Origin of the sequence: Asanoa iriomotensis (assembly GCF_016862515.1) — a bacterium.
GTDB lineage: Bacteria > Actinomycetota > Actinomycetes > Mycobacteriales > Micromonosporaceae > Asanoa > Asanoa iriomotensis.
The window spans coordinates 1-57,671 of the sequence record NZ_BONC01000050.1 but is presented as its reverse complement, the minus strand read 5'-3'; the positions used below and the strand labels follow the sequence as shown (position 1 = coordinate 57,671).

Sequence of the window (57,671 nt, the reverse complement as noted above, 5' to 3'; positions counted from 1 at the left end):
GAAGGGGGCGGGCTTTCGAATCAGCTCAGCGCGGGTCAGCCGGCGGTGGGTGCGCCGTGGCAGCGCTTGTACTTCTTGCCTGAGCCGCACGGGCACGGGGCGTTGCGGGACGGGCCGTTGCTCGGCTGTGCTGCCGCGCGGCCCGGGGACGGGCGGCGGCCCGGCGATGGGCGCGGCCGGTCGTCGCCGGTCGTCGGAGCCGGGACGCCCACGCCCAGGGCCGGTGCGTGCTGCATCGGCGGCTGGGGCTGGGTGTGCTGGACCGCTACCCCGCCGCCGCCGGCGGCGCCGTCGATTGTGGGGGCCGAATATTGCAGGCCGCTCTGCGAGCGGGATGCGCGGCCAAGGCCCTTGCCCTTGATCTCGATCGTGGCGTCGCTCGGCATCGGGAGGGCGCCGCCCTCGGCCGGCTCCGGGGCCGGCTTCTCTTCGACCTGGACGTCGACGTTGTAGAGGAAACCGACCGTCTCCTCCTTGATGCCGTCCATCATCGTCGCGAACATCTCGAAGCCCTCGCGCTGGTATTCGACGACCGGGTCGCGTTGCGCGTAGGCCCGCAGGCTGATGCCCTCCTGCAGGTAGTCCATCTCGTAGAGGTGCTCGCGCCACTTCCGGTCGATGACCTGGAGCAGCACCATCCGCTCGAGCTGGCGGACCGCGCCGGTGCCGAGCTCTTCCTCGCGGCGGTCGTACGCGTTGTGCGCGTCGTCCTTCATCCGTGAGAGCAGGAAGTCGGCGTCGATGCTGTTGCGCTCGCCACCGGCCTCTTCCTCGACGTCCTCGATCGTGACGCCGACCGGGTAGAGCTGCTTCAGCGAGGACCAGAGCTGGTCGAGGTCCCAGTCCTCGGCGTAGCCGTCGGCGGTCGCGCCCATGACGTAGGCCTCGGTCACGTCGTCGATCATGTGGCGGACCTGCTCGTGCAGGTCCTCACCGTCGAGGACGCGCTTGCGCTCGGCGTAGATGACCTGGCGCTGCTTGTTGAGCACCTCGTCGTACTTGAGGACGTTCTTGCGGATCTCGGCGTTCTGGCCCTCGATCTGCGCCTGCGCGCTGCGGATCTGCCGGGTCACCATCTTCGACTCGATCGGCACGTCCTCGGGGATGTTGAACCGCTCCATGACGGCCTCGACCGCGCCCGCGCGGAAGCGGCGCATGAGCTCGTCCTGCAGCGACAGGTAGAACCGGGACTCGCCCGGGTCGCCCTGCCGGCCGGAACGGCCGCGGAGCTGGTTGTCGATGCGGCGCGACTCGTGGCGCTCGGTGCCGAGCACGTAGAGGCCGCCGGCGTCGACCACCTCGTCGGCCTCGGAGTCGCAGTGCTGCTTCCAGCGCGGCAGGATCTCCTCGAACGCCTTGGCGTAGTCGTCCTCGTGCTCGACCGGGTCGAGGCCCCGCTGGGTCAGCTCGGCCGCGGCCAGGTGCTCGGCGCTGCCGCCGAGTAGGATGTCGGTGCCTCGGCCGGCCATGTTCGTCGCGACCGTCACCGCGCCGCGGCGGCCCGCCTGCGCGATGATCTCGGCTTCCTTGGCGTGGAACTTCGCGTTGAGGACCGAGTGCGGGATGCCGCGGCGGCGCAGGAGCTGCGACAGGATCTCGGAGTTTTCCACCGAGACTGTGCCGACCAGGATCGGCTGGCCCAGCGCGTGCCGCTCGGCGATGTCCTCGACGACCGCGTTGAACTTGGCCTTCTCGGTCTTGTAGATGACGTCGGGGCGGTCGACGCGGACCATCGGGCGGTGGGTCGGGATCGAGACCACGCCGACGTTGTAGACCTTGTTGAACTCGCCGGCCTCGGTCTGCGCCGTGCCGGTCATGCCCGCCAGCTTCTCGTACAGCCGGAAGTAGTTCTGGAGCGTGATCGTGGCAAGAGTCTGGTTCTCCTGCTTGATCTCGACGCCTTCCTTGGCCTCGATCGCCTGGTGCATGCCCTCGTTGTAGCGACGGCCGTGCAGGATGCGGCCGGTGAACTCGTCGACGATCAGGACCTCGCCGTCGTTGACGATGTAGTCCTTGTCGCGCTTGTAGAGCTCCTTGGCCTTGATCGCGTTGTTGAGGTAGCCGACGAGCGGCGTGTTGACCGACTCGTAGAGGTTGTCGATGCCGAGGCGGTCCTCGACCTTGGCCACGCCGCGCTCGGTGATCGCGATCGTGCGCTTGGCGTAGTCGACCTCGTAGTCGCCCTCGCCGTCCTTGCCGACCTGGAGCCGGTTGACGACCGCGGAGAACTCGGAGTACCAGCGGGCCGAGTGCTCGGCCGGGCCGGAGATGATCAGCGGCGTGCGCGCCTCGTCGATCAGGATCGAGTCGACCTCGTCGACGATCGCGAAGTTGTGGCCCCGCTGCACCAGCTCGTCCTTGGACCACGCCATGTTGTCGCGCAGGTAGTCGAAGCCGAACTCGTTGTTGGTGCCGTAGGTGATGTCGCACTCATAGGCGGCCCGGTGCTCGGTCGACGGCCGGTTGGGCAGCACGACGCCCACCGTCAGGCCGAGGAACTCGTGCACCCGCCCGACCCACTCGGCGTCACGTTGCGCCAGGTAGTCGTTGACGGTGATGACGTGCACGCCGTTGCCGGAGAGGCCGTTGAGGTAGGCGGGGAAGACGCCGGTCAGGGTCTTGCCCTCACCGGTCTTCATCTCCGAGATGTTGCCGAAGTGCAACGCGGCGCCGCCCATGATCTGCACGTCGTAGGCGCGCTGGCCCAGCACCCGGGCGGCCGCCTCACGGGCGGTCGCGAAAGCTTCGGGCAGCAGGTCGTCGAGGGTCTCACCCTCGGCCAACCGCTCCCGGTATTGGAAGGTCAGGTCGCGGAGCTCTTCATCGGTGAGGTTGACGTAGTCGTCCTCGATCGAGTTGACCGCAGCCGCGATGGCCTTGAGGCGGCGCAGCATGCGTCCTTCGCCCGCACGAAGGAACTTTTCCAGAATCGACACGGATCAACGCTCCCCTAGACGGTCTGCCGAACTATGGTAGGCGCTCCTCGTGGGTGACTGTCAGGGGCGGTTCCCGACGAGCAGGTTATACCGGACATAACGAAGCTAACGCAGGAAGAAATCCGGTTATGCCCTGGGAGAAGCGTCCGGCAGGATGACCGCGTGGAAGCGCCGAAGATCAGCGAAGACGGTTTGGTCATCCGCGCCTGGCGCCCGCAGGACGCCGCCGAGGTGGAGCGGGCCTGCCAGGATCCCGACATCCAGCGCTGGACCTCCGTTCCGGTGCCGTACCGCCGCGAGCACGCCGACTTCTTCGTCTCCGAGCTTGCACCCGCCCACTGGAAGAACGGCACCGGCGCGCCGCTCGGCGTGTTCGACCAGGCCACCGGCGAGTTGGTCGGTTCGTCCGGTTTGATCGCGCTGAGCGCCGACCGCGCCATCGCCGAGATCGGCTACTGGACCGCACCCTGGGCGCGCGGTCGGGGGTCGGCCACCGCCGCCACCCGCGCGGTGGCCCGGTGGGCGATCGAAGAGTTGGGCGTACGCCGGCTCGTCTGGCGCGCCGAGGTCGGCAACCACGCGTCCCGCCTGGTCGCGCTGCGCTGCGGCTTCACGATGGAGGGCACCGCCCGCCACGACGTTCAGGACCGCGACGGAGGCCGCCGGGACTCCTGGGTCGGCTCGCTGCTCTCCGGCGACCCGACCGACCCCGGCGTGGCCGGCCCCGGCTCTCCCGAGGCCCGCCGTGCCGCCGCGTTCAGCCGCCCCCAGCCCGACCTGTTCGCCGCCACACCCACCGGCGAGATCAAGCTGCGCCCGCTCGAGGAGCGCGACATCGACCCGATCACCGCGACGTCCAACGACCCGGAGACGGTTCGTTGGACCACCATCCCGCACCCCTACCGCCGGGACCACGGCGAGGGCTTCGTCCGCGACTACGCCACCGGCGTGTGGCTGCGCGGCGCCGGTGCGCTCTTCGCGATCGGCGATCCGGTGGACGACGCGTACGCCGGCCTGATGGAACTGCGCCTGCACCCCACCCGCGCCGCGCTGGCCGACGTCGGGTTCGTGGTGCCGCCGCAGGCCCGCGGTCGTGGTTTCGCGTCCGCCGCCCTCGCCGCGGTCTGCGCGTGGGGCTTCACCGCGCTCGGCGTCCACCGGATCGGCTGGTGGGCCAATGTCGGCAACGAGGCGTCCCGGCGGGTCGCCGAGAAGGCGGGCTTCACGTTCGAGGGCACCAACCGGGCCTACCTGGACCACCGGGGTGAGCGGATCGACGCGTGGACGGCCGCGCTGTTAGCGTCCGATGTGCCGTTCAACGGGAAGGCAACGGCATGAAACCCGAAACCATCGAGGCGGCGGGCGTACGGCTGCGCCCCTTCCGCGAAGACGACGCCGACGACATCGCGGCCGCCTGTGCCGACCCGGAGACCCAGCGGTTCCTGCCGCGGCTGCCCCGGCCCTACACCCGCGACGACGCGCTGGCCTGGCTGCGCGACGCGGAGCCGGCGGCCTGGGCGGCGGGCGGCGCCAACTACGCGATCGCCGACCCGGCGAGCGACCGGCTGCTCGGCACGATCGGCCTGAGCCACGTCGACGCCGACCGGGCCCAGGGTGAGCTCGGCTACTGGGCGGCGCCCTGGGCGCGGGGCCGAGGCGTCACCACGGCCGCGACGCGGTTGCTCGCCGAGCACGCGTTCGCCGACGGGTTCCACCGGCTCGAGATCCTGGCCGACTGGGCGAATCCGAAGAGCGTACGCATCGCGCTGGCCGCCGGCTTCGGACCCGAGGGTGCCCGCCGGGGCGCCGCGTTCAACAGCGACGGTTCGCGCCGCGACGTGGCGGTCTTCGCGCGACTGGCCGGCGACCCCGCCGGGCCGGTCGCCCGCGCGCTGCCCGACCTGCCGGACGGCCGGCTCACCGACGGCGTCCTCGCCCTGCGCCCGGCCGCGCCGGACGACGTCGACTTCTATCTCGAGCTGATGAGCACCCCGGACATCGTCGCGTCGCACGTGCCGCCGCTGGTGCCCGACCGCGAGGAGATCGAGCTCCGCTGCGCCCGGGCACAGAGCCGCTGGCTGCTCGGCGAGCGGGCCGACCTGGTGATGGTGGACGCCGCCACCGGCGCGCCGGCCGGCGACATCGGGCTCTACTACCAGGAGCCGCCGACCGCCCAGGCGATGATCGGCTACTGCGTGCTCCCGGCGTTCCGCGGCCGCGGCTTCGCCCGCCGGGCGACCGCACTGGTGGCCCGGTGGGCGTTCGACAACACCGCGATCGCGCGGCTGATCGCCGGCACCAACCCGGCCAACGCCGGCTCCCAGAAGGTGCTGGAGTCGGCCGGCTTCCTGCGCGAGGGCTACCAGCGCAACCGCCTCCCAGGCATCGCCGGCGGCCGGATCGACGACATCCTCTGGGCGCTCCTGCCCGGTGATCTCCGCGAGACCAGCTGAACGGACATCCCCATGGTTGCGGGCGTCTATTAAGGTGAGCCCACTTGCAGCGGGGACCTGGGAGATGATGATGACTGCTCGGCGGCGCAACACCGCGCGCGTCGTGCTGGGCGCCGCGTTCCTCGGCCTGGCCGCGGGTGGCCTGGCCGCCTGCGACTCGGCCGACGACGACCACACGTTCTACTGCGTCGACCAGAACGACAACATCGTCGACGAGGACGACTGCGACGACGACGGCGACGGCCGTGGCGGTTTCTTCTTCTGGGCGCACTCGCCGAACTACAAGAAGGGCCTCAAGCCCGGCGCGAAGCTGCCCTCGGGCGGCTCGAAGTTCGCCTACAACGACGCCGCGCAGCGCACCGCGTGGGGCCTGCCGGCCACCGGCCGGGTCAGCAACGGCACGGTGAAGTCCAGCGTGGTCGGCAAGGGCGGCGGCAGCAGCAGCGGCGGCAGCAAGTCGTCCGGCGGCTGAGGTGCGGCGGGTCGCGCATGGTGTCCAGCGGCCGGCTTGGGAGCAGAGCAACGCTGCCCTCGGGCTGACCTACAACGCCACTCCGCTGGCCGACGGCCGCACGCTGTCGTACTGGCGCGAGGGTCCGTTCTACGACTTCGACCTCGACGAGATCCTCGAGCTCGAGCAGGCGGCGGCCACCCTGCACCGGATGTGCGTGGAGGCGGGCGACCACATCGTCGCCGGCTGCCCGCGCCGGGACCGGGCGGTGCGCCGGGAGGCCTACCTGTCCGCCGAGTGCTGGCCGGACACCTGCCTCATGGCGAAGATCGGCATTCCGGAGTACGTGCACGAGCAGGTGATCCGCACCTGGTTCGACGGTGACAAGGAAGCGTGGACCCACGCCGACAAGGACCTGTTCGGCACGCACGCGCACACGCCGCAGGGCCCGGACTACTCGCCGAGCGTCTACGGGCGGTTCGACCTCTGGTACGCGGGCAAGGGCAGCAAGCCGAAGCTCCTGGAGTTCAACGCGCAGACGCCGACCGCCCTGCTCGAGAGCGCCGTGATCCAGTGGTCGTGGCTGGAGCAGACCGCGCAGACCCACCACCCCGAACGGCAGTGGAACGCCGTGCACGAGCAGCTTGTGCAGGCGTGGCAGCGCAACATGGCGGAGCTGCGCGCGGCGCGACCGTGGCTGCCGGAGCGACCGACGATCTACTTCGCGTACGAGACCAGCGAGACCTCCGGCGAGGACCGGATGAACGTCGCCTACCTGATGGAGACGGCGCACCAGGCCGGCTTCCCGACCGAGCTGATCGCGATGAGCCAGATCGGCGTCGACGAGGTCGACGGCAGCATCCGGTTCCAGCGCGCGCAGTTCGAGGTCGGTGCGCAGATCGACGTGATCTTCATCCTCTACCCGTGGGAATGGCTCTGGCACGAGGAGGGCGGCCGGCCGATCTTCCGGAACATGGCCGACCCGAGCAAGCGCGGCACGGTCTGGATCGAGCCGCCGTACACGGCCGCCCTGTGGTCCAACAAGGGCCTGCTGCCGGTGCTCTGGGAGCTGTTCGGGGACAAGCCCGAAGGCGAGCTGTTGCTGCCGGCCTACTTCGAGAAGCCCGCCTCGCTCACCTCGTACGCGAAGAAGCCGATCTGGTCTCGCGAGGGAGCCAACATCGAGCTCGTGCGCGACAACGTGCCGCTGGTCGCCAACACGGGTGACTACGGCGCCGAGGGCTTCGTCTATCAGGAATTGTGCGAGCTGCCGTCCTACCCGGCGGCCGAGGGCGGGTGCCACCCCGTGCTCGGCGTCTGGATGGTCGACGGCGAGCCGGCGGGCATGGGCATCCGGGAGGGCGTGGGCGTCGACGGGCTGATCACCCGCGACGACGCCCACTTCGTCCCGCACACGATCGGGTCACACCTGTAGCGAGATGATCCCGTAGTCGTATCCCTTGCGGCGGTAGACCACGCTGGGCTGACCGCTTTCCTTGTCGTGGAAGAGATAGAAGTCGTGTCCGACGAGCTCCATCTGGAAGAGCGCGTCGTCGACCGTCATCGGCTCGCCCGGGTGCTCCTTGACCCGCGCGATGTGCCAGGGCTGGTCGTCCTGTTCGTCCTCCGGCACCGCGTAGCGGTCGGCCGCGTCCTCGAGCACGGCCGTGCGCGACCGCCGTGCCGCGGGAACGCCTGGGTTGGCTGACGGGAGACCGGCCGTGTGCTCCGCGACGGAAACCGGAGTGCGACCCCGGTGTACGCGCCGCCGGTCGGCGGCTCGGCGCAGGCGGCTGTCCAGCCGGGTGATGGCCAGGTCCAGCGCGGCGTAGAAGTCGGAGGCGCAAGCCTCGGCCCGGACCACCGGTCCACGGGACGCGCACGTGATCTCCACGCGCTGACAGTGGTCGGACTGGCGCGGATTGCGCTCGTGGAATAGTTCGACGTCGACCCGGATCAACTTCTGGTCGTAGCGCTCGACCTTCGCCAGCTTGTCGGCGACATGAATCCGGAAATGATCGGGCACCTCAACGTTTCGGCCCTTGACGACGATGTCCACGCGTTACCTCCCACAACGATCTGAGCTGATTGCGGAGTGAATGAGAGGTCGGCAACGCCGCGGCTTTCGGACCCTGGGCGTCGACCGACCTGACGGTGCGCCTCCTTTCGGATGCGGATCCCCTCGGGGCTTGGACCACAGTCCTACCCCGGTGAATTTCACGCTAACGCCGGTTGGCGTTTCAGTCACCCCCTGTCAGGCCGAGGGTTCGGAGAAGTTTCGCCCAGTAGGCGCGATCGGGTGAAAACGGATCTACTGAGGGTGACGTTTGCGTGTCGCTGCGATTAGGGCGGCGGCGTTCACGGGAATCTCGGCGCGCGCCAGGATCGCGGCCAACGCGGCGAGTGTCGCGCCGGTCGTCACGATGTCGTCGACGATGACCACTGTGCGGCCCGCGGCGGCCCGGCGGGCGCGCGGCAATCGCGTCGATTGAGGCTGGAACGCTGCGGCTGCGGCAATTGCGCGTTGCGCACTGTCGAGGTGGGTGGCGTCCGGCTTGGGCAACGCGCGCACCGGTCGAATCACCGCCGCGGGCCAACCGGCCCTGCGCAATGTGCGCGCCGCGCGGTCGGCGAGGCGGCGGACGTGGTCGCCGTGCCGTTCGCGGATCGCGGCCGCCGTCGACGGGACGGGCACCAGGAGCACCGGGCGGCGGGTGCCGCCGGCGGCCGTCGCCACGGCCTCGGCGAGCAGTGCGCCCAGCGGAGTGGCGAGCGAGGCGCGGCCGCGTTCCTTGTAGGCGAGCAGTGTCTCGCGCAGCGGGCCGGCGTACTCGCCCGCCGCGACGCAGGGCGGCAGCCCGCGCGGCGCCGGGTCCGGGCGGACCGAGCGGGGTCGCAGGGCGTCGAGAACGGACGCGCAGGCGGCACAGGCGCCGCGGCGCAGGGGCACGTGCGGGGTGCGGCAGCCCGCGCACTCGGCCGGCAGCACCAGGTCGGCGAGCGCGGCGAACATGGTCAGTAGACGAAGAACGGCGCGATCGGCTCGGTCTGGGGCTGCCCGTCGGAACTCGCCGACGGCGTGGGCGCAGGCCCGTCCAGCGCCGAACGCCCCAACTTGGTCGAGGTGCCGAGCGCGAGCCACGTCGCACCGTCCGCCTGGTAGAGCAGCGTGCTGGAGGTGCGCCCGAGAGCGGTCGTCTCCGGGTAGGCGGCGATCATTTCAACGTCGCCGTGCGCGTCGTAGATGCGCGGGGTGCGTCGCGCGCTGTCGACCGTGACATCGATGATCGACAGGCGTTCGGAGCCGTCGGTGCCGGCGATCGACAGCGAGTTCTCGCCGCTCCAGGCGACCGCTTTCAGGTCGCGCAACGGCGCGATCACCGAGCGCGGCGCGACGAGTTTCAGCCCCTCCGCCGTGATCGAGAGGGGCAGGACGTAGACCCGGCCGCCGGCGATCACCGCGATGCGCTGGCCGTCAGGGGCCGCCGCCACCGCGGTGATGTCGCGCAGACCCGTCGGCGCGAGCCTCCGCGCCGTGCGGTCGACGTCGAAGACGTAGAGCCGCTTGTCGGTGCCGACCACCAGGCCCATGCGGGAGTTGGGCAGCCAGACGGGCGGGGAGGCCGCCGCGACACCGGGCACCTCGGTCAGCTCGGTAACCGCGCCGGCCCCGGAACCGACCTGCAGCTTGTCGCCCTTGACGATCGCGGCGTCGTACCCGTTCGCGGTGCGGTTGAACGCGGCCCACCGCACGTTCTGATTGAGGGCGGCGGCCAGCGGGACCGGCGCCGGCGTGCCGGCTGGCTCGGTCAGCGCGCTCACCTTTTTGTCGAGGATCGCGTAGGCGTGCGGCTCCGCGTCGATCGGGTAGGGCGTGCGGCGGAGCAGATCGTTGACGTCCTGCTTCGCCTGGGCCTGCCCGTTGATCTTGATTTGCAGCCAGCGCGGGCTCAGGCCCGACCCACGCATGGTCCAGGCCACCTGCTGGGCGAGGTAGTCATGCTCGTCATTGCCCACCGCCGGCGACCAGTTCATGGTCAGCAGGTCGTTGTCGATCGGCGCGTTGGTCAGCAGCTTGCTGTCGGCCGGCAGCCCCAACACCGCGTTGCCGAGCCAGGGCGACGGGCCGCCCTCGATCATCTCCAGCAACTCGGTCGGCACCCGCGAGTTCGGCACCTCGCGCGGCAACCAGCGCAGGTCGGGCACGAGGGCGGAATGGTCGGGGTTCCAGAAGTAGAGCGTGCGCTCGGTGTAGTAGGTGGTCAGCGCGTCGAAGTCGAGCAACGCTTCCGGCGGCACCTTCGTCAGTCGCCAGCGGCCGTCTTCCTCGGCCTTCACCTGCAGTTGGTAGCGGGTCGTGCCCTCATCCGGCGGACTGATCTTGCCCTGGCCGTCGAGCCGGCCGAGATGCCGCACCGTGAGCTCGACATCGGTGTCGTTGGGCTTGACGACGATGCTCTGCACCTCGACCACGTTGACGTTGTCGAGCGAGGGAGCCGCACCGGCCACGAAGTCCCTGACGCGCTGTTCCCTCTTGCCACCGGGAGCGAACTCCCCGGCCGCCGCGGTGAGGTAGTTGGCGACGAACCCCTGGATGTCGGCCGCCGCCAGCCGGTCCGGCGGCACCAGTTCCGGGTCGGCCTGCTGGTCGGAACCGGACACCGGGCCGGCCCGGTCGACCTTGACCTCGGTGTAGTCAGGGATCCCGCACCCGGCGACCAGCCCCGCGACCAAGCCACTCGCGACGACCAACCCGGCGAAGCGACGCAGCTGACCCCGCTCGCTCATCGGGGCACCTCCGCGGGCGCCTGTGCGATGGCGCGCGGCTGCACCGGCGGCGTCAACGCGGGCAGGTCGGCGTCGTCGGGCACCAGCCGCAGCGGCGAGCCCGTGAGCCGGTCGCCGGCGCGGACCGGGAGGGTCAACCGGAACTGGGCGCCCTGACCGGGCGCGCCCCAGGCCTCGAGCCAACCGCCGTGCAGGCGGGCGTCCTCGATGCTGATCGAGAGGCCGAGCCCCGTGCCGCCGGTCTGCCGGGCCCGCGACGGGTCGGCCCGCCAGAACCGGTTGAAGACCAGCTTCTCCTCGCCGGGCTTGAGCCCCACTCCGCGGTCGCGGACCGCCACCGCGGCCGCCACCCCGTCGGACACCAGACGGACGTCGACCGGCCGGTGCTCGGCGTGCTCGACCGCGTTGCCGACCAGGTTGCGCAGGATGCGCTCGACCCGGCGCGGGTCGACGTCGGCGATCACCGGATCGGCCGGCACCTCGACCCGCAGCTCGACACCGCACCGGTCGGCCAGGCCGCGCAGCGGCTCGACCGCCCTGTGCACCAGCGGCACGAGGTCGGTCGGCTCGGCGTCGAGCATGGCGAAGCCGGCGTCGTAGCGGCTGATCTCCAGCAGGTCGGTGAGCAGGCTCTCGAACCTGTCCAGCTCGGTCTGCAGGATCTCGGCGGTGCGGGAGACGTCGGCGGGGAACCGGTCGCGCTCGGCGAAGATCAGGTCGGCCGCCATCCGGACGGTGGTCAGGGGCGTACGCAGCTCGTGCGACACGTCGGAGGTGAACCGCCGCTGCAGGCGGGACATGTCTTCCAGCCGGACGATCTGGCGTTGCAGGTTGGCCGCCATCTGGTTGAACGAGGCCGCGAGCAGCGCGAGGTCGTCCTCGCCGGTGACCGCCATGCGCTGGTCGAGGAGGCCGGCCGAGAGCCGCTGCGCGGTGCGCGCGGCGACCCGGACCGGGCGCACGACCAGCCGTGTCACCAGCGCGGCGAGCAGCCCGAGCAGCAGCACCAGCGTCGCGCCGGTGGCCAGCACGGTGGTGCGGATCTGGGTCGCCGCCGAGTCCTGGGTGGTCAGCGGCTCGATGTAGTAGAGCTCGACGTGCCCGAACTTGGTGCCCACGGGCGTGCCCATGACCAGGTATTTCGCCTGGCCCGCACCCAGGTCGGCCGACCGGATCGCGGTCGCCACCCCGCCGCCGTCGACCGCGCTGGTGATGTCGGGGCCGAGCACCTGGTCGACGACGCTCATGTCGACGTTGCGGGACTTCTCGGGCCGCAGCTCGACGACGTCCTCGGCCTGCACCACGACCAGCCCGGAGCCCGGGTCCTGCGCGTCGCCACCACCGAGATAGAAGACGATGTCCTGGAGCGTGCCCTGGACGTTGGGCTCGTAGGGCTTGCCGAAAACGGCCAGCTGTTCCTCGGTGTAGCCGCGGCCGAACTCCATCTGCGCCGTCACCGACTGCTTCGCCCGCTCGAGCAGGATCGACGAGCTGCGGTAAGCCACCACGTAGGCGAAGACCGCGACCAGCAGGCTGGACACCACCAGGGTCAGGGTGACCACGCGGACCTGGAGCGAGCGGCGCCAGGTGTGCTCGGCGGTCACCAGCAGCAGCGTCACCTGCCGAAGGAGCCGACCCCAAAGGACCCGGGCACGGGCCCGGGCCGATCGAAGGTGCTCGCCGAGTGACGCTGCGCTCACAGTGACGCCCAGATTATCCGGTGCCAGCCTTGTAGCCGACGCCGCGCACGGTGAGGATGATCTCGGGCCGTTCCGGGTCGGGCTCGATCTTGGCGCGCAATCGCTGGACGTGCACGTTGACCAGGCGGGTGTCGGCCGCGTGCCGGTAGCCCCAGACCTGCTCCAGCAGGACCTCGCGGGTGAACACCTGGCGGGGCTTGCGGGCCAGCGCGACCAGCAGGTCGAACTCGAGCGGGGTGAGCTTGACCTCGTCGCCGTCGCGGGTCACGGTGTGCGCCGGCACGTCGATGGTGATCTGGTTGCCGGGCGGCCCGATGGTCAACATCTCGGGCGCGGCGTCCTCGCCCCGGCGCAGCCGGGCCCGCATCCGGGCGACCAGCTCCTTGGGCTTGAACGGCTTGACCACGTAGTCGTCGGCGCCTGACTCGAGCCCGAGCACCACGTCGACGGTGTCGCTCTTGGCGGTCAGCATGACGATCGGGACACCGGACTCCGACCGGATCGACCTGGCGACGTCGATGCCGCTCATGCCAGGCAGCATCAGGTCGAGCAGCACGATGTCGGGCCGACTCTCCCGGAACGCCGACAGGGCACGCTCGCCGTCGGCCACGAACGAGGGCAGGAAACCCTCGCTGCGCAGCACGATGCCGAGCATCTCCGCCAACGCGGGATCGTCGTCCACAACCAGAACCCGGGCTCTCATGACACCAATATTCCATCCGGGTTCATCGCGGTGTGACCGGCCGGCCGGCGGAATATCGACACCGACCCGGTCACGGGTCCCTACAAATCGGTCTTTTCCCATGCTTCCGGGCCGGGAGGTACGCAATATCCGCCAGTCCGGTCCCCGGGCGTGACGTGCGCCATGCCACGATGACCGCTATCCCGCAGCCTCCACGGAGCCGACCCTGGACACGTCCGCCATCCCCCGGCGCCCCCTCACGGTGGGTGAGCTGCTGGATGCCGCCCTGCTGGTGCTGCGGGCGCACGCGGCGGCCCTGCTGCCCGTGGCGGCCGCCCTCGCGGTCGGCGAGCAGTTCCTCCTCGCGCCGCTGCGCGACTGGGCGTCGCTCGACGTGGCCGACCCGTTCCGCTACCTGGACCGCGACTTTCCACAGACCTGGACCGTGCTGTGCATCGGTGCCGGCTTCGAGGCGGTGATCATCGCCTTGCTGGCCGCGCCGGCGGCCCGGGCGGCGGGCGCCCTGCTGGTCGGCCGCCCGCTGGACAACCGCGCCGCGCTCGACCCGCGCGGCCTGCGCCCGGTCGCCACGGTCGCGCTGGCGCTGTTCGCCGGCGTGGTCGTCGCGACCCTGTCCTTCGCCGGCCCACTCTGGGCATTCGCCTTCGGCTTCACCGCGCTGGCCGTGCCGGCCCTGGTCGTCGACCGGGTCAACCCGTTCCGCGCGATCGGGCGGGGTGTCGTGCTGGCCGGCCGCTCCGGCGGCCGCGGCCTGTGGATCCTGCTGGTCGCCTACTTCACCTGGTGGCTGATCCGGACGTTGGTCGGCACTCTGGGCGGCAACCTGCTCCACCAACTCGTGCCGCTGCACCCTGAGGCGCTGGGCGTGCTGCTCTTCGGGATGCGGGTGGCGGTCAACACGCTGGCCTATGCCGCGCTCGCCTGTCTCGCCGCGACCCTGCACCTGGAGACCCGGTTCCGCACCGAGGGTCTCGACATCGCGCTCGGCCGCGGCTACGGCGCCGCCGCCGACCCGCTGGCGGTGCGGCGATGAGCCGCTGGTGGACCGAGGCCGTCGCGGCGGTCGGCGACCTCGTGCCGCCCGGCTGGCTCCTGCTGATCCTCCTGTTGCTGGCCGCGCTCGCCTCGGTCGTCTGGACCCAGTGGGCCCGGTTGCGGACGCTGCGGCTCCGGTGGCCCCGGCGCCGCCGCCGGACCGCGACGACCGATCCCGACGAGTCCGCGGCCGAGCCCGAGCCGCTGGAGCCCGACGTGCTGCCCGACCTGCCGGCGGCGACGTTCGTGTCCCGCGCCGACCAGTTCGCCGCCCAGGGCCGCTGGGCCGAGGCCGTACGCGAACGGTTGCGCGCCATGGTGCGGTCGCTCGTCGACCGCCGGGTGATCGATCACCATCCAGGATGGACGGTCACGGAGCTGGCGGCCGCGGCCGGCCACAACGCGCCGGCCACCGACCGGCCGCTCAGCGGAGCGGGCACGGTCTTCTCCGACATCTGGTACGGGCAGAAGCCGGCCACCGCCGACGACGACGCCGCGATGAAGGGCTTCGCGTCCGATGTGGACCGGGCGATGTCCGGCGCTCGGGTCCCCGCCAGCCGGCGGGGTGAGTCATGACGGCGACGACGACCGACGCACGAGGCGGGCGCGTCGCGGCGCTGCGCCGGGGCTGGCGACGCGGGCGGCGCGTGTTCATCCCGTTCGGTGTGGTCGCCCTGTTGCTCGTCGTCACGCTCGTGGCGCACGCCGTCGACACGCCCGACACCGGCGACACCGACTTCCTCTCGCCGGCCAGCGACGCGCCGATCGGCTCCGCCCGCCTGGCCGAGGTGGTGCGCAACCGCGGCGTCGAGGTGATCCGGCACACCGACCCGCGCGCCGCCCTCGCCGACGCCGACGGCGCCACGCTGTTCGTGCCGGCCGCCGAGTTCCTCGATCCGCAGACCCTCAACGCCATCGACTCGCTGTCGCCGTACACCCGGGTGGTGTTGGTGGATCCGCCGGCGCGGGCCTTGCGCGGCATCGGAGCGCCGCTGGCCCGCGGGCAGCGGCGCTGGGCCACCCAATCCGTGTCCTCCGGCGGCTGCGCGATACCCGGCATCGTCGAGACCGGCGACGCGGCCGCCCGGCGCCAGGCGTACGGCTTCGACCCGGCCTTCGGCGGCCAGCGCGACGCCTGCTACGCCAGTGGCGTGGTGCGGCTGACGTCCCCGACGGAGCTCGTGGTCGTCGGCGCGGCCGACGCGTTCCGCAACGACCGCGGCGACGAGCACGACAACCGCGCGTTCGCCGCCGGCCTGTTGGCCACCAGGACCCGGCTCGTCTGGCTCGACCTGCACGAGCGCTACGAACCACCGAAGCCGCCCGTCACCGACTCGCCCGACCCGACCGCCGACGAGACCTACGAGTGGGACGACGGCGGCGGCGACCCGGGCGACTCGGGGCGGCCCCAGGGCGGCGCTCCGGGCAGCGACGACGGCGGCGAGCGCCCCAGCGATGCCGCCGGCAACCCGTTGGGCGACGCGTTCCCACCGTGGCTCTGGGCGATGCTGGCGACCTTCGCCGGTGCGCTGCTCCTGCTGCTGCTCTGGTCCGGCCGGCGGCTCGGGCCGGCGGTCAGCGAGCCGCTGCCCGTGGAGGTGCGCTCCGGCGAGACCGTGCTCGGCCGCGGCCGCCTCTACCAGCGGGCCAAGGCCCGCGGCCCGGTCGCCGACGTGCTCCGGCAGGCCGCGCTGCGGCGGATCGAGCCGGCGCTCGGGCTGGAGCCCGAGCACACCCGGCCCGAGGTGGTCGCCGCCGTCGCGCAGCGCACCGGGCGCGACGCGGACCAGGTCGACCGGCTGCTCTACGGCCCCGAGCCCACCCACGACGACGACCTGCTCGACCTCGCCCGCGGCCTCGACGCGGTCGCCGACGAGGTCGGCGGAGTCCCATCCCGCGACACCCAGCCCGGGAGCACCGGGCCCGACCAAGGAGAAGCACGGTGACCCTCGCCGCCGGACCGACCGCCGAGACCGATCCCCGGGTGGCCCTGCATCGGCTGCGCGCCGAGGTCGCCAAGGCGGTGGTCGGGCAGGACGCGATCGTCACCGGGTTGCTGATCGGCCTGCTCTGCCGCGGGCACGTGCTGCTCGAAGGCGTGCCAGGTGTCGCCAAGACCCTGCTCGTGCGGTCGTTCGCCGCGGCGCTCGACCTCGACATGAAGCGCCTGCAGTTCACGCCCGACCTCATGCCCGGTGACGTGACCGGCTCGCTGATCTACGACCCGCACGGCGCCGCGTTCACGTTCCGCCAGGGTCCCGTGTTCACCAACCTGCTGCTGGCCGACGAGATCAACCGGACACCGCCGAAGACCCAGTCGGCGCTGCTCGAAGCGATGGAGGAGCGCCAGGTGTCGGTCGAGGGCGCGCCGCGGGCCCTGCCCGAGCCGTTCCTGGTGATCGCGACCCAGAACCCGATCGAGTACGAGGGCACCTACCCGCTCCCCGAGGCGCAGCTCGACCGGTTCCTGCTCAAGCTGGCCGTGCCGCTGCCGAGCCGGGACGACGAGCTCGGTGTGCTGCGCGCGCACCACCAGGGCTTCAACCCCCGCGACCTGGCCGCCGCCGGGATCAAGCCGGTGGCCACCGCGGCGGACCTGGCGGCCGCGCGCGAGGCGGTCGGCCAGGTCGGCGTGGTCGACATGGTGCTGGGCTACATCGTCGACCTGTGCCGGGCCACCCGGATCTCCCCGTCGCTCGAGCTGGGCGCGTCGCCGCGCGGCGCCACCGCGCTGCTCGGCGCGGCCAAGGCGTGGTCCTGGCTCGCCGGCCGGGAATACGTCACGCCGGACGACGTCAAGGCCGTCACCCGGTCGACGCTGCGCCACCGGGTGCGGCTGCGGCCCGAGGCCGAGCTCGAGGGCGTGACCGTCGACCAGATCCTCGACGCGGTGCTCGGCACCGTGCCCACGCCGCGCTGATGGTCAGTTGGCGGACGGCCCTGCTGCTCGGCGTCGCCGCGCTCACCATGCCGCTGTGGGCGGCGCCGTGGTGGGCCGCCGCGGTCGCCGGCTTCCTCGTGCTCGCCGCGGCGGGCGTCGACTTCGCCCTCGCCGCGTCGCTGCGGGACGTCGCCCTGGCCCGCAGCGGCGACGCGACGGTCCGGTTAGGACAGTCGGCGACCGTGCGGCTGCGGGTGCGCAACAACGGCGCGCGCACGCTGCGCGCCGACGTCCGCGACGCCTGGGTGCCCTCGGCCGGCGCCGTGACTCCCGCCGGGCGGGTGACCGTGCCGCCGGCCAGCAGCGTGACCCTGGACGCCGTGCTGACCCCGAGCAGGCGTGGCGACCGGCCGGCGGTCCGGGTCACGGTGCGCTCGCACGGCCCGCTCGGCCTGGCGTTCCGCCAGCTCGCCGGGCGACCGGCGACACCGCCCTGGCGGGTGCGGGTGCTGCCCCGGTTCGCGTCCCGGGTGCTGCTGCCGGAGAAGACCGCGCGGCTGCGCGTGCTCGACGGCACGATCGTGACCCGCGGCCGGGGCCAGGGCACGGAGTTCGACGCGCTGCGCGAGTACGTGATCGGCGACGACGTCCGCTCGATCGACTGGCGGGCCAGCGCCCGCCGCACGGACGTCATGGTCCGCACCTGGCGGCCCGAGCGCGACCGCCGGGTCGTCTGCGTGCTCGACACGGGCCGCACCTCCGCCGTCCGGATCGGCGACGAGCCCCGGCTGGACGCCGCGATGGACGCGGCGCTGCTGCTGGCCACGCTGGCGTCCCGGGCCGGCGACCAGGTGGACCTGCTGGCCGTGGACACCGCCGTGCGGGCGTCCGTCGCCGGCAGCGGCCGCCAGGTGCTGCTCGCCCGGCTGGTCAACGCGCTCGCACCGTTGCAGCCCGCCCTGGTCGAGACCGACTTCGAACTGGTTGTCGGCGAGGTGCTGCGGCGGGAGCGGAAGCGGGCGCTGATCGTGCTGTTCACCGCGCTCGAGCCGGGCGCGCTCGGCGAGGGCCTGCTGCCGGTGCTGCCCAGGCTGGTGGCCCGGCACAAGGTGATCGTGGCGGCCACCCACGACCCGGTGCTGCGCGACCTGACCACCCGGAAGCCGGCGACGGCCGCGGACGTCTACGCCGCGGCGGCGGGGCACCGCGCGCTCGCCGAACGCGACCGGGTGGCGGCCGCGCTGCGCCGGGGCGGCGTCGAGGTGGTCGACGCACCGGCAACCGAGTTCGCGGGCGCGGTCGCCGACGCGTACCTCACGTTGAAGGCGCTGGCGCGCCTCTAGAAGCCGGTGGTCGGCCAGCCCAGCGGTGGCGTGTCCGCATTGGACGGCAAGGCGGAGCGCACGAGCGGCTGGAAGGCCACCGCGGTCTGCGGTGGCACCTCGACCGGGCGCGGCGCGAGGTCGGGCCAGATCGCGGCGCTCACCGCGCGCGCCCGGCTCAGGCGGAACCGGGCCCGCCGGTGCCGTTCGGCGATCACCGCGGCCAGATAGGCCCACCCCGGCACCCCGGGCGGTGGCGGCGGCGTCGTGACCGCGGCCAGCTCGGCGGCCAACGCCCGGCCGAGCTCCGTGCGGGCCGGCTCGCGCAGCTCGCGGCCCCGGGCCAGGAAGTGTCGCACCGACAGGGCCAGCTCGTCGGAGACGTTGGTCAGGTCGAGCGTGCGCGCCCAGCCGGCGAGCGGCTCCGGCATGCCGGGGACCCAGCCCCAGCTCGCCGGCGTGCGCTCGTGCAGCACCATCGTGCCGGCGACCAGGTCGCCGAGGCGCTTGCCGCGCGGGTTGCTGAGCATGGTGGTGAGCGCGGCCAGCCAGGTGACCGGCGGCAGCAGCACGCCCGGCCACTCGGTGGCGACGCCGACCAGGCTGCGGGTCAGCGCGTGCCGCAGCCGCACCGGGCCACCGTCGTCGCGGACCACCCGCAGGCCCAGCGCGGCCTTGCCGAGCGTCCGCCCGCGGAACAGCGTCTCGCAGGTCACCGGGTAGCCGACCAGCAGCAGGACCGTGGCGACCACCGAGATGCCCTGCAGGGTGGCCGCGTCGAAGTCGACCGGCAGGGTGGACATCAACATCGAGCCGGCCAGGGTCAGCACCAGCCCGATGGCGACCATCGCGATCAGGTCGAGCAGCAGCGCGGAGATCCGCGAACCCGCCCGCGCCGCGCGCACCTCGAGCTCGACGGCCTCGCCCGTGACGAGCCGGTCGGTGGAGTGAGGTTGCGCGGTCACCCGGACAGTGAACACTATGAGCGCGTGGATCTCGACGCCTACGTAGCCGAGCACGACGCCGAATGGCGCCGGCTCGAACAGCTTTCCGGCCGGCGGAAGCTCGCCGCCGCCGAGATCGACGAGCTGGTCACGCTCTACCAGCGCACCGCCACGCATCTGTCGGTCGTGCGCAGCCGTACCCCTGATCCCGCACTGGTCGCCCGGCTGTCCCGGCTCGTGCTGGCCAGCCGCTCGGCGATCTCACCGGGCCCACGACTGCGGCTCGCCGACGTCGGGCGGTTCTTCACGGTGGGCTTCCCGCTGGCCGCCTACCGCGCGTGGCCGTGGTGGTGCGCGGTCGCGACCAGCTTCACGGCGCTGAGCTTCTTCCTCATGTTCTATACCGCGGGTCACCCGGAGGTGGCGGCCACGCTGATCGGCGACGAGGCGGCGCGCCGGCTGGCCGAGACCGAGTTCGCGGCCTACTACTCAGAATATTCGCCGCAGACTTTCGCGTTCTCACTGTGGACACACAACGCGTGGCTGTCCGTGCAGTGCCTGGCCTCGGGCGTGCTGATCGTGCCGGTCCTCTGGCTGCTGTGGAACAACGCACTCAACGTGGGCCTCAGCGGCGGCGTGATGATCCAGTACGGCGAGGCCGAGCAGTTCTTCACCCTGATCACGCCGCACGGCCTGCTGGAGCTGACGGGTGTGTTCGTCGCGGCGGGCGTCGGCCTGCGCATCGCCGGCGCCTGGATCCGCCCGCCACGCCACCTGACCCGCACCCGCTCGGTCGCCGCGGCCGGCCGCGAGGGCCTGCTGGTCGCGATCGGGCTGGTCTTCCTCTTCGCCGTCTCGGGCGTGATCGAAGCCTTCGTCACACCGTCGCCGCTGCCGGCGGCGATCAGGGTCGGCATCGGCGCACTCGCCTGGCTGGGCTTCCTGGGCTACGTGATGGTCTTCGGCTCGGCGGCGGCGCACGCGGCCCGGGCCCGCGCGGCGGCAGCGGAGGCGGCGCAGCGGGAGGCGTTGCTGGCCGGCGCCGATCGGGCGCTGGGCCTGTCGACATTGGAACTTCCGACCATGCACTCGGGTCCGCCGGCGGCACGACCGTCGCTCCCGCCAGACCCCGGGCCGGGCCCCAGGGGGCCCGTCCCTGCCGGGTCCGCGGCGGGGTCTGTCTCGAAGTCCTGACCGGACCGAGGCGAGGCCCAGGCGTCGGCTGGGGCCGCGCCGGGCGCGGCCGGATACCGGTGTCGTATCCGGTGTCGTTCCAGGCGGCGCCCGGGTCCGCCGCAGCCCGGTCAGGACCTAGCTGAAGAGCGCGCGCCCCCAGTAGTCGCCGGCGTCCGGGACGCCGGGCGGGCAGGCGAAGAGGGCGCTCGACACGTGGCGGATGTATTCGTTCATCACGTCGTGCCGGGCGAGTTGGAGCTGGATCGGCACGAACTGCTTGTGCGCGTCACGCTGGAACGAGATGAAGAACAGGCCCGCGTTGAGGCGGCCGAGGCCGTCGGAGCCGTCGACGAAGTTGTAGCCCCGGCGCAGCATCCGGGCACCGCCGTTCTGGCTGTGGTGCGCGAGCTTCACGTGCGCGACGTCGGCGATCGCCGGCTCGCCGTCGGCGCCCTTGATCGTGAAGTCGAGCTCGTCGAACTCCTTCTGCTGCCCCAACGGTGCGCCGCTGCCCTTGGTGCGGCCGACGATCTCCTCCTGCTCGCCCAGCGACGTGCGGTCCCAGGTCTCGATGACCATCCGGATCTTCCGGGCCACCAGGTAGGAGCCGCCGTCCATCCAGGACGGTCCATCGCCCGCGCGGGCCCACAGGTGCTCGTCGAGCAGGGCGGTGTCCTCGGCCTTGAGGTTGGCGGTGCCGTCCTTGAAGCCGAACAGGTTGCGCGGGGTCGCCTGGTCGCGCGAGGTCGACGAGGTGCGGCCGAAGCCGAGCTGCGACCAGCGCACGCTCACCACGCCCATGCCGATCCGGGCCAGGTTGCGGATCGCGTGCACCGCCACCTGCGGGTCGTTGGCGCACGCCTGCACGCAGAGGTCGCCGCCGGAGATCTCGGGCTGCAGCGCGTCGCCCGGGAACTTCGGCAGGTCCGCCAGCGCGGGCGGGCGTTTCGCGGCGATGCCGAACCGGTCGGCGCCGGTCGCGTCGCGGAACAGCGTCGGGCCGAAGCCGATCGTCAGCGTCAGCCCGGCCGGCGGCAGGTCGAGCGCCTCGCCGGTGTCGTCCGGCGGCGCCTCCGGGATCCCGTCGACGGCGCCGATCGCCCCGGCGTCCTGGCCCTGTGTCATCCGGGCGGCCGCCGCCGTCCAGTCCTGCAACATCGTCACCAGGCGGTCGCGGTCCTTGGTGATCACGTCGAACGCGACGAAGTGCAGCCGATCCTGCGCGGGCGTGATGATCCCCGCCTGGTTGTGGCCGTAGAAGGGGACGGCACCGCTGGCCGCCGACACCGGAGCCGCCGGCTCCGAGTCCGCGGCCAGCACAGCCGACGCGCCGGCAGCCGCGCCCGCGATGCCGGCCACCCCGACACTCGCGATCGTCATCGCCTGACGGCGCGTGATGTTCATGGTCAGCCCGCCACGACCGCGGCGACCTTGCTGATCGGTTCCGCCAGCGCGTTGATCGCGTCCGACAGCTCCTTGAGCTCCGGCTGGGCCAGCTCCGTGTGCAGCTTCCAGCCGTCGCCCGCGCGGTGCTTCGACAGGGCCGTGTCCACGTTGGCGAACTCGGTGTCGAGCTGCTTGACCAGGTCGGCGTTGCGCTGCTCGAGGGCCGGCCGGAGTGCGGAGATCGCCGCCTTGGAGCCTTCGACGTTGGCGTTGAAGTCCCACAGGTCGGTGTGCGAGTAGCGGTCCTCCTCGCCCGTGATCTTGCCCGTCGCGACCTCGTCGAGGAGCTCCTTGGCGCCGTTGGCGAGCTGCAGCGGCGAGAGCTGCTCGGCGTTGGCCTTGGCGACGATCTCCTTGATGTTGACCATCAGCTCGTCGGCCATCGGGCCCGAGTTCGAGATGTCGTTCTTCTGCCACAGGTCGCGCTCGATCGCGTGGAACCCGGTGAACGGCATGCCCTCCTCGATGACCTCCTCGCGGCCGTCGATCTTGGGGTCGAGGTCACCGAAGATCTCGGCCACGGGCTCGATCCGCTCCCAGTAGGTGCGGGCGACCGGGTACAGCCCCTTGGCCTTCGCGACGTCGCCGGCCTTGACCGCGTCGACGAACTCCTGCGTCTTCTGGAGCAGCGCGTCGGTCTGGCTCTTCACGTACCGCGAGTAGCTCGTGGTGGCGTCCTTGAGCGCGGCGTCCTCCGTCAGCGGCGCGGCGGAGCCGTTGACCTTCAGCGGGCCGCGGATGCCCTTGCCGATCATGCCGGGCTTGCAGGCCGTCTCGTACGTGCCGGCGGGCAGCTCCACGTGCAGGTCCCGGCTCAGGCCCGGCGCGATGTTCTCGACCTCGCCCATGACGCGGTCGCCGGCCGCGTACACGTAGAACTCGGTGACCTTGCCGCCCTTGTTGGTGACCTTGAACTGGACCGTGCCCGCGTCGACGTCGGTGAGGCCGACCTCGCACCCGGTGTCGCTCGCGTTGACCGTGATCGGGCCGCCCTTGGCGGCGCCGGCGTCGGCCTGGTCGTCGCTGCCCGAGCAGGCAGCCAGGCCGCCGGCCAACAGGGCGACCGCGACGGTCGCGAGGTATCTGCTGCGCATCAAGGACTCCTGCTCAGGCCTGCGGCGCGGACGCCGAGGTGGGGGTTTCGGTAGGCGCCGGCTTGGGTTTCGGCTTCGCCGGCTTCAGGAAGATCGCGAGCACGGGTACGCCGTACGCGACCCAGGCGATCGTCTCCAGGACCGTCGGCGCCGGGGTGATGTTGAACATGCCGGCGAGCAGGCTCCCGTACCAGGAGCCGGGGTCGAGCGTGCCGCTGATGTCGAAGGCGAGGGTGTTGAGGCCCGGCAGCACGCCGGCCTCCTGGAAGTCGTGCACGGCGTACTTGAGGATGCCGGCGGCGACCAGGATCAGCAGGGCGCCGGTCCAGGTGAAGAACTTGCCGAGGTTGATCCGCACCGCCGTGCTGTAGAGCAGGATGCCGATGACGACGGCCGTGGCCACGCCGCCGATCAGCGCGTAGAGCGGGCCGCCGTCGGTCCGGACGCCCTGCACCGCGGAGTAGAAGATCAGCGCGGTCTCCAGGCCCTCGCGGACGACGGCGAGGAACGCCATCACGGCGACCGCGATCGACCCGACCGCGAGCGCGTCCGTGAGCTTGGTGCGCAACTCCCCGGCGATCGACCGGGCGGCCTTGCGCATCCAGAAGATCATCCAGGTGACGAACACGACCGCGGCCAGCGACGTGATCGCCTCGAACAGCTCGCGGTCCTGGTAGTCGGCGAGCAGCGAGGTGCTGGTGTAGGTGAGCAACCAACCGAACAGGACGGACAGGGCGACCGCGAGCGCGACGCCGGTCCAGACCTGGATCAGCCGGTCCTTGCGCTGGGATTTGACCAGGAACGCGACGAGGATGCTGACGACGAGGGTCGCTTCCAGTCCTTCGCGCAGGCCGATCAGGTACGTGGCGAACATGGGTTGGGCTCCGGTCACACTAGGTGATAGGTGCACCTAAGTAAGGGCAGCCATACCTTCTCTCCGGCGCACCGGGAAGTCAAGTTCACGTTGGATAGGTAACGTCCTGCGGGTGAAGGCCTTCGTTCCGTGGCTGACCGTGCTGGCGCTGGTGATCGCGCTCAACGCCCTGCGCCTGCGCCCGCTCGCCACGGCGCTCGCGGTGGGTTGGCTGATCTATTGCGTGTGGACCTGGGTGCGCCCGAAACGCTCACAAACCCGGGCGGACTAGGCGAGGGTCCACCCGGCGGCGAGGAGCTTGTCGCAGGCCGCGACCGCGGTGGCGAGTCGGTCCGCGCGCGATCCCGTCAGCTCGACCACCGGCACCGGGGCGCCGGCCAGAGTGTCGCGAAACCGACCGGTCATCCACTCCCGCACGTGCTCGCCGTCGCGCAGGCCGTCCTGCTCGAACGGGACTCCGACGTGATCCGTCAGCAGGTAGAGATCGGGCCAGCGCGCGGCGGCCCGCACCTCGTCGGAGGACTGGCCGAGGTATCGCTCTTCCCAGATCGCGGTGGCGCGCGCATCGGTGTCGCAGAACAGCAACGGGCCGCTTGATCTCGCGGCGTGGTCGGCGGCGGCCTCCTGGCGGTGGGCGACCTCGACGAAGTCCGCCCTTTCCCAGGTGACGGAGAAGATGGTCGCGCCCGGTCCGAGGGCGGCCAGCTTGCGCTCGGTGAGCTCACGGCCGTACTCGGGAACCCAGGTGGTGCCGAAATGTGCGGCCAGGTCACGGGCGACGGTGGTGGTGCCGGTGGATTCGGCGCCGACCACGACGACGCGGCGGACGAACCAGGCGCGGACCTGCGGGGCCAGCGCCCACCAGTGGCCGGCGGGATCCGCGCGGACGGCGGTGCCGGAGACGGGGAACGCCGCACGGTCCAGATCGAACGGCACGTTCGCGGCGCCGAACCTGCGAGCCAACTCGGCGCCGTACTCCTCCGAGGAGACGACGGCGTCGATGTCCACGTCGCCGGCGGCCTCGCGGAACAGCGTGCAGTGCGCGTCCCACACCTCGGGGTCGGCGTAGTCGATCGGGTGGTCGTCGTAGCGACCGACGAACCGGACGTGCGGGGTGGCCGCGTGGGCCTCCCGGAGCCAGGCGACCCGCAGGTCGAGCGGGATCGACTCCCGGCTCGACGGCGCGACCACCACGGTGACCGCGGCGCATCGCGCGGCCGCGTGTTCGATCAGCGCGTGGTGACCGGCATGCGGCGGGTAGAACTTGCCGACGACGAGCCCGTGCCGGAAGGTCACGCCGCGACCAGGGCCGGGCTGGTCCGGGCCGCGCGCCACTGTCGCAGGCCGAAGACGCAGAGGGTCAGGAAGATCAGATAGAGCGCGGCGGTCAGATAGAGGCCTTTGTACGCGTACAGCGGGATGTAGATCAGGTCCGCGGCGATCCAGATCCACCAACTCTCCCAGCGCTTGCGAGTCTGCCCGTAGGTGGCGAGCAGGCTCAACGCGGTGGTCACGGCGTCGGGGAACGGGACCGTGGAGTCCGTGGCGCGGTCAAGGAAGAGCCAGAGGGCGGCGGTGAGGGCGAGGCCGGAGATCGCGAGCGCCGCCCACTCGGCGCCGCTGGTGCCGGTGACCACGAGCCGGGTGCGGTGCTGGCCGCCGTAGAGCCACGACCACCAGCCGTAGAGGCCGAGCAGGACGTAAAGGATCTGCAGGCCGGCGTCGGCGTACAGTCCCGAGGTCCAGAAGACCAGCATGAGCAGGGCGACGTTGACGATGCCGACCGGCCAGTTGCTGATCCGCTGGCGGGCGACCAGCCAGACGTTCAGCACGCCGGTGAGGAACCCGAGAAGTTCGGCCCACGTGGTGGGCGTTCCGCCGAGTGTGAAGGCGGCGTCCGTGAGCATGTGCGGTTCCCCGGATAGACGATGGCCCTCCGCCGGCGTACCGGCGGAGGGCCATCGTCCTTGATTTTGATCAGTAGCGGTAGTGGTCCGGCTTGTAGGGACCCTCGACCGCGACGCCGAGGTAGCTGGCCTGTTCCTTGGACAGCTCGGTCAGGTGCACGCCGAGCGCGTCGAGGTGCAGGCGGGCGACCTTCTCGTCGAGGTGCTTCGGCAGGGTGTAGACGCCGACCGGGTACTGGTCGAGCTTGGTGAACAGCTCGATCTGGGCGATCGTCTGGTTGCTGAAGCTGTTGGACATCACGAAGCTCGGGTGGCCGGTCGCGTTGCCCAGGTTGAGGAGGCGGCCCTCGGACAGCACGATCACCGAGTGGCCGTCCTCGAAGCGCCACTCGTCGACCTGCGGCTTGATGTTGATCCGGGTCGTGTCGCCGCGCTTCGCCAGGCCGGCCATGTCGATCTCGTTGTCGAAGTGGCCGATGTTGCCGACGATCGCCTGGTGCTTCATCCGGGCCATGTGCTCGTTGGTGATCACGTTGAAGCAGCCGGTCGCCGTCACGAAGATGTCGGCGGTTTCGACCACGTCGTCGAGGGTCGCGACCTGGTAGCCGTCCATCGCCGCCTGCAGCGCGCAGATCGGGTCGATCTCGGTGACGATCACCCGGGCGCCCTGGCCGCGGAGGCTCTCCGCGCAGCCCTTGCCGACGTCGCCGTAGCCCGCGACGACCGCGACCTTGCCGCCGATCAGCACGTCGGTGGCCCGGTTGATGCCGTCGATCAGCGAGTGGCGGCAGCCGTACTTGTTGTCGAACTTCGACTTGGTGACCGAGTCGTTGACGTTGATCGCCGGGAAGAGCAGGCTGCCGGTCTGCTGCATCTCGTAGAGGCGGTGGACGCCGGTGGTGGTCTCCTCGGTGACACCCTTGATGCCGGCGGCGACCCGGGTCCAGCGGCGGTTGTCCTCCTGGAGCGAGCGGTTGAGCAGGCCGAGGATGACGGCGTACTCCTCGCTGTCGGCGGTGTCGACGGACGGGACGGCGCCAAGACCTTCGAACTCGGCACCCTTGTGTACGAGCAGCGTGGCGTCACCGCCGTCGTCGAGGATCATGTTGGGGCCCTCGCCGTCGGGCCAGAGGAGCACCTGCTCGGTGCACCACCAGTACTCCTCGAGGGTCTCGCCCTTCCACGCGTACACCGGGACGCCCGCCGGCGCCTCCGGGGTGCCGGCGGCCCCGACGACGATCGCCGCGGCGGCGTGGTCCTGGGTCGAGAAGATGTTGCAGGACGCCCAGCGGACCTGCGCGCCGAGCGCGGTGAGGGTTTCGATGAGCACCGCGGTCTGGATGGTCATGTGCAGCGAGCCGGTGATGCGGGCGCCCCGCAGCGGCTGGGTCGCGGCGAACTCGCGCCGGAGCGACATCAGGCCGGGCATCTCGTGCTCGGCGAGCTGGATCTCCTTACGGCCGAAGGCGGCGAGGGAGAGGTCGGCCACCTTGAAGTCGCCTTCGGCGAGGGTGCGCGGACGGTCCCCGGTCGACGCACCATGCGCCGGAAGGGTGCTGGTCATGAAAGCTCCTAGTCGGTCGCGTCTCGGGCTCATGCGGCTGATCGCGACCTTCGAGCTTACGCGGTGGCCCGAAGGCGACTCGCCTCGGCAGCGGCGGGGGTCACGTGAAGCAGCGCTACCCCGGCGGGCCTTAGCGCAGTGCGGTTTGGCCGAACCGGAGACCCCCGTTCGCGCATAGCGCACGGGGCGGCGGGTAGTCGGCGGGTAAACCGCTCGACTCCTCACCGCCCCGTGCATCCCCCCGGTTTGGTTCCCCCGCGCGTGACTCGGACCTTCGTCGCGATAACGCTGCGTGGTTATAGAGTCACACCACGCGATCACCCCTGTCAAGAGAATGCGGATATTTCCTGATCTGTTCTCTGGGCGCGTGGGGTCCGCCGCCTCTCCGGCGGCTCTGTTTCCGCTGTGGCGGCTTTGCTGGTTGGGACCGGTGTGCGGTGTCAGTGACCCAGCGAGGCGACAAAGACCTCACCCGCACCGGCGATCATGAGCGGGCCGGCCCCCGCCGGCCCCACCGCCGCGCGTCCCGGAGTGAGCGAGACCACGCCCGTGGCGTCGCCGATGGCGACCTCGCCCGCCGTGCAGAGGGCGAGAACGGGACCGTCGAGGGTCAGCTCGGCCGGGCTGGTGACGCGATGCAGCGCGAAATCGTCGACCGGCACGGGCCAGGTCGTCACGCCGGGTGCGGCCTCGATCGGCTTGACCACCGGTTCCTCGAGCACCTCGAAGCGGAGCACCTGGAGCAGCTCGCCGACGTCGACCCGTTTCGGGGTCAGGCCGCCGCGGAGGACGTTGTCGCTGGCCGCCATGACCTCGATCCCGGTGCCACCGAGGTACGAGTGCAGGTTGCCGGCCGGCATCCAGACGGCGTCGCCGGGCGCGAGGCGCACGGAGTTGAGCAGGAGGGCGACCAGGACGCCGGTGTCGCTCGGGTAGTGGGCCGCGAGCCGGCGCACGAGCGCCAGATCATCGGCGAACTCCTCGTCGCCGTTGCCCTGGGTGACCAGCGTGACCAGGTCGGCGCGCTTGCCGGGCCAGGTGAGCAGGAGCTCGACGGCGTCGGCCAGCTCGCCGCGCCGGAGGTGCTGGACCACGGGCGCCAGCGCGTCGCCGGCGAGCGCTTCGAGCACGTCGGCGGAGCGGCGCGGGTCACGGAAGCCGCAGAGCGCGTCGAAGGGCTCGATCGCGACCAGGAGCTCGGGCTTGTGGTTGGCGTCGACGTAGTTGGGGTCGCCGGCGGTGAACCGCTCGCGGGCACGTTCGAGGTCGGGGTGGGCCTGGAGGGACAGCGGCGCCTCGGCGGCGAGCAGCTTGAGCAGGAACGGCAGGCGGGGGCCGAACCTCGCGACCGTGTCGGCGCCGAGCCAGCCAGTGGGCGCGGCCCCGATCGTCTCGGCGAGGCTGACCGGACCGTCCTCGCCGTCGAGCGTCGAGGGCGCCGCGTGGTGCGCGCCGACCCACAGCTCGGCCTCAGGACCGGCGCTGGGCGACGGCCGGCCCTGCATCGTGGCCAGCACCGTGCGGGATCCCCAGGCGTAGTCGCGGATGGGGTTGGTCAGGAGTTCCACTGTGGCCGGTCCCGGGGTAGGCGTGGGTGTCTGACACGTGCGATCCGGCCGATCATCGCCGATGGCGGCGTGCGGGGCTGCCCCTGCGCCGGATCCCGGTGACTCACCCGACACCGCCCTGGGCCGGTGGCAATCGGCGCCCGGCACTGTGTCGCGCCGGCTCCATGTGGGGCCGGCGGCGCGGGCGCGGCGACAGGGTCAACGGGTGGTGACGCCTTCGGCGGTTTCCGCGGCGGCGCCGTCGCCCGCGGCGGCCGCACGGTTGCTGAAGATGTCCGGCTCGAGGTAGATGACCCGGGCGATGGGCACCGCGTCGCGGACCCGGGCCTCCGCCGCGTTGATCGCGCGGGCGACCTCTTCGGCGGACGCGTTGGCCGTCACCCCGATCTTCGCGGCGACCAGCAGCTCCTCGGGGCCGAGGTGCAGCGTCTTCATGTGGATGACGCGGTCGATGCCGTTGCCGACCAGCGCCCTCTCGATCGAGCGGACGTTTTCCGGGCTGGCGCCCTCGCCCAGCAGGAGGCTCTTGGTCTCGATCGCCAGGATCACGGCGATCGCGACCAGCAGCAGGCCGATCATGGCGGTGCCCAGCGCGTCCCACTCGCCGTCGCCGGTGGCCAGCGTCATCGAGACACCGAACAGCGCGAAGACGAGACCCAGCAGGGCGCCGGTGTCTTCGAGCAGCACGACCGGCAGCTCCGGTGCCTTCGCCCGGCGGACGAAGCTGACCCAGGAAGCCTTGCCCCGGACCGTGTTGGACTCGCGGACCGCGGTGCGCAACGAGTAGGACTCGAGCCCGATCGCGATGACCAGCACCGTGATCGGGACCCACTGCCACTCGGTGATGCCGTGCGGGTCCTGGAACTTGTGCCAGGCCTCGTAGAGCGCGAAGAGGCCACCGACGCTGAACAGGATGATCGAGACGATGAACGCGTAGATGTAGCGCTCACGCCCGTATCCGAAGGGGTGGTCGGGTGTCGCCTTCCGGGTCGAGCGCCGGCCGCCGAGCAGCAGGAGCACCTGGTTGCCCGAGTCGGCGACCGAGTGGATTGCCTCGGCGAGCATCGACGACGAACCGGTCAGGACGAAAGCCAGGAACTTGGTGACCGCGATGCCGAGGTTGGCCGCGAGCGCCGCGATGATCGCCCGAGTGCCGCCGCCGGCACTCATGTCACGTCGCTCATGGGTTGGAGAGCTCCTTCATCTCCGAGACGGCGGGAACCGCCATGGGGTCGAGACCGTGTGCGAGTGCGAGATAAACCGAAGCGAAGTCGGGCACGGCGACCAGGGACGCCAACCGCTCCAGCGCCGAACCGCCCTCGGCGGTGATCACGTCGCAGCGCACGCCGCGCCGCTCGGCCAACGTCTGGATCGCGTCGGCACGGCGTTCCTCGACCGCGTGGGGCTCGTCGGTGTCGTCGTCGGCGTTGAGCCCGCCGTCGCGCATCAGCACGACGCGCAGCCGGCTGGCCAACTGGCCCTCGTCGTCGAACGGGTCGGCGAAGATGTCGCGGTCGGACTCGACCAGGCCGCCGAAGACGCCGTCGAGGAGGCCGACCCGGCCGCGTCCGGCCTCGCCGAGCGCCCCGGCCACGACCGGGTAGCGGGCGTTGGCCGACAGCGTGTCGGCGAACCGCCGGGCGGCGACGGTCGCCAGGGGCGACGAGCCCCAGACGATCGGCACCGAGCCGGCCAGGCCGAGGGCCAGCGACTTCGCCGGATTGACGAACGACTCGGCGCTGGGCCGGCACCGCTCGGCGTCGGCGTCGAGCCGGGTCGCGGTCTCCGCGAAGTCGGCCTCGTTGACCTTGACCAGGCCGAGGGTGCGCGCGGCGAGCAGCACCGGCACCGTCAGCGCCCAGAGGCTGGCCCGCGCGGGGGCGCGGCGCGGCACCGGGATGAACGGGGAACGCGACCGCTCGACCACCGACTGGAGCTCGGAGTCGGGCGCACCGATGCCGACCAGGCGCGCGCCGCGCCGGGCGGCGGCGTCGGCGGCGGCCAGCGCCTCGGGGCTGTGGCCGGACGCGCTGATCGCGATCACCACGTCGGCGGCACCGACCCAGCCGGGCACGCCGGCGCTGCGATGGGCGATGACGGGCGCGCGGGACCGGGGGCCGGCGGCCATGGCGAGGATCTCGCCCGTGCGGGCCGCGGTGCCGGCGCCGGCGATCACGACGGCGCGCGGCAGCCCGTCGTCTTCGAGCGCCGAGAGGTTGACCTCGGCCGCCAGGGCCGCGGACTCGCGGACCTGGGCCCCCGCGGAGGCTGCCATGCGCAGCATGCCGCCGGGGTCGTTCTCGGCCATGGCCGCCTGGTTGTCGAGGAGGGCCTCGTCGGCCACCCGCTGACCACGCAGGCCCGCGGCACCCCCTACTGGGCTGTCCATCAGCTCTGCTCCTGCCGGGCCTCGTCGAGGAGCAGGATCGGGATGTCGTCGCGGACCTCGAACACCCGGTGGCACTCGGTGCAGGTGAGCGTCTGCGCCTCCGCGTCGTAGGTGAGCGGCGCGTGGTGTGTGTCCGGACAGGCGAGAATGTCCAGCAATTGCTGATCCAGGGCCATCGTGCGGCTCCTTCCAGAGGCGGGCGGCGGGCCGTCCGGCGACGATCTTAACGGCGGACGAGACCGAGCACTTCGTCGCGCAGTGCGGCCATGCGCGTCGCGGTCGGCGCTTCGACGTTGAGCCGGAGCAGGGGCTCGGTGTTGGAAGCGCGCAGGTTGAGCCAGGCGCCGTCGGGGAAGGTCAGCGTCAGGCCGTCGAGCTCGTCGACCACGGCGTCGGGGTAGGCGGCGCGGACCTCCTGCTGCTTGGCGCGCTGGTCCGGCACGGTCGAGTTGATCTCGCCGGAGGCCACGTAGCGCTCGAAGTCGCTGCCGAGCACCGACAAAGGCTCAGGCTGGCCGCCGAGGGCGGCGAGCACGTGCATGGCGGCGAGCATGCCGGTGTCGGCGAACCAGAAGTCGCGGAAGTAGTAGTGCGCCGAGTGCTCGCCGCCGAACACCGCGTTGGTGCGGGCCATCTCGGACTTGATGAACGAGTGGCCGACCCGGCTGCGCACCGGCGTGCCACCGTGCTCCGCGACGATCTCGGGGACGGCGTTGGACGTGATCAGGTTGTAGATGATCGTGTCGCCCGGGTGTTTCGCCAGCTCGCGGGCGGCGACCAGCGCGGTGATCGCGCTGGGGCTGACCGGCTCGCCCCGCTCGTCGATGACGAAGCAGCGGTCGGCGTCGCCATCGAAGGCGAGGCCGAGGTCGGCGCCGTGCTGCACGACCGCGTGCTGCAGGTCGACCAGGTTCTTCGGCTCCAGCGGGTTGGCCTCGTGGTTGGGGAACGAGCCGTCGAGCTCGAAGTAGAGCGGGACGATCGTCAGCGGCAGCGCCTCGAGCGCCTGGTCGCCGAGCACCGCCGGGACCGTGTAGCCGCCCATCCCGTTGCCGGCGTCGACGACCAGCTTCAGCGGGCGGATCTTGCCGAGGTCGACCAGCGTGCGCAGGTGGCGGGCGTATTCGGTGAGCACGTCCTGCTGCTCCGGGCGCGCGTCGGGTGCCGGGGCCGGCCACGGGGCCGTGCCGTCGAGGATGCGCTGTGCGTTGGTCTTGATCTCGGCGAGACCGGACTCCTGGCCGACCGGCTTGGCGCCGGCCAGGCAGAGCTTGATGCCGTTGTATTGCGCCGGGTTGTGACTGGCCGTGAACATCGCGCCCGGCAGGCCGAGCGAGCCGGCCGCGAAGTAGAGCATGTCGGTCGAGCCCAGGCCCGCCTCGACCACGCCGAGGCCCTCGCTGAGCACGCCGCGGGCGAACGCGGCAGAAAGCCCAGGCGAGGACGCCCGCATGTCGTGGGCGGTGACGATGCGTGTGGTGCCCGGGTGGCTCGACCTGAGGAACTGCGCGAAGCCAGCGCCGAGTGCCTCCGCGGTCCGCTCGTCCCACTGGTCGGGGACGACTCCGCGGATGTCGTATGCCTTGACGATCTGGGACAGGTCGGACAACGCACTCGCTCCTCGAACGATGCCAGCTTATCGCCGCCGAGCGTAACGGAGCGCGTCGGGCCGGGCGTCGAAGGCTCTCGCGGCCTGTGGATAACCGAGGCCTGTGGATAACCCGATTCTCAGTCCTCGACGCGCGGCAAAATCACCGTCGGCTGGTCCACTCCCGGGCCCGCCGCCGGACGCACAGGAGGCAGGAAGATGGTCTGCGAATCGTTGCTTGCCGGGGCTTTTCCGGCCCGGTCGGCACGCAACTGGCGCACCAGGAACACGATCAGACCCGCACCCACGCCGACCAGCACCAGCCCGCCGGCCATGACGAGACCGCTCATCCCGAGAAAGCCGCCCTTGCCCGAGTCGTGCGGCGGGATCGGCACGCCGATCGCGACCGGGCTATTGGCTGGGTCGTCGAAGGGTGCGGCGGTCTCCGGGTCCACGGTCACCCCGGGGGTGGGCGTGGGGCTCTTGCTGGGCTTCTTGGCGGATTTGCTCGGCGTGGGCTTGACCCCGTTGACCTTGGCGGCCGCCGACTCGCTGCCGAGGAGCTCGCCTCGGCCGTTGAACGCCTGGCCGATGATCGTCACGCTGCCGCCGGGGGTGCCCTGAGCGAAGCTGACCCGATACCTGCCGACCGCGGTCTGCCGGTCGCAGATCGACGCGCGGTCCGGTGCGGTGCGCTCGGTGACCACGGTGCCACCGCCGGCGTCCGCCACGATGACCGGCCGCCACTGCCCACCGTTCTGCGTCTCGACGCGCACCTGGTTGGGGCTCATGCCGTCGGCGAGCCGGATCCCGAGCCCGGTGCGCACGTTGATGCAGCCGCGATCACGCCGCTCCACGCTGACGGACGCGGACCCGGCGCCACCGCCTGCGGTGAAGGTGCGCGCCGCCCGCAGGTCGACCCGCTCGTCCGCGGCGCTGGCCGGACCCGCGGAGACCACGAGCCCGATGCCGATCGCGCCGACCAGCCCGACACCGATCGCCAGCAGCGCCGCCGCCCGACGCCCACCGCGCCGACCCGCCATCATCACCATCTCCCATGTCGCGTTCCCCCACCCGGGCGACACGGTACCCGGTGCCGCTTGACACCCCGACCGAAGACGACCCCTAGTTCAACGCCACGTGATCGGCCGGCGACAGCCCGCGTTGTCATCTTCCTGACGCTGCGGCTGCGCATGCCGGCGCGAACAGGCCGAGATGACCGTGTGTCACACGGGCGATACCCGACGACATCGATCGATGTCGTCCCCCGGACGCGAACTTTCCGGCGGTCGGCCGCGTCTCGCGCCCGCTGCCGCGCGTTGAACCGGGAGCTGGCCCACCTGAAGGGTGAAACCCCAGGTCAAGCCCGCGTACGGGGTCTTGGCGTGTGCGTGGGCGCACTGATCTCATGTGCCCAAACCAGCAGCCGCCGGAGCCAACGTGTGCAGATTGGACGGTGCAGACGTGACTGTCACCCTGGGCAACCGATCCGCGATCCCGGCGCCCCGCCGTGGGTCCGGGGTCTTCGAGCGGGCCCGGACAGTCACGGAGCCGGCACTGCGGTCGGCCGTCGACAGCTTGCCGCCGACGACGCGGCGCGCGGTCGGCTACCACTTCGGGTGGTGGGACAGCAAAGGCAACGACCGGCGGGGCACGGCCGCCAAGGCGGTGCGCCCGGCGCTCGTGCTGGTGGCCGCGGAAGCGGTCGGCGGCACTCCGGTGGGCATGGCCGCGGTGGCGGCGGTGCCCGCCGCGATCCCGGCCGCCGTCGCGGTCGAGCTGGTGCACAACTTCTCGCTGCTGCACGACGACGTCCTCGACAGCGCCGGCCCGCGCCGCCACCGGCCGACCGTGTGGCAGGAGTTCGGCGCCGGCGCCGCGATCCTGGCCGGCGACGCACTGCTCGCGCTCGCGTTCGACGTGCTCGCGGGGCTCACCCACCCGGCGGCACCGACCGCCGCGCGGATGCTCAGCGCCACCGTCGCGCAGCTCGCCGAGGGCCACGCCGTCGGCCGCGGCGCCGACGTGAGTCTCGAGGAATGCTTCCGTGCGACCCGGCGCAAGACCGGCGCCCTGCTGGAGTGCAGCGCCGGCCTGGGCGGGCTGCTGGGGGGCGGCACCCCCGCCCAGATCGCGGCCCTCCGCGGCTTCGGCGCCGAGCTGGGCCTCGCCGTCCAACTGTCCGACGACCAGCTCGGCATCTGGGGCGGCGCCAGCAAGCCGGCATACTCCGACCTGCGGCACCGCCGGCGCTCCCTGCCGATAGTCGCCGCGCTCGCGGCGGGCTCGCCGAGCGCGGAGCGCATCGTGCCGGCGTACACCGCGGAACACGAGATGTCCGATGTAGAGGCCCGAGAGCTGGCCGAGTCCCTGGACGCCGACGGCTGGCGCGACTGGTGCGGCCGCGAGGCCGACCGGCACCTGCGCGCGGCGCTGGACCAACTCGAGCCCGGCATCACCGCCGAGCGCGGGCAGGACCTCCGCACCATCGCCCGGCTGGCCGGTGACCGAGACCGGTGACCCACCGCTTCACCGCCAAGGCCGCCAAGGCCGCGCGCCCGCACATGCCGATCCCGGGTGGGGCCGCGTCGTGATTCTCCGCTTCGCCGCCGCGGTCTCGGCCGCGGCGCTGCTGCTCGTGCCGGGTCCTGCCGAGGGCGCACCGCGGGCGCCGATCCCTTGCTCCAACGCCGTGTACCTGACCCGCGACGACACGCTGCTGCGGCTTGACGGCAGCGGCGAGGACGCCGAGCCGACGCCGGTCGCCGAGTTCGACGCGCCGCTGGACGCGGTCGCGTACGTGCCCGAGACCCACGCCTTCTGGGCCCTCAGCGGCGAGCACGTAATTGGCTTCGACCAGACCGGCCGCGTCGTCAAGCGCACGCCCAAACCACCCGCGCTCATCCCCACCGACCCCATCACCGCCGCGAGCGGCGGCACCGGTGCCGGTGCCGGCAGCGGTGACCGGTGGATCGTTCGCACCGGGCGCGAGGTGGTCACCTACCGGATGCCTGCCCTCAAGGAGGTCGCGCGGCACACCCTGACCGGGCCTGGCGCCGACATCCTGCTCCGGCCCCTGATCGCCGACTGGGACATCAGCGACGGACAGCTCTACACGATCGTGGCCGGCTGGCTCACCCGCGTCGACCCGCACACCGGCATCGCAACCCCGGTCGCCCGACCGCCGGGGCTACCCATGACCGGCACCTTCGGCGCCGTCGCCATCGATCCACAAGGGACGCTCCGCGCCCTGCACGACCAGACGGGCCGGCTCTACCAGGTCACGCTCGCGGACCCCACCACACCGGTGACGACCACGACCGTCGGCAAGGCCAAGGCCGTCCGGTCGGACGCCGCGAGCTGCCCACCGGGCTGGGACTACGGCGACGCCCCGGCGCCCTACCCCACCCGCCGCGCGGCCGACGGTCCCCGGCATCTGATCACCGCGGGCCTCTCCCTCGGCCGGACGGTCACCCCGGAAACCGACGCCGCCAAGCGGGACAGCGACGACGCCCTGGCCGAGCCGGCGGAAGCCACCGACGACGGCGCGCTCACGGTGCGGGTCACCGTCACCAACGCCACCGCGCACAAGGCTCTCCTCGCCGCATGGCACGACCTCGACGGCAACGGCCGCTTCGACGAGCGGGACCTGCGCACCGCCACCGTCAGACCCGGCACCACACCACGCACGGTCACCCTGACCTGGCCCAAGACCAACAAACCGGTACCCGCCACCCTGCGCATCCGCCTCTACGGCGGCCCCACCGGCTATCCCCCACCCACGCCCGAACCGACCGGACCTGGCGGCACCGGCGAGGTCGAGGACCACCCGATCACGGTGCGCCCGGCAAAGCCCCGAGCCGCCGCCACCGACGAGCCGCTCGACCTCCGCGACCTCGCCGGGCCGCCGGCGGCGATCCCCGACCCGGGTGCGCCACCGGTGCCCCTGCCCGCCCGCGAACGACTGCGCCAACCCGTCGCCAGCACCGCACCGAACAAGCCCGACCGCCTCCCGCTGACGTGGTCGGTCTTCGTCGGGCTGCTCGTACCCGCCGCGTCCGTCGCCGCCCGGGCGGCCGCCAAGAGAGGAAGTCGATGAACACGCTGCTCGCCGGGATCGCCGTGGTGCTCGCCGCGGCCTTCGCGTCCGTCATCGGGTTCACGGTCGTGTCCCGCTGGGTGCCGCGGCGCTGGCGGGTCGCCGACGGTGACGCGGCCAGCACGGTCTATTCGACGATCGCGATGGTGTACGCGATCCTCATCGCGATCGCCGCCATCGCCGTCTGGGAACCGCGCTCCGACGTCGGCGGCAACACCGAAACCGAGGCCAGCAGCCTGGTCGAGGCCTACTGGTCGGCCAACCGTCTGGCCCCACCGGACCGCGACGACGTGCAGCAGAGAATCGTCGGATACCTCCAGGTCGCCGGCGGCAGCGAATGGGATCACCTGCGCACCGCGCATTCCGGCACGATGACCGCCGAGAACCTGTCGACCGAGTTGCGCGAGCGGGTCGACGCGATCCGCCCGGCCACCGAAACCGAGCAGGCCGCCCACCAGATGCTCGCCGGCCAGGTGAGCGCCGCCGCCACCGCCCGGCGGGCCCGGATCGGCGACGCCGACGCCCGGATGCCGGCTCCACTATGGCCGATCCTGCTCGGCGGCGGCCTGGTCAGCGTCGCCTTCCTCTACCTGTTCGGCCTGCGCCGGACCGTACCCAACGGCCTCATGTTCGCCACCCTCGGCGGCATGGTCGCGCTGATGCTGTTCGTCCTCTACCAGGTCGAGCTGCCCTACAGCCGGGGATTCGCGGTCGACCCCGACGCCCTGCGCGCCGCGCTGGAGACGCTGAGAGGCAGCGCCGGCCTCTAGAGATGCATCGACGGGTCGGTGCGGACGGGTTTCGTGAGCCGCTCGTGCACCACGTCCCGGTGCCGACGGAGAATCACCCGGATCGGCTCGGGTACGCCGTCCAGGTCGACCAGGAACGCGAACAGTTGCGGCAACGCCTCCCGGGCCGCGTCGTCCAGGTCGTTGTGCGCCTCGGTGTGCCCGCCCTCCAGCGCTGACGACGGGTCGAACAGGGCCCGCGCCTCGGCGACGAACCGCGAGTTGAGCACCGTGCGCCCCTGCACGGTCAGGAACGGCTCGGCGTCCCCCTCGTCGTCCGGATCACCGGTCGGCAGGCCGTAGTCCTCGAGAATCTCGAGGTACGTCAGCAGCAGCATCGCGTACCGGCCGGCCATGAGCAGTTGGGTGAGCTGCCGCTCCTCCAGCAGCCGCAGCCGCTCCTGCCGCCACAACGTCAGTTGCTTGGTGTATTCCGAGCCGTGCGAGATGTCCCGCCCGCGCAGGTACTCCAGGATCTCGATGTTGGTCTCCACCGTCAGCAGGCTCGACAGCTCGGCCCGCCCCCGCCGCAGCACGGTGACCAGTTGGGCCTCGTCGAACTCGGCGGGCCCACGCCGCTTGGACCGCTGTGCGACCAGCGCCGCGAGCAGCACCACCCCGGTCGTCGACAGATAGGACTCATAGTCCGCCAGCACCTCGGCCACCTCGGTGCGCAACCGGGCCGGCAGCGGACCGTCGGACCGGCCCACCAGCCGGTAGAGCAGGAACGGATAGCTGGTGCTGTCGCGGTTTTCCCAGAGGTCGAGCACCTGGTCGACGTCGACCGCCTCGCCCGAGCTCTGCCTGCCGACCAGGTCGAAGATCTGGTGCCGGTCGCGGAGCTGAGCCAGGACCTCCTCGTCGGTGACCGCCTCGCCGCGCCGCATCAGCGCCGTCACCACCGCCAGACCAGCGGCGTCGGACCGCCGCGCGATGTTGAACAGCCACAGCGAGACGGTCGGCAACTGCGCGTCGTCGACCGTGCTCAGCAGCTCGTCCAAGCGGCTGCCGCCGCCGGCGGAGCCGCCCAGCAGGTATTCGATCTGCGGACCCAGCTCGGTCTCGAACGCGTGCGCCTGTGCCACGGCGAGCAGGCACAGTTGCGAGAGCAGCTCCTCGCTGGCCCGGCCGACCAGCGCCGCCGTCACGCCGTGCGCGAAGGCCTCGGCCGCCGCCTCCTTGCCGGGCACCGCGCGCGCCGCGGCCGCCAGGTTGGCGAGCAGCCCGAGCAGGTCGCTGCGGTCGCGGTCCTCGATCAGGCTGCGTTCGGCCCCCTCGGCCGATGACCGGGGCCGGTTGGCCGCGGGCAGCAGCGCCGCGAACTGCACACGCCGGATGTTGAGCACGGTGGCGAGCTGCGCGTAGCCCAGCACCCGCCAGGTCATCTGCAGCAGCGTCATCCGGTCGAACAGCTCCCCGGCGGCCCCGTCCAGGGAGAAGCCGCCACGGCGGGTCAGCCGGCGGGCGTCGATGCCGAGCTCGTCGACGGCGTACCGGACCACCTCGTCCAGCTTGGGTTTCACGTCGGCGCGGACGTTGGGCCAGCCGGCCCGCACCAGCAGGGCGGCCGCCGCGGTGACCGTGAACAGCTCCTCGGCCAGGCACTCGCGGACCAGGTCGACGGTCCCGCGCGGCGAGCCGGTCCGCAGTTCGCTCGCGATGAAGGAGCTGGTCTCCAGCGCGTCGATGATCTCCTCGACCAGGCTCGCACCCGGGAAACCGCCCTGCGCGCCGGCCAGCGCCCAGCACCACAGGCCGAGCGAGAGGTTGACCAGGTCGGCCACGTGCGGCGCGCGGGGCTCGGCGCTGCGGGCGTCGAGGATCGGCTTCGTCAGGGACGCCACCTCGAACTGGCCGCGGATCGCGGCCACGAACAGCTGCGGCGTCTCGGCCTGCACGAACGGCAGCAGCGAGAGGGCCAGCCAGCTCCCGCGCAGCGCGGCGTCGGTGTGCAGGTCGGCCCGGCCCGGACTGGGCGCCAGCGCCGCCAGCAACTTCTGCTGCTGCGCACCGCCGGTCGAGGCGAGCGCGAACAGCCCGAGCGGCGAGGTGGCGTCGGGCTCGTCGTCGTCGACCGCCAGCGGCGGACCGGAGCCGTCGAACGTCCGCAGCTCCAACAAGATCTGCAGGACGACGTCGTCGGCCATCACCGCGTACGCGTCGCGGGCCCGTGCGGCCAGGCTTGCCCGGTTCTTGGCGTCCTCCTCGTCGAGCAGGTCAAGAGCCCGTTGCAACAGATCGGGTACTAGTCGCAACTGCCCCAACCGCAGGCTGTCGTCGATCGCGTGCAGGATCGCCTGGAACAGCCGGTCCTCGAGCGCCTCCGCGTCGGCGCCGAAGATGTCGGCACGGTCGCGCGGCGCGGCGGCCCGCTGCAGGTGCTGCGCCAGCTTGCCCAGCCAGAACGGGTCGTCGGCGGTCATGGCCCGGTTGTCGTCGCGATACAAAGCCCAGAACAGGTGCCCCAGGTCGGCGCTGGCGAGCCGGAACCGGCCGGAGACCCGCTCGAGCGTCTCGCCGGCCTCGACCGACACCGCCAGGCGCAGCTCGGCGTGCTGCCGGATCTCGGTGACGACGCGGGCGAAGTGGGTGCGCATCGCCTTCAACCGGCGGGTCAGCTCGTTGCGGCTCAGGCTCGGGCCGGTCAGCACCTCGCGCAGCACCCGGGACCGCTGCCGGTGCTCGGCGAGCTTCTTGATCAGCTGGGCCTCGGGCAGCTCGACGGCGCCGCTCCAGGAGTTGGCCTGGCCGAGCAGGTAGAGCAGCTGGAACGCGCCGTACCGCTCGGGATCCTGCTGCGGGTGGGCCGGCGGTATCTGCTGCTCGAAGTAGGCGGTCAGCGTGTCGTCGGTCTCGGTCAGGATCGCCTTGACGGTGCGGTAGCCGGCCCGCTCCGGCCGGCCCGCCCGGTGGGCCAGCTCGTGGCGCTGGTCGTCGGTGAGCGCGGCCAGCTCGTAGTGCAGGGTGCGGCGCACCCCGTACGGCGCCCGCCGCTCGCCGGCCACCCGGGACGCCTGCTTGAGCCGGGCGAGCTCGCCGCGGAACAGCCTGGTCGCCGGGTCGTCGGACGGGTCGAACACCACCCACAGCTCGGGTCGCCGGTCGCTGGCGTGGCCGTCGCCGAGGTAGGCGACCAGCAGGTCCCGCGTCGGCTTGTCGAGCAGCCCGAAGTCGTCGACCACCAGGCACCGCAGCGACGCGATATTCGCGAACTCGGCCGCGAGCTGGTCGACGAACTGCTGATAGCGCCGACTGCCCTGTTCACGCTCGATCCACTCGACGATCCGCTGGCTTCGTGACACCCGTTTAGCCGGCTTGACAAATGCGATCAGCACCTGGGCCGCCACACCCAGGGCCGCGAGGATCAAAGCGTTGACCAACGTGCTGGTCTCCAGAAGCGACGCCGCGGCGGAATTGCCGGATGCCCCAGGGTCTTTCTCGGGAGTGAACAGCGAAATCACCGCGGTAATCACGATCGCCACCGCGATAATCAGCAACGTGAGCCAGGAGCGGATCCGGCTGTGCACATTGGCGGCGCCCGCCCGCCGGGCCGCGCGCGCCACGGTGCGCTCACGGAACAGGTCGAATATCTTCGGCAGCCCGCCCTCGGACGGCGCGCCGGCGAGCGTGGTCAGGCGTGGCCGGGGGTGGCCGTCGTGCTCGGCGATGGCCTGCTCGACGTCCTCACGCGCCCAGGTCACGCCGTCGTGGCGGGCAGCGCCGACGGCGATGCAGCGGAACGCGGGCTCGACACCCTGCGCGACCCGGGCGAGGTAGTCGGAAACCGGCTGCTCCAGGGCGACCGGTCGCTTGTCCTCGGAACGCCACCCTGAACTCTCGTGCGGCAGCACCATCCGCCGGTATCGAGTGCTCGAACCATTCCGGCGGAGCGCCTGCTGCGTCATCCGAACCCTCCGCGCGCCGTCCGACCACATTGGCCGCATTGATGTCACTCATCGTGTGACGTCGCTCGGTTGGGCGTAATCAGTCGATCGGACCCCGCTGCCCTTCGGACGTGTCGCCAATCCGATGGTTGGCCGATAGGGCCAACCACCGAATCGTGGCGTCAATCAAGAAAAGGTCTACACGGCCTGGAAGGCGTCGGAAAGGATGTTGAGCCCCCGCTCGAGTGTGCGGTCGTCGATCACCAATGGCGGCAGGAAACGCAGCACATTGCCGTACGTGCCGCAGGTCAGCGTCAACAGCCCACGGCGGTGGCACTCCGTCGACACCGCGCTCGCGGTCGCCGGATCGGGCGTCAGCGTGCCGGGCTGGACGATCTCGATCGCCTGCATCGCGCCGCGGCCGCGTACCTCCGCGATCCTGGGGTCCGCGGCGGCGAGGTCACCGAGCCGGCCGCCGAGCATCAGCCCGATCCGCCTGGCCGAGGTGACCAGGTCGAGCTCGCGCATCGTCTCGATCGAGGCGAGCGCGGCCGCACATGCCAGCGGGTTGCCGCCGTAGGTGCCGCCGAGCCCGCCCGGATGCACCGCGTCCATGATGTCGGCCCGGCCGGTGACCGCACCCAGCGGCAACCCCCCGGCGATGCCCTTGGCCAGCGTGATCAGGTCGGGCACGACGCGCTCGTGCGTCGACGCGAACCAGTCGCCCGTGCGGCAGAAGCCGGTCTGGATCTCGTCGGCGATGAACACCGCGCCCGCCTCGCGCGCCCACGCGGACAGCGCAGGCAGGAAGCCGGGCGCCGGCACCACGAAGCCGCCCTCGCCCTGGATGGGCTCGATCAGCACCGCGGCGACGTTGGTCGCCCCGATCTGCGCGTTGACCAGGTCGAGCGCCCGGGCGGCGGCGTCCGCGCCGGAGAGCCCACCGTCGCGCAGCGGATAGGACATCGGCACCCGGTAGACCTCGCCCGCGAACGGGCCGAAGCGGTGCTTGTAGGGCATGTTCTTCGCGGTCAGCGCCATGGTCAGGTTGGTCCGGCCGTGGTACGCGTGGTCGAACACCACCACCGCGGTGCGCCCGGTCGCGTGCCGGGCGATCTTCACCGCGTTCTCCACCGCCTCGGCGCCGGAGTTGACCAGCATCGACCGCTTCTCGAAGTCGCCGGGGGTCAGCGCGTTGAGCGACTCGCAGACCGACACGTACAACTCGTAGGGCGCGACCATGAAGCACGTGTGCGTGAACCGCTCGACCTGCTCGCGCACGGCCGCCACGACGCGCGGCGCCGAGTTGCCGACCGAGGTCACCGCGATCCCGGAGGCGAAGTCGACCCACTCGTTGCCGTCGACATCGGTCAGCGTGCCGCCGCCCGCGTGGTCCACATAGGAGCTGATCACCGAGCTGACGCCCCGGGCCACCGCCGCCGTGCGCCGCTTGTGCAGGTCGAGCGAGGCCATCAGCCCTCCAGGTTGTGCATGACGTGCTTGATGCGGGTGTAGTCCTCGAGGCTGTAGACCGACAGATCCTTGCCGTGCCCCGAGTGCTTGAAGCCGCCGTGCGGCATCTCGGACACGAACGGGATGTGCGTGTTGACCCAGACGCAGCCGAAGTCGAGCCGGCGGGTCATCCGCATCGCGCGGCCGTGGTCGCGGGTCCAGACCGAGGCGGAGAGCCCGTATTCGACGCCGTTGGCCCAGCGGACCGCCTCGTCCTCGTCGGTGAACCGCTGCACGGTGATCACCGGGCCGAACACCTCGTCCTGGATGATCTCGTCCTGCTGGCGCACGCCGGAGACCACCGTCGGCGCGTAGAAGAAGCCGCGCTCGCCGACCCGGGCGCCACCGATCTCCAGCGAGGCGTGGTCGGGCAGCCGGTCGACGAACCCCGTGACCCGGCCGAGCTGGTTGGCGTTGTTGAGCGGACCGTAGAGCACGTCCTCCTCGTCGGGCCCGCCGGTCTTCGTGCCCCGGGCCTGCTCGACGAGCGCCGCGAGGAAGTCGTCGTGGACGCCGGGGCCGGCCAGCACCCGGGTCGCGGCGGTGCAGTCCTGGCCCGCGTTGAAGTAGCCGCCGACCGCGATCGCCTCGGCCGCCGCCGCCACGTCGGCGTCGTCGAAGAGCACGACCGGCGCCTTGCCGCCGAGCTCGAGGTGGGTGCGCTTGAGGTCGGGCGCGGCCGCCGCGGCGACCTCCATGCCCGCGCGGGTCGAGCCGGTGATCGAGACCAGCTCGGGTACGGGGTGCGCCACGACGGCCCGGCCGGTGTCCCGGTCGCCGCAGATCACGTTGAAGACGCCGGCCGGGAAGAACTCGGACGCGATCTCGGCGAGCAGCAGCGTGCTGACCGGCGTCGTGTCCGACGGCTTCAGCACGACGCAGTTGCCGGCCGCCAGCGCCGGGGCGATCTTCCAGATGGCCATCATCAGCGGGTAGTTCCACGGCGTCACCTGGCCCACGACGCCGAGCGGCTCGCGGCGGACGTACGAGGTGTGTCCCGCCATGTACTCACCCGCCGAGCGGCCCTCCAGCATGCGCGCGGCGCCCGCGAAGAAGCGCAGCTCGTCGACGGCCGGCGGCAGTTCCTCGTCGGTGGTCAGCTGGCGCGGCTTGCCGGTGTTGCGCACCTCGGCGTCGACCAGCTCGGCCGCGCGGGACTCGACCGCGTCGGCGAACTTGAGCAGGGCCAGCTGCCGCTGCGCCGGGGTCACGTCGCGCCAGCTCTCGAACGCCGTCGCGGCGGCCGTCATGGCCTTGTCGACGTCGGCGGCACCGGAGATCGGCGCGTGCGCGAAGACCTCACCGGTGGTCGGATCGACCAGGTCGCTGAAGTTGCCGTCGACCGGGTCGACGTACTCACCGTTGACGAAGTTGCGCAGTTGCTGCTTGTCGCTCATCGGGGGGTCTCCAGGCGTGGGGGGCCGGGCTGTTGTATTCGCAACCCTCACGCCATCTTCGCGACCGAATCCGTAGCTGACAAGGTCCATCGCCACGGTTTCCGCGAGGTTAGGGGCTGGGTTAGGCTCCGGACCGTGGACGAGCGCGCCTTCTACGTAGCCGGCCGGCCCGAGCACGGGGCCGACCCCGTGACGATCCGGCACCCCTACGACGGCCACGCCGTCGGCAGCACCACCACCGCCACACCCGAGCAGGTCGAGCGGGCGGTCAGCGCGGCCGCGGCGGCGGCCGGCCCGGCGCAGGCCCTGCCCGCGCACGCCCGGGCCGCGGCCCTCGACCACGTCTCGGCCCGGCTCAAGGAGCGCGCCGACGAGGTGGCCCGGCTGATCACCGCCGAGAACGGCAAGCCGCTCAAGTGGGCGCGGGCCGAGGCGGCCCGGGCCGTGTCGACGTTCCGTTGGGCGGCCGAGGAGGCGCGACGGTTCGCCGGCTCCCTGCAGCGCCTCGACACGGACCCGGCGGCGACGGGCCGCATGGCGGTGGTGCGGCGGTTCCCGCGCGGCCCGGTGCTCGGCATCTCGCCGTTCAACTTCCCGCTCAACCTGGTGGCGCACAAGGTCGCGCCGGCGATCGCGGCGGGCGCGCCGATCGTGGTCAAGCCCGCGCCGGCGACGCCGCTGAGCGCCCTGCTGCTGGGCGAGATCCTGGCGGAGACGGACCTGCCGGAGGGCATGTTCTCCGTGCTGCCGCTGCCCAACGAGCGGGCGGCCGCGCTGGTGTCGGACCCTCGCCTGCCGGTGGTCAGCTTCACCGGCTCGGGCCCGGTGGGTGCGGCGATCCGTCGCGCGGTGCCCGACAAGCACGTGACGCTCGAACTCGGCGGCAACGCGGCGGTGCTGCTCTGTGAGGACTGGACCGCGGACGCCGACCTGAACTTCGCGGCGTCGCGGATCGCGACGTTCTCCAACTACCAGGCGGGGCAGAGCTGCATCGCGGTGCAGCGGGTGTTCGTCCACGAGTGGGTCTACGACGGCTTCCTGCCGCGGCTGATCGACGCCGTGGCGGCGTTGCGCACCGGCGACCCGCGCGACGAGGCCACGGACGTCGGCCCGCTGATCTCGGAGGCGGCGGCCGAGCGGGTCGAGTCGTGGGTGGACGAGGCGGTGGCCGGCGGCGCCACGATCGAGGCGGGCGGCCTGCGCGCCGGTGCCACCTATCCCCCGACGGTGCTGTCCCGGGTGCCGAAGTCCGCGAAGGTGAGCCGCGAGGAGGTGTTCGGCCCGGTGCTGGTGGTCGAGCCGGTCGCGTCCGACACGGCGGGCTTCGCCGCGATCAACGACTCGGCGTACGGGCTGCAGGCGGGCGTGTTCACCCGCAACCTGCAGACGGCCTTCGCGGCGCACCGCACCCTGGAGGTCGGCGGCGTGATCGTGGGCGACGTGCCGTCGTACCGGGCCGACCAGATGCCCTACGGCGGCGTGAAGGGCTCCGGCGTGGGCCGCGAGGGCCTGCGCAGCGCGATCGACGACTACACCGAACCGCGCGTCATGGTGCTGACCGACCTCGACCTGTAGGTATCGTGCGGCGTGGCCAAGCAAAGCGCCGGAATCCTCGCGTTCAAGGTTGTCGACGGCTCGGTGCGGGTCCTGCTGGTGCACCCGGGCGGGCCGTTCTGGGCCCGCAAGGATCTCGGGGCCTGGTCGATCCCCAAGGGTGAGTACGAGGACCCCGCCGACCCGCTGGAGTCGGCGCTGCGGGAGTTGGCGGAGGAGACGTCCCTCGAGGTCGCGGCCGCGGACTGCGTGCCGCTGGGTTCGGTGAAGCAGAAGGGCGGCAAGGTCGTGGCGGCGTGGGCCGTCGCGGCCGACTTCGACCCGGCGCGGCTGCGCAGCAACACGTTCGAGATCGAGTGGCCGCCGCGGTCGGGCACGCGGCGCGAGTTCCCGGAGGTCGACCGCGCGGAGTGGTTCGACCTGGCCACCGCCCGGCAGAAGCTCGTCCCCGCCCAGGCGGAGTTCGTCGACCGCCTGGTCGCACACCTCTCGGCCGGCTGAGCCGGCTCTTTCGCTTTCAGCGCTGAGCTGACCTTTTCGCTTTCAGCGCTGAGCTGACCCTTTTCGCTTTCAGCGCTGGGCTGACCCTTTTCGCTTTCAGCGAAGTGCCGCACTGTGTCCGTACGCCTGCAACGGTGTAATGCTGTAATCAAGTAACGGCGTAAGCGACCAGCGGGAGGTGCGCCATGAGAGGTTTCAGAGGCCCATGGGAAGCGGGACCGCGCGGCGGGCGGGCGGAGCCGCCGCCGTCAGAAGGCCTGGCGGCATGGGTGACCGGCGCGGTGCCGGACGGCTGGTTCACCGAGCCGGCCAAGGTCACCATCGACCGTGACGAAGTCATGATCATCGGCAACCTGCCGTCTCCGCAGCTGGGTGCCGACGCGACCGACGCCGACCGCGCGTCGGCCGAGCAGGGCCGGATCGCCCAGCACCGCGAGGACACCCGCGAACAGCGCATCCGGATCGCACAGCAGATCGAGCACCGCTGGCGCCGCAAGGTCAGCTGGGGTGCCACCTGCGGCGACACGGAGGCCCTGTTCACCACGTTCTCGGCGCCGGTGATGACCCGCCTGCGCCAGACGGACCGCCAGGTCCTCGACACCCTGGTCGACGCGGGCGTGGCGCGCAGCCGCTCCGAGGCACTGGCCTGGTGCGTCCGGCTCGTCGGCCAGCACGCGGACCAGTGGCTCGGCGAGCTCCGCGACGCCATGGGCGCGGTCGACGAACTCCGCCGCCGCGGCCCCAACGCCGGCGAGGCCTAGCACCTGCTAGGGGCAGGGTCCCCCACCCCTGCCCCTAGGAGGTTCAGCGCATCGCCCAGGGCGAACCGTAAGCGGTCAGCAGGTCCAGGAACGGCTTCGGCGGCAACGCCTCCGGGCCCAGCACGCCGACGCCCGACCAACCGCCGCCGGCCAGCAACTCCAGTGCCACCACCGGGTTGATCGCGGTCTGCCAGACCACCGCCTGGTGGCCGTACTCCCGCATCGACCATTCGTTGTCGACCACGTGGTAGAGGTAGACCTCGCGCGGCGCGCCGTCGAGGCCCGTGCCCTTGACCCACGTGCCGGCGCACGTCTTGCCGCGCATCCGCGGACCAAGCGTCGCCGGGTCCGGCAGGCAGGCCGCCACCACGTCGCGCGGCGCGACCGACACGTCGCCGACCTTCACCGGGACCGTCGAGTCCAGGCCCAGCAGGTGCAGGGTGCGCAGCACCGAGATGAACTCGGCGCCCAGGCCGTACTTGAACGTCACCCGGCCCGCGTCGACCCACCGCGGGATCAGCAGCACCTCCTCGTGCTCGACGTTCACGCACTCGACCGGCCCGATGCCCGCCGGGAAGTCGAACACTTCCGGCTCCGAGAAGGGCTCGGTGGTGAACCAGCCCCGACCCTTCTCGTAGACGACCGGCGGGTTCAGGCATTCCTCGATCGTCGTCCAGATCGAGAACGACGGCGCGAACGAGGAGCCGTCGACGACGAGGTTCGAGCCGTCCCGCACGCCGATCTCGTCGATCGAGCTGAACAGCTCGTCGGCCGCGTAGCGAGCGAACACATCGGACAGACCCGGCTCGACGCCGATCCCGACCAGCGCCAGCCGGCCCGACTCCTCCCACAGGGTCGCGGTTTCGAACTGCGCCGCGCCGAGCAGCACACCGGTCGACGAGTACGGCGACGTCGGGTGCGGCTGCGACAGCGACATCGCCATGTCGAGGTAGTCGGCGCCCGCCGCGAAGGCACCGTCGAATATGGACATCACGAACCGCGGGTCCACCGCGTTGAAGACGTGGGTGGCGCCCGCCGCCAGGTCCCGCACCTCGGTCGAGGACGAGGCGTCGACCCGCGCCGCGGAAAAGCGCGGGTCGTCCAGAGCGTCGACGACGCTCTGCGCGCGGGACAGCGAGTAGTCCGCGACCACCCACGAGGAGAAGAACGAGCGACGGGCGGCGATCGCCGCGGCCGCGGCGCCGACGCCGCCGGCACCGATTTGCAGGACACGCATCAGGAATCGAACCCCAAACCAAATCTGTCGAGCGTACGCAACCACAGGTTGCGCCGGCCCTCGTGCGCGTCAGCGTGCGCCATGGACCAGCGGGTCGCGTTGATGACCAGGGCACGCAGCGGCTCCGGCGGAAACGGCACCGGGCGGCTGCGTACGAAATCCAATGTGGTCAGAGGCGTTTCCGCCCCGGACAGCAGATCCAGCGCCACCCGGGCACCGAACCGGCTGGCACCGACGCCCAGGCCCGTGAACCCGGCCGCGTACGCCAGCCGCCCCCGCAACGCCGTGCCGAAGAACGCACAGAACCGGGAGCAGGTGTCGACCACCCCACCCCAGCGATGCGTGAACGTCACGTCCGCGAGCTGCGGGAAGGTCTCGAAGAAGTGTCGAGCCAGCGTGCGGAACGTTGGTGCCTCCCTGGCGAGCGACGGCGCCATCCGGTTGCCGAAGTGGTAGACGGCGTCGTAGCCGCCGAACAGGATCCGGTCGTCGGCCGTCAGCCGGTAGTAGTGGAACTGGTTGCCCGAGTCGGCCAGACCCTGGCGGTGCCGCCAGCCGATCGACGCCAGCTCGTCGGCCGACAACGGCCTGGTGACCAGCGCGTAGTCGTAGACCGGCACCACGAACGCCCGCAACCGGCGCAGCAACGGCGGGAACGCGTTGGCCGCGAGCACGACGCCGCGGGCTCGCACGGACCCGCCGACGATGTGCGCCACCACGCCCGCCCCGGAAGCCGACAACCGCGTGACTCGCGTGTGCTCGAAGATCCGCACCCCGAGCGAGCGGCAGGCCTCGCGCAAGCCCCAGGCCAGCCGGGCCGGATCCAGCATGACCGTCCGGTCGCGATGCCAGACGCCACCGACGTAGGTGGGCGAGTCGACCTCGGCCCGCACCTCGTCACGGCCCAGCACCAGCACGTCGTGCCCGAACCGGCGGGCCAGCGCCGCACCCTCCGCCAGGTCGGCCACCTGATGCCCGGCGGTGGCCAACTCGATCTCGCCGGTGCGCTCGACGTCGCAGCGGATGTCGAACAGCGAGAGGGTGGCCAGCAGGGCGTCGAGGTTGGCCTGACCGAGCATCTCCAGCATCGCGATCTCGTCAGGGAACCGGGCCGCACCGTTGGCCAGCCCGTGGGTCAGCGAGGAGGCGCAGAAGCCGCCGTTGCGACCCGACGCCGCCCAACCGCACGTGCCCGCCTCGACCAGCACCACGTCCCGGCCGGGGTCGTCCTGCTTGGCTTGCAGCGCCGCCCAGAGTCCCGAGTAGCCGCCACCGATCACCAGCAGGTCGGCCGACGTGTCGCCGGCCAGCGGTGGCAGGGGGTCGGGGCGCTCGGGACGGTCAAGCCAGAAGACCCGGGGCTGGGCGTCCGCGAGCGCCCGACCGACGTTCATGCCACTCGCGCCCCCCGACGCCGCCGTACGTTGGTCGCCAGCACCAGCAGCAGCGCGATCGCGAACATGGCCGTGCCGATGACGTTGACCTGCGGCGGGACGCCCCGCTGATTGGCTCCCCAAACGTACATCGGGAAGGTCACCGTGGTGCCCGAGTTGAAGTTCGTGATGATGAAGTCGTCGAACGACAACGAGAACGAGAGCAACGCGGCGGCGACGATGCCCGGCAGGGCGAGCGGCAGCGTGACCCGCCGGAAGGTCTGGAACGGCGTCGCGTAGAGGTCCATCGCCGCTTCTTCGAGCCGGGCGTCCATGCCCGCGAGCCGCGCCTTGACGGTCACCACCACGAACGAGATGCAGAACATCACGTGCGCGATCAGGATCGTCCAGAAGCCCAGCGCGACGCTTCCCGTGACGAACAGTGCGAGCAGCGACGTGCCCATGACCAGCTCCGGCGTCGCCATCGGCAGGAAGATGATCACGTTGACCGCGGGCCTCGCGAAGAACTTGTGCCGGGCCAGCGCGAACGCCATCAGCGTGCCGAGCACGGTGGCGAACACCGTGGCCAGGAAGCCGATCTGCACCGAGCGCAGCACCGCGTCGCAGAGGCCGGCCGGGCCGCAGACGTTGGTCCAGTTGTCGAGCGTGAACTCGTTGAAGTCGTAGGACAGGCGGTTCGACGGCCGGTTGAACGACAACCCGGCGACCACGATGATCGGCAGGGCCAGGTAGGCGAGCACCAGCAGCCCGACACCCATGACCCAGCGGTCGGCGATCCACCGACCGATCCGGTAGTTCATCTAAACCACCTCGTCCGTTCCCGACCTGAACAGATAGACCATCACGATGATCAGGATCAGGAACATCAGCGCGAACGACAGCGCCGCACCGTGCGGGTAGTCGAGCCGGACGAGGAACGCCGAGTCGATGACGTTGCCGACCATGTAGGTGTTGGGGTTGCCGAGCAGTTCGGCGTTGATGTAGTCGCCGACCGCCGGGATGAAGAACAGCAGCGTGCCGGCGACCAGTCCGGGCATCGACAGCGGCAGCGTGATCTTGACGAACGACCGGGCCGGGCTGGCGTAGAGGTCGCCCGCCGCCTCCAGCAGCCGCCGGTCGAGGCGTTCGAGGCTGGCATAGAGCGGCAGCACCAGGAACGGCAGGAAGTTGTAGGTCAGACCGAGCACGACGGCGATCGGTGTGGCCAGCAGCCGGCCGTCGGCGCCGAGGATGCCGATGTCGCGGAGCAGGCCGACCAGGGCGCCGTTGTCGGAGAGGATCGTCTTCCAGGCGAGGGTACGCACGAGGAAGCTGGTGAACATCGGCGCGACGACGGCGACCAGCAGCAGGTACTTCCAGCGGCCGGCCTTGAGCGCGATGGCGTACGCCAGTGGGTAGCCGATGATCACGCCGATCAGCGTGGCGATCGCGGCGTACCAGAACGAGCGCAGCAGCTGGGGCCCCGCGTCCCGGACCGCGTCGACGTAGTTGCCGAACGACAGCGTCTGCGCGTAGCCGGTCTGCAACGAGCCGGCCGGGTCCCACAGGCTCGCCGCGCCGAGCGTGAGCATCGGCCCGAAGAAGAAGACCACCAGCCAGAGGGTGCCCGGGAGCAGCAGGAGGTAAGGCAGCCAGCGACGCCCTGACTTGCGCGCCGGCCGCGCCGACCCGGCCGGCGCCGCGCCGATCCCGGTCATAAGCGTCATGAGACCGCCCCGACGGCGTCGGGTTCGTCGAGCACCGGGGTCGTGCGGTCGCCCTCGCCCGGCTCGCGTCGCAGGATGAACGCGTGCCGGGGGTCCCAGTGCGCGGTGACCCGGGCGCCGAGTGCCAGCGGTGCCGCGGTGCCGGAGTTGGGTGCGAACACCGCGAGCTCGGTGCCCCAGCCGGTGCGCACCAGATATTGCGTGCTGACGCCGACGTAGGACGAGTCGGTGACCACGCCGGCCACGGACTGGTGCCCGGCCGGCACCGCCGCGCCGTCCGCGACCAGGGCCAGCTTCTCCGGGCGTACGCCGAGGAAGACCGGACCCTGGTCGGCGCGTGCCCGGACCGCGGGCACGGCGAACCGCTGCTCGTACGCCGAGACCAGGACATCGCCGCCGGAGAGCCCGGCGGCCTCCCCGGCCAGCAGGTTGGACTGGCCGAGGAAGTTGGCGACGAACGCGGTCGCCGGGTATTCGTAGATCTCCGCCGGCCGGCCGAGCTGCTCGATCCGACCGGCGTTCATCACCGCGACCGTGTCGGCCATCGTCATGGCCTCTTCCTGGTCGTGCGTGACGTGCACGAACGTGATGCCGACCTCGGTCTGGATGCGCTTGAGCTCGATCTGCATCTGCCGGCGCAGCTTGAGGTCGAGGGCACCGAGCGGCTCGTCGAGCAACAGCACCTGCGGGTGGTTGATCAACGCGCGGGCCAGGGCGACCCGCTGCTGCTGGCCGCCCGACAGCTCGGCCGGGCGGCGCTTGGTGAACCCCTCGAGCTGCACGAGCGCGAGCATCCGCTCGACCTGCGATGCCACCTGGCGCACCTTGCGGCGGCGCAGCCCGAACGCCACGTTCTCGAACACGTCCAGGTGCGGGAAGAGCGCGTAGCTCTGGAACACCGTGTTGACCGGACGCTGGTAAGGCCGCAGCCGGGTGATGTCACGATCGCCTAGCCGGACCTGGCCCGCGGTCGGCTCCTCCAGCCCGGCCACCATCCGCAACGTGGTGGTCTTGCCGCAGCCGGAGGCGCCGAGCAGGGCGAAGAACGCGCCCTGCGGGATGGTCAGGGTCAGGTCGTCGACCGCGGTGAAGATGCCGAACCGCTTGGTGACGTTGGCGATGTGCAGGTCGCCGGCGGTGCTTTCCATTTCAGGCACCGATGACCTTCTGGAACGCCGACTCGTACTCCCGCTCTTCCGCCTCGGTCAGGGCCTTGAAGACCTTCGCCTTGCCGAGCAGCGCGTCGTCCGGGAAGATCAGCGGGTTTGCGGCCAGGTCGGGGTCGATCTTCTCCATCGCCTCCTTGGCACCGGCGACCGGGCAGATGTAGTTGACGTACGCGGCGAGCTCGGCGGCCACCGCCGGGTCGTAGTAGTAGTCGAGGAACTGCTCCGCGTTGGCCTTGTGCGAGGCCTTGTTGGGGATCGACGAGTTGTCGGAGAACAGCATCACGCCGGCGTCGGGCGCAACGAACTGGATCTTCTCGTCCTCCAGGCCGAGCTGGATGATGTCGCCGGACCAGCCGATGCACGCGGCGATGTCGCCCTTGGCCAGCTCCGGCGCGTAGTCGTTGCCGGTGAACCGGCGGATCTGCCCGGCGTCGACCGCCTTCTGCAGCTTGTTGATCGCGTCGTCGAACTGCGCCTTGGTGAAGTTGGACGGGTCGTGCCCGTTGGAGAGCAGGATCAGGCCCATCGTGTCGCGCATCTCCGTCAGCGCGGTCACCTTGCCCTTGAGGTCAGGGCGGGTGAGCAACTCGTCGACGGTGCGGATCTCCTTGGCGACGTTGCCGTTGAACGCGAGGCCGGCCAGGCCCGACTGCCACGGCACCGCGTACTCGGTGTTCTTGTCGAACGGCCGGCCCTTGAGCGAGGGCAGCAGGTTCTTCTGGAAGTTCGGCATCTTCGCGGTGTCGAGCTTCTGGAACCAGCCGAGCCGGATCATCCGCGCGGTCATCCAGTCGGTCAGCACGATGACGTCACGGTCGGTCGGCTGGCACGCGGTCAGCTGGTTCTGCACCTTGCCGAAGAACTCGTTGTTGTCGTTGATGTCTTCCGTGTAGCTGACGGCGATGCCGCTCTTCTGCTCGAACGCGATGAGGGACGGACGCTTCGACTCGTCCTTCTCGTCGACGTCGATATATTGCGGCCAGTTGGAGACGGTGAGCGTCTTCTCCGTGCCGGAGAGGTCTTCACTGACGCAGGTGTCCTCGGTCTGCGCCGCACCCTTGGTGCCGCAGGCCACGAGCGCGCTGCCGGAAACGGCCAGCGCGCCGGAGGCCAGTGCACCGCGCATGAGCGTGCGGCGAGACAAGGAGGAACGCGTGAACGAAAGCAAGGCCGCGGCCTCGGGCGACAGCGGGGGTTGCGAGCGATTGCGCATCGAGGGGCTCCCGGAGTGGCCTAGTTGGGGGGATAGCTAGACGACGACCGATCCTGACATGCGGAAACCCTTGTCACAAGGGATTCCGTTGCGGCACTCGTGATTCACGACGAAATGCGGAAGACTTGCGGTCGAAATCGCTAGGTGAGGAGGACCCGGTATGGGCATGTCGGGCAACGGGGCAGGTCCTGGGGTGCGCCGGGTGCTGGTGCGGGACGGGACAAGTCACGCGCTGCTCGACGACGTCGCCAAACAGATCATCGAGCAGTTGCAGGAGGACGGGCGGCGGCCGTACGCGTCGATCGGAAAGGCTGTCGGCCTGTCCGAGGCGGCGGTCCGGCAACGGGTGCAGCGGCTGCTCGACGCCGGCGTGATGCAGATCGTCGCGGTGACCGACCCGCTCCAGCTCGGCTTCCCGCGGCAGGCGATGATCGGCCTGCGCATCTCCGGCGACCTCGAGCAGGTGGCCGACCGGCTGGCCCTGTTCGACGAGGTCGACTACGTGGTGATCACCGCGGGCTCGTTCGACCTGCTGTGCGAGGTGGTCTGCCGCGACGACGACCACCTGCTGGAGATCCTCAAACGGCTCCGGGCCGTCGAGGGCGTGGTCTCCACCGAGGCGTTCGTCTACCTCAAACTGCGCAAGCAGACCTATTCATGGGGTACGGCGTAACTACGGATTTCGTCGCGTTGTGCGGCATCGACCGCCGAAAACCCTTGCCTCTGGCCCCGATCTCGTGCGATAACCGTGGCAGGTAGTGCGGGCGCACACCGGCGCGCGCACGACGAACCGATGGGGCAACACGATGGCCAACGCCACGGATCACCTCTGGATGCATTTCACCCGGATGTCCAGCTACCGCGACGGCGAGGTGCCAACGATCGTCCGTGGCGAGGGTGCCTACGTCTGGGACGCGCAGGGTCGGCGCTACCTCGACGGGCTCTCCGGCCTGTTCGTGGTCAACGCCGGGCACGGGCGCACCGAGCTGGCCGAGGCGGCGGCCAAGCAGGCCGCCGAGTTGGCGTTCTTCCCGCTCTGGTCCTACGCGCATCCGACGGCGGTGGAGTTGGCGTCGCGGATCGCTTCGCTGACGCCGGGCGACCTCAACCGGGTCTTCTTCACGACCGGTGGGTCCGAGGCGGTGGAGTCGGCGTGGAAGCTGGCGCGGGCCTACTTCAAGCGGGTGGGCAAGCCCAACAAGCACAAGGTGGTCAGCCGGCACATCGCCTATCACGGCACGTCGATGGGTGCGTTGTCGATCACCGGGCTGCCGGGGATCAAGTCGGACTTCGAGCCGCTGGTGCCCGGCGGGATCAAGGTGCCGAACACCAACTTCTACCGGGCGCCGGAGCATGGCTCGTCGGTTGAGGACTTCGGGCGCTGGGCGGCCGAGGAGATCGCGCGGGCGATCGAGCGGGAGGGGCCGGACACCGTCGCCGCGGTGTTCCTCGAGCCGGTGCAGAACTCGGGCGGGTGCTTCCCGCCGCCGCCTGGTTACTTCGAGCGGGTTCGGGAGATCTGCGACGCGTACGACGTGTTGCTCGTGTCCGACGAGGTGATCTGCGCCTGGGGTCGGCTCGGCCATTACTTCGGCGCCGAACGATATGGCTACCAGCCGGACATCATCACCACCGCCAAGGGACTGACCTCCGGGTACGCGCCGCTGGGCGCGATGATCGCGCGGGACGAGCTGATCGAGCCGTTCCTGTCGGAGACCGGGATGTTCGCGCACGGCATCACGTTCGGCGGGCATCCGGTGTCGTGCGCGGTGGCGCTGGCGAACCTCGACGTGTTCGCCCGCGAGGACCTGACCGGCCACGTGCGCGCCACCGAGGATGCCTTCCGGTCCACGTTGGAGAAGCTGCTGGACCTGCCGATCGTGGGCGACGTGCGCGGTGACGGGTACTTCTACGGGATCGAACTGGTCAAGGACAAGGCGACCCGGGCGACGTTCGACGAGGCGGAGTCGGAGCGGCTGCTGCGCGGGTTCCTGTCGACGGCGCTGTTCCAGGCGGGTCTCTACTGCCGGGCCGACGACCGCGGCGACCCGGTGGTGCAGTTGGCGCCGCCGCTGATCTGCGAGCAGGCCCAGTTCGACGAGATGGAGCAGATCCTGCGCGCCGTGCTGACGGAGGCGTGGCAGCGCCTGTGATCTCGTTCTGGATGGGGCCGCCGCCGGCGCTGCGCGCGCCGCTGCCGGGCTCGCTGTCGGCGGACGTCGCGATCGTGGGCGCGGGGTTCACGGGCTTGTGGACGGCGTACTACCTGAGCGTGGCCGACCCGACGCTGCGGGTGGTGGTGCTGGAGCAGTCGTACGCGGGCTTCGGCGCGTCGGGCCGCAACGGCGGGTGGTGCTCGGCGCTGCTGCCGACGTCGCTGCCGGCGTTGGCCCGGCGCCACGGCCGGCCGGCGGCTCTGTCCTTGCAACGATCTATGAACGAGACGGTCGACGAGGTCGGCCGGGTGTGCGCGGTCGAAGGGATCGCCTGCGACTTCCACAAGGGCGGCACGGTGGTCGTCGCCCGGTCACCGGCACAGGTGGCCCGGGCGGCGGCCGAGGTCGACTCGATGGCGTCGTTCGGCTTCCCCGAGGTGTCGCTGCTGACGGCCGCGGAGGCGTCGGCCCGGCTGGGCGCGACGTCGGTGCTGGGCGGGGTTTACACGCCGCACTGCGCGGCCATCCAGCCGGCGTCGCTGGTGCGGGGGCTGGCGTCGGTGGTCGCGGCGCGAGGCGTGGCGGTCTACGAGGGCACGCCGGTGACCTCGCTGCGGCCGGGGGTGGCGGTCACACCGCACGGGACGGTCCGGGCGCCGGTGGTGGTGCGGGCGACGGAGGGCTACACGGCGGGGTTGCCGGGCTTCGGCCGTGCGGTGGCGCCGATCTACTCGCTGATGGTGGCGACACCGCCGCTGCCGCCGTCGGCGTGGGACGAGATCGGGCTGGCGGACAGGGAGACGTTCTCGGACTTCCGGCACCTGATCATCTACGGGCAGCGCACCGCCGACGGGCGGCTGGCCTTTGGTGGGCGCGGAGCGCCGTACCACTTCGGCTCGTCGGTCTCACCGTCCTTCGACCAGGAGCCAACGGTGTTCACGGCACTGCGGCGGACGCTGGGCGAACTCTTCCCGGTGCTGGGCCCGATGCCGGAGGTGTCACACGCCTGGGGCGGCCCGCTGGGGGTGACCCGCGACTGGACGGCGTCGGTGGGCCTGGACCGCTCGACGGGCCTGGCCTGGGCGGGCGGCTACGTGGGCGACGGGGTGGGCACGAGCAATTTGGCGGGCCGGACGCTGGCGCACCTGATCCTGGGGGTCGACTCTGATCTGGTGCGGCTCCCCTGGGTGGGCCATCGGTCGCGGCGCTGGGAGCCGGAGCCGTTGCGCTGGTTGGGCATCAACGCGGCGCTGCAGGCAACCGCGTCGGCCGACGCGGCCGAGGCCCGCACGGGTCGCTCATCACGCCGAGCCGCCTTGATCAACCGCCTGGTCGGCCACTGACTGCTCCTGGGTTGGTAATCCGTTGCTGCCACAGCACCTACCAACCACCAAGATCTGCCGCCCAGCCGACCAACTCCACCGACGCCAGGGCGTCCGCCGCCAACAACACGGCACCCGATCGCCCGATCCCCGCCTCGG

Annotated in this window: 48 protein-coding genes; 20 read left to right on the top strand and 28 right to left on the bottom strand. The window is 71.4% G+C overall.

The features are described from left to right. Positions 1-35: 35 nt before the first annotated feature. Positions 36-2,936 (bottom strand): preprotein translocase subunit SecA, encoded by a 2,901-nt coding sequence (secA, locus tag Air01nite_RS28720; RefSeq protein WP_203706453.1) that lies wholly within the window; start codon positions 2,934-2,936, stop codon positions 36-38. A 162-nt stretch (positions 2,937-3,098) separates the two neighbouring features. On the opposite strand from secA, the gene Air01nite_RS28715 reads away from it, so the two are divergent. From Air01nite_RS28715 to Air01nite_RS28700, 4 genes are all read left to right on the top strand, one after another. Then, complete coding sequence (locus Air01nite_RS28715; protein WP_203706452.1) at positions 3,099-4,274, top strand: GNAT family N-acetyltransferase; 1,176 nt, start codon at positions 3,099-3,101, stop codon at positions 4,272-4,274. Beyond that, a complete protein-coding gene (locus tag Air01nite_RS28710) occupies positions 4,271-5,389 on the top strand; it encodes a GNAT family N-acetyltransferase (protein WP_203706451.1) in 1,119 nt (372 codons plus the stop codon). The genes Air01nite_RS28715 and Air01nite_RS28710 overlap by 4 nt, the downstream gene beginning before the upstream one ends. 70 nt (positions 5,390-5,459) lie before the next feature. Next, a complete protein-coding gene (locus Air01nite_RS28705; RefSeq protein ID WP_203706450.1) occupies positions 5,460-5,861 on the top strand; it encodes a hypothetical protein in 402 nt (133 codons plus the stop codon). Between the two features lies 1 nt (position 5,862). Continuing rightward, entirely contained in the window at positions 5,863-7,275 is a 1,413-nt protein-coding gene (locus tag Air01nite_RS28700; RefSeq protein ID WP_203706449.1) for a glutathionylspermidine synthase family protein, read from the top strand. Here Air01nite_RS28700 and hpf read toward each other — a convergent pair. The 5 genes from hpf to mtrA form a co-directional block, all read right to left on the bottom strand. Next, the gene (hpf, locus tag Air01nite_RS28695) at positions 7,264-7,899 is read right to left on the bottom strand and encodes a ribosome hibernation-promoting factor, HPF/YfiA family (RefSeq protein ID WP_203706448.1); all 636 of its coding nucleotides are present in this window, start codon (positions 7,897-7,899) and stop codon (positions 7,264-7,266) included. The two genes, Air01nite_RS28700 and hpf, sit on opposite strands and share 12 nt — an antisense overlap. Before the next feature lie 252 nt (positions 7,900-8,151). After that, a complete protein-coding gene (locus Air01nite_RS28690) occupies positions 8,152-8,853 on the bottom strand; it encodes a ComF family protein (protein ID WP_203706447.1) in 702 nt (233 codons plus the stop codon). Between the two features lie 2 nt (positions 8,854-8,855). Further along, the gene (locus Air01nite_RS28685) at positions 8,856-10,628 is read right to left on the bottom strand and encodes an LpqB family beta-propeller domain-containing protein (RefSeq protein WP_203706446.1); all 1,773 of its coding nucleotides are present in this window, start codon (positions 10,626-10,628) and stop codon (positions 8,856-8,858) included. After that, complete coding sequence (gene mtrB, locus Air01nite_RS28680; RefSeq protein ID WP_239091033.1) at positions 10,625-12,247, bottom strand: MtrAB system histidine kinase MtrB; 1,623 nt, start codon at positions 12,245-12,247, stop codon at positions 10,625-10,627. The genes Air01nite_RS28685 and mtrB overlap by 4 nt, the downstream gene beginning before the upstream one ends. A gap of 94 nt (positions 12,248-12,341) precedes the next feature. Next, the gene (gene mtrA, locus Air01nite_RS28675) at positions 12,342-13,031 is read right to left on the bottom strand and encodes an MtrAB system response regulator MtrA (RefSeq protein WP_203706444.1); all 690 of its coding nucleotides are present in this window, start codon (positions 13,029-13,031) and stop codon (positions 12,342-12,344) included. A 241-nt stretch (positions 13,032-13,272) separates the two neighbouring features. On the opposite strand from mtrA, the gene Air01nite_RS28670 reads away from it, so the two are divergent. The 5 genes from Air01nite_RS28670 to Air01nite_RS28650 are packed head-to-tail and all read left to right on the top strand — an operon-like array spanning position 13,273 to position 18,290. Further along, positions 13,273-14,064, top strand: a complete 792-nt coding sequence (locus tag Air01nite_RS28670; protein WP_203706443.1) for a hypothetical protein — start codon at positions 13,273-13,275, stop codon at positions 14,062-14,064. Then, the gene (locus Air01nite_RS28665) at positions 14,061-14,642 is read left to right on the top strand and encodes a DUF4129 domain-containing protein (RefSeq protein ID WP_203706442.1); all 582 of its coding nucleotides are present in this window, start codon (positions 14,061-14,063) and stop codon (positions 14,640-14,642) included. Before Air01nite_RS28670 ends, Air01nite_RS28665 begins: the two co-directional genes overlap by 4 nt. Then, positions 14,639-16,012 carry a DUF4350 domain-containing protein gene (locus Air01nite_RS28660; RefSeq protein WP_203706441.1) on the top strand — a complete coding sequence of 458 codons (1,374 nt, stop codon included), beginning with the start codon at positions 14,639-14,641 and terminating at the stop codon, positions 16,010-16,012. Before Air01nite_RS28665 ends, Air01nite_RS28660 begins: the two co-directional genes overlap by 4 nt. After that, complete coding sequence (locus Air01nite_RS28655; protein ID WP_203706440.1) at positions 16,009-16,986, top strand: AAA family ATPase; 978 nt, start codon at positions 16,009-16,011, stop codon at positions 16,984-16,986. Before Air01nite_RS28660 ends, Air01nite_RS28655 begins: the two co-directional genes overlap by 4 nt. Continuing rightward, positions 16,986-18,290 (top strand): DUF58 domain-containing protein, encoded by a 1,305-nt coding sequence (locus tag Air01nite_RS28650; RefSeq protein WP_203706439.1) that lies wholly within the window; start codon positions 16,986-16,988, stop codon positions 18,288-18,290. Before Air01nite_RS28655 ends, Air01nite_RS28650 begins: the two co-directional genes overlap by 1 nt. On the opposite strand, the gene Air01nite_RS28645 is transcribed toward Air01nite_RS28650, so the two are convergent. Next, complete coding sequence (locus Air01nite_RS28645; protein ID WP_203706438.1) at positions 18,287-19,234, bottom strand: RDD family protein; 948 nt, start codon at positions 19,232-19,234, stop codon at positions 18,287-18,289. The two genes, Air01nite_RS28650 and Air01nite_RS28645, sit on opposite strands and share 4 nt — an antisense overlap. A 24-nt stretch (positions 19,235-19,258) precedes the next feature. Here Air01nite_RS28645 and Air01nite_RS28640 point away from each other — a divergent pair, with 24 nt between their 5' ends. After that, positions 19,259-20,407, top strand: a complete 1,149-nt coding sequence (locus tag Air01nite_RS28640) for a stage II sporulation protein M (protein ID WP_203706437.1) — start codon at positions 19,259-19,261, stop codon at positions 20,405-20,407. Positions 20,408-20,524: 117 nt separating this feature from the next. On the opposite strand, the gene efeB is transcribed toward Air01nite_RS28640, so the two are convergent. From efeB to efeU, 3 genes are read right to left on the bottom strand one after another with little or no spacing between them, the layout of a single operon-like run. Then, complete coding sequence (gene efeB / locus Air01nite_RS28635; RefSeq protein WP_203706436.1) at positions 20,525-21,793, bottom strand: iron uptake transporter deferrochelatase/peroxidase subunit; 1,269 nt, start codon at positions 21,791-21,793, stop codon at positions 20,525-20,527. Between the two features lie 2 nt (positions 21,794-21,795). Continuing rightward, positions 21,796-22,929 (bottom strand): iron uptake system protein EfeO, encoded by a 1,134-nt coding sequence (gene efeO / locus Air01nite_RS28630; protein WP_373310485.1) that lies wholly within the window; start codon positions 22,927-22,929, stop codon positions 21,796-21,798. A gap of 13 nt (positions 22,930-22,942) precedes the next feature. Further along, complete coding sequence (efeU, locus tag Air01nite_RS28625) at positions 22,943-23,803, bottom strand: iron uptake transporter permease EfeU (protein WP_203706434.1); 861 nt, start codon at positions 23,801-23,803, stop codon at positions 22,943-22,945. Between the two features lie 112 nt (positions 23,804-23,915). Here efeU and Air01nite_RS28620 point away from each other — a divergent pair, with 112 nt between their 5' ends. After that, entirely contained in the window at positions 23,916-24,074 is a 159-nt protein-coding gene (locus Air01nite_RS28620) for a hypothetical protein (protein WP_203706433.1), read from the top strand. On the opposite strand, the gene Air01nite_RS28615 is transcribed toward Air01nite_RS28620, so the two are convergent. The 9 genes from Air01nite_RS28615 to Air01nite_RS28575 form a co-directional block, all read right to left on the bottom strand. After that, entirely contained in the window at positions 24,071-25,099 is a 1,029-nt protein-coding gene (locus tag Air01nite_RS28615) for an AAA family ATPase (RefSeq protein WP_203706432.1), read from the bottom strand. The two genes, Air01nite_RS28620 and Air01nite_RS28615, sit on opposite strands and share 4 nt — an antisense overlap. Continuing rightward, positions 25,096-25,710: a nicotinamide riboside transporter PnuC gene (gene pnuC, locus Air01nite_RS28610; protein WP_203706431.1), complete on the bottom strand. Its 615-nt coding sequence runs from the start codon at positions 25,708-25,710 to the stop codon at positions 25,096-25,098. Before pnuC ends, Air01nite_RS28615 begins: the two co-directional genes overlap by 4 nt. 70 nt (positions 25,711-25,780) lie before the next feature. Beyond that, positions 25,781-27,274 (bottom strand): adenosylhomocysteinase, encoded by a 1,494-nt coding sequence (gene ahcY, locus Air01nite_RS28605; protein WP_203706430.1) that lies wholly within the window; start codon positions 27,272-27,274, stop codon positions 25,781-25,783. 440 nt (positions 27,275-27,714) lie between these two features. Beyond that, entirely contained in the window at positions 27,715-28,842 is a 1,128-nt protein-coding gene (gene manA, locus Air01nite_RS28600; RefSeq protein ID WP_203706429.1) for a mannose-6-phosphate isomerase, class I, read from the bottom strand. A 198-nt stretch (positions 28,843-29,040) separates the two neighbouring features. Further along, the gene (locus Air01nite_RS28595; RefSeq protein WP_203706428.1) at positions 29,041-30,012 is read right to left on the bottom strand and encodes a cation diffusion facilitator family transporter; all 972 of its coding nucleotides are present in this window, start codon (positions 30,010-30,012) and stop codon (positions 29,041-29,043) included. A gap of 10 nt (positions 30,013-30,022) precedes the next feature. Continuing rightward, positions 30,023-31,231, bottom strand: coding sequence for an SIS domain-containing protein (locus tag Air01nite_RS28590; protein WP_203706427.1), 1,209 nt, complete (start codon positions 31,229-31,231; stop codon positions 30,023-30,025). Next, positions 31,231-31,407, bottom strand: a complete 177-nt coding sequence (locus Air01nite_RS28585; RefSeq protein ID WP_203706426.1) for a Trm112 family protein — start codon at positions 31,405-31,407, stop codon at positions 31,231-31,233. The genes Air01nite_RS28590 and Air01nite_RS28585 overlap by 1 nt, the downstream gene beginning before the upstream one ends. A 47-nt stretch (positions 31,408-31,454) precedes the next feature. Further along, positions 31,455-32,840 (bottom strand): phosphomannomutase/phosphoglucomutase, encoded by a 1,386-nt coding sequence (locus Air01nite_RS28580; RefSeq protein ID WP_203706425.1) that lies wholly within the window; start codon positions 32,838-32,840, stop codon positions 31,455-31,457. Positions 32,841-32,959: 119 nt separating this feature from the next. Then, positions 32,960-33,865, bottom strand: coding sequence for a hypothetical protein (locus Air01nite_RS28575; protein WP_203706424.1), 906 nt, complete (start codon positions 33,863-33,865; stop codon positions 32,960-32,962). A gap of 418 nt (positions 33,866-34,283) precedes the next feature. Between Air01nite_RS28575 and Air01nite_RS28570 the strand changes: the two genes are divergently transcribed. The 3 genes from Air01nite_RS28570 to Air01nite_RS28560 all read left to right on the top strand — a co-directional run bounded on the left by Air01nite_RS28570 (position 34,284) and on the right by Air01nite_RS28560 (position 37,688). Then, positions 34,284-35,339 carry a polyprenyl synthetase family protein gene (locus tag Air01nite_RS28570; protein WP_239091031.1) on the top strand — a complete coding sequence of 352 codons (1,056 nt, stop codon included), beginning with the start codon at positions 34,284-34,286 and terminating at the stop codon, positions 35,337-35,339. Positions 35,340-35,409: 70 nt separating this feature from the next. Continuing rightward, on the top strand, positions 35,410-36,918 hold the full coding sequence (locus Air01nite_RS28565) for a DUF6923 family protein (protein WP_203706423.1): 1,509 nt from the start codon (positions 35,410-35,412) through the stop codon (positions 36,916-36,918). Continuing rightward, positions 36,915-37,688: a bestrophin-like domain gene (locus tag Air01nite_RS28560; RefSeq protein WP_203706422.1), complete on the top strand. Its 774-nt coding sequence runs from the start codon at positions 36,915-36,917 to the stop codon at positions 37,686-37,688. Before Air01nite_RS28565 ends, Air01nite_RS28560 begins: the two co-directional genes overlap by 4 nt. Here the strand turns inward: Air01nite_RS28560 and Air01nite_RS28555 are convergent. The 3 genes from Air01nite_RS28555 to Air01nite_RS28545 all read right to left on the bottom strand — a co-directional run bounded on the left by Air01nite_RS28555 (position 37,685) and on the right by Air01nite_RS28545 (position 44,499). Continuing rightward, on the bottom strand, positions 37,685-41,611 hold the full coding sequence (locus Air01nite_RS28555) for a hypothetical protein (RefSeq protein WP_203706421.1): 3,927 nt from the start codon (positions 41,609-41,611) through the stop codon (positions 37,685-37,687). The genes Air01nite_RS28560 and Air01nite_RS28555 overlap by 4 nt on opposite strands. Positions 41,612-41,788: 177 nt before the next feature. Further along, complete coding sequence (gene gabT, locus Air01nite_RS28550; RefSeq protein ID WP_373310484.1) at positions 41,789-43,063, bottom strand: 4-aminobutyrate--2-oxoglutarate transaminase; 1,275 nt, start codon at positions 43,061-43,063, stop codon at positions 41,789-41,791. Then, complete coding sequence (locus Air01nite_RS28545; RefSeq protein ID WP_203706420.1) at positions 43,063-44,499, bottom strand: gamma-aminobutyraldehyde dehydrogenase; 1,437 nt, start codon at positions 44,497-44,499, stop codon at positions 43,063-43,065. Before Air01nite_RS28545 ends, gabT begins: the two co-directional genes overlap by 1 nt. Positions 44,500-44,634: 135 nt before the next feature. On the opposite strand from Air01nite_RS28545, the gene Air01nite_RS28540 reads away from it, so the two are divergent. From Air01nite_RS28540 to abmR, 3 genes are all read left to right on the top strand, one after another. Then, on the top strand, positions 44,635-46,074 hold the full coding sequence (locus Air01nite_RS28540; RefSeq protein WP_203706419.1) for an aldehyde dehydrogenase family protein: 1,440 nt from the start codon (positions 44,635-44,637) through the stop codon (positions 46,072-46,074). 12 nt (positions 46,075-46,086) lie between these two features. Next, on the top strand, positions 46,087-46,554 hold the full coding sequence (locus tag Air01nite_RS28535; protein WP_203706418.1) for an NUDIX hydrolase: 468 nt from the start codon (positions 46,087-46,089) through the stop codon (positions 46,552-46,554). A gap of 185 nt (positions 46,555-46,739) precedes the next feature. After that, a complete protein-coding gene (gene abmR / locus Air01nite_RS28530) occupies positions 46,740-47,315 on the top strand; it encodes an ATP-binding transcription factor AbmR (RefSeq protein ID WP_203706417.1) in 576 nt (191 codons plus the stop codon). Positions 47,316-47,358: 43 nt separating this feature from the next. Here abmR and Air01nite_RS28525 read toward each other — a convergent pair whose 3' ends face one another. Genes Air01nite_RS28525 through Air01nite_RS28500 form a run of 6 tightly spaced genes read right to left on the bottom strand, consistent with a single transcriptional unit; the run spans position 47,359 to position 54,034 of the window. Further along, the gene (locus Air01nite_RS28525; protein ID WP_203706416.1) at positions 47,359-48,552 is read right to left on the bottom strand and encodes a saccharopine dehydrogenase family protein; all 1,194 of its coding nucleotides are present in this window, start codon (positions 48,550-48,552) and stop codon (positions 47,359-47,361) included. Further along, positions 48,552-49,946: an NAD(P)/FAD-dependent oxidoreductase gene (locus Air01nite_RS28520; protein WP_203706415.1), complete on the bottom strand. Its 1,395-nt coding sequence runs from the start codon at positions 49,944-49,946 to the stop codon at positions 48,552-48,554. Before Air01nite_RS28520 ends, Air01nite_RS28525 begins: the two co-directional genes overlap by 1 nt. Next, on the bottom strand, positions 49,943-50,746 hold the full coding sequence (locus Air01nite_RS28515) for an ABC transporter permease (RefSeq protein WP_203706414.1): 804 nt from the start codon (positions 50,744-50,746) through the stop codon (positions 49,943-49,945). Before Air01nite_RS28515 ends, Air01nite_RS28520 begins: the two co-directional genes overlap by 4 nt. Beyond that, complete coding sequence (locus Air01nite_RS28510) at positions 50,747-51,643, bottom strand: ABC transporter permease (protein ID WP_239091030.1); 897 nt, start codon at positions 51,641-51,643, stop codon at positions 50,747-50,749. A 5-nt stretch (positions 51,644-51,648) separates the two neighbouring features. Beyond that, positions 51,649-52,809 carry an ABC transporter ATP-binding protein gene (locus tag Air01nite_RS28505; RefSeq protein ID WP_203706412.1) on the bottom strand — a complete coding sequence of 387 codons (1,161 nt, stop codon included), beginning with the start codon at positions 52,807-52,809 and terminating at the stop codon, positions 51,649-51,651. Further along, on the bottom strand, positions 52,802-54,034 hold the full coding sequence (locus Air01nite_RS28500) for a polyamine ABC transporter substrate-binding protein (RefSeq protein WP_203706411.1): 1,233 nt from the start codon (positions 54,032-54,034) through the stop codon (positions 52,802-52,804). The genes Air01nite_RS28505 and Air01nite_RS28500 overlap by 8 nt, the downstream gene beginning before the upstream one ends. A gap of 166 nt (positions 54,035-54,200) precedes the next feature. Between Air01nite_RS28500 and Air01nite_RS28495 the strand changes: the two genes are divergently transcribed. From Air01nite_RS28495 to Air01nite_RS28485, 3 genes are all read left to right on the top strand, one after another. After that, entirely contained in the window at positions 54,201-54,707 is a 507-nt protein-coding gene (locus tag Air01nite_RS28495; RefSeq protein WP_239091029.1) for an Lrp/AsnC family transcriptional regulator, read from the top strand. 133 nt (positions 54,708-54,840) lie between these two features. Continuing rightward, positions 54,841-56,187, top strand: coding sequence for an aspartate aminotransferase family protein (locus Air01nite_RS28490; protein WP_203706455.1), 1,347 nt, complete (start codon positions 54,841-54,843; stop codon positions 56,185-56,187). Positions 56,188-56,198: 11 nt separating this feature from the next. Further along, positions 56,199-57,533: an NAD(P)/FAD-dependent oxidoreductase gene (locus tag Air01nite_RS28485; RefSeq protein ID WP_203706454.1), complete on the top strand. Its 1,335-nt coding sequence runs from the start codon at positions 56,199-56,201 to the stop codon at positions 57,531-57,533. Positions 57,534-57,671 lie beyond the last annotated feature (138 nt).

Coding starts and splice junctions, on each gene's coding strand:
- Air01nite_RS28490 (WP_203706455.1), top strand. CDS start 54,841: ATGGCCAACGCCACGGATCACCTCTGGATGCATTTCACCCGGATGTCC.
- mtrA (WP_203706444.1), bottom strand. CDS start 13,031: ATGAGAGCCCGGGTTCTGGTTGTGGACGACGATCCCGCGTTGGCGGAG.
- Air01nite_RS28575 (WP_203706424.1), bottom strand. CDS start 33,865: ATGATGGCGGGTCGGCGCGGTGGGCGTCGGGCGGCGGCGCTGCTGGCG.
- abmR (WP_203706417.1), top strand. CDS start 46,740: ATGAGAGGTTTCAGAGGCCCATGGGAAGCGGGACCGCGCGGCGGGCGG.
- Air01nite_RS28650 (WP_203706439.1), top strand. CDS start 16,986: ATGGTCAGTTGGCGGACGGCCCTGCTGCTCGGCGTCGCCGCGCTCACC.
- Air01nite_RS28485 (WP_203706454.1), top strand. CDS start 56,199: ATGGGGCCGCCGCCGGCGCTGCGCGCGCCGCTGCCGGGCTCGCTGTCG.
- Air01nite_RS28590 (WP_203706427.1), bottom strand. CDS start 31,231: ATGGACAGCCCAGTAGGGGGTGCCGCGGGCCTGCGTGGTCAGCGGGTG.
- Air01nite_RS28515 (WP_203706414.1), bottom strand. CDS start 50,746: ATGAACTACCGGATCGGTCGGTGGATCGCCGACCGCTGGGTCATGGGT.
- Air01nite_RS28690 (WP_203706447.1), bottom strand. CDS start 8,853: ATGTTCGCCGCGCTCGCCGACCTGGTGCTGCCGGCCGAGTGCGCGGGC.
- Air01nite_RS28710 (WP_203706451.1), top strand. CDS start 4,271: ATGAAACCCGAAACCATCGAGGCGGCGGGCGTACGGCTGCGCCCCTTC.
- Air01nite_RS28500 (WP_203706411.1), bottom strand. CDS start 54,034: ATGCGCAATCGCTCGCAACCCCCGCTGTCGCCCGAGGCCGCGGCCTTG.
- ahcY (WP_203706430.1), bottom strand. CDS start 27,274: ATGACCAGCACCCTTCCGGCGCATGGTGCGTCGACCGGGGACCGTCCG.
- Air01nite_RS28510 (WP_239091030.1), bottom strand. CDS start 51,643: ATGACCGGGATCGGCGCGGCGCCGGCCGGGTCGGCGCGGCCGGCGCGC.
- efeB (WP_203706436.1), bottom strand. CDS start 21,793: ATGAACATCACGCGCCGTCAGGCGATGACGATCGCGAGTGTCGGGGTG.
- Air01nite_RS28525 (WP_203706416.1), bottom strand. CDS start 48,552: ATGCGTGTCCTGCAAATCGGTGCCGGCGGCGTCGGCGCCGCGGCCGCG.
- Air01nite_RS28685 (WP_203706446.1), bottom strand. CDS start 10,628: ATGAGCGAGCGGGGTCAGCTGCGTCGCTTCGCCGGGTTGGTCGTCGCG.
- Air01nite_RS28520 (WP_203706415.1), bottom strand. CDS start 49,946: ATGAACGTCGGTCGGGCGCTCGCGGACGCCCAGCCCCGGGTCTTCTGG.
- Air01nite_RS28660 (WP_203706441.1), top strand. CDS start 14,639: ATGACGGCGACGACGACCGACGCACGAGGCGGGCGCGTCGCGGCGCTG.
- efeU (WP_203706434.1), bottom strand. CDS start 23,803: ATGTTCGCCACGTACCTGATCGGCCTGCGCGAAGGACTGGAAGCGACC.
- gabT (WP_373310484.1), bottom strand. CDS start 43,063: ATGGCCTCGCTCGACCTGCACAAGCGGCGCACGGCGGCGGTGGCCCGG.
- Air01nite_RS28560 (WP_203706422.1), top strand. CDS start 36,915: ATGAACACGCTGCTCGCCGGGATCGCCGTGGTGCTCGCCGCGGCCTTC.
- Air01nite_RS28585 (WP_203706426.1), bottom strand. CDS start 31,407: ATGGCCCTGGATCAGCAATTGCTGGACATTCTCGCCTGTCCGGACACA.
- Air01nite_RS28495 (WP_239091029.1), top strand. CDS start 54,201: ATGTCGGGCAACGGGGCAGGTCCTGGGGTGCGCCGGGTGCTGGTGCGG.
- Air01nite_RS28665 (WP_203706442.1), top strand. CDS start 14,061: ATGAGCCGCTGGTGGACCGAGGCCGTCGCGGCGGTCGGCGACCTCGTG.
- Air01nite_RS28595 (WP_203706428.1), bottom strand. CDS start 30,012: ATGAGTGCCGGCGGCGGCACTCGGGCGATCATCGCGGCGCTCGCGGCC.
- pnuC (WP_203706431.1), bottom strand. CDS start 25,710: ATGCTCACGGACGCCGCCTTCACACTCGGCGGAACGCCCACCACGTGG.
- Air01nite_RS28555 (WP_203706421.1), bottom strand. CDS start 41,611: ATGACGCAGCAGGCGCTCCGCCGGAATGGTTCGAGCACTCGATACCGG.
- Air01nite_RS28705 (WP_203706450.1), top strand. CDS start 5,460: ATGACTGCTCGGCGGCGCAACACCGCGCGCGTCGTGCTGGGCGCCGCG.
- Air01nite_RS28545 (WP_203706420.1), bottom strand. CDS start 44,499: ATGAGCGACAAGCAGCAACTGCGCAACTTCGTCAACGGTGAGTACGTC.
- efeO (WP_373310485.1), bottom strand. CDS start 22,929: ATGCGCAGCAGATACCTCGCGACCGTCGCGGTCGCCCTGTTGGCCGGC.